Source organism: Mucilaginibacter humi (assembly GCF_013087555.1).
The window spans coordinates 1-57,671 of the sequence record NZ_JABFCR010000002.1 but is presented as its reverse complement, the minus strand read 5'-3'; the positions used below and the strand labels follow the sequence as shown (position 1 = coordinate 57,671).

The window sequence follows — 57,671 nt, the reverse complement described above, 5'->3', positions numbered from 1 at the left end:
TGTGGTGTTGGTATAAGCAAATTCTGTATGTCTTTCAGGTCCCTTTTTTGTTTACCACTTATTCTTACCACTATTTCAAATCGCTTTTCGCCTTCAAAAAGAGTTCCTGTGCTTTGCCCGGCAAGTGCCGTATTTACCACTTTGTTAATATCAGTAATGTTGAGGTTGTATTGTGCAATGGTATTGCGGTTATAATTGATGATGATCTGCGGCATGCCGGCAACTGCCTCAACATACAGATTTTTGCTCCGTCAACGGTCTGGACGATCTTGCCCAGTTTATCAGCATAAGCGGCAAGTGTATCCGTCTTCACCAAATATTTTACAAACTACGTCCTGGCGTGCACCCGTCATCAATTCGTTAAAACGCATCTGCACCGGGAACTGGAAACCTGCTGTAACACCCGGGACAGCCTGCAATGCCTTGCCCATTTTTTCGGAAAGTTCATTAAAAGTTCTGGCAGATGTCCATTCTGCTTTAGGTTTTAAAATCACCATCATATCGCTGGCATCCATCGGCATCGGGTCGGTGGGAACCTCGCCACTGCCAATCTTGGTAACCACTTTTTCTACTTCGGGGAACTGTGTTTTTAAGATATGGGCTGCTTTTTGGGTGTTGATGATGGTTGTATTCAAGCTGCTGCCCGTCAGTACGCGTGTATCAACGGCAAAATCACCTTCTTCAAGTGCGGGGATAAACTCGCCCCCAGTGTGGTTAACAGATAAGCCGAAAATATAAACATGCCGATAACGGCCAACAGAACCATTTTTGGAAAAGCAACCACGCGGTTAAGCGCTTTCTGATAGGCCTTTTCTACTTTAGCCATTAATCGGTCTGAAAGATTGGGCTGGTGCTTGATCTTTTTACTAAGAAAAACCGAGCTCATCATTGGGATATAGGTTAATGACAAGATAAAAGCGCCCAATAAAGCAAAGGCTACCGTTTGTGCCATGGGCTTAAACATTTTACCCTCAATGCCCTGCAATGTAAAAATGGGCAGATATACTACCAATATAATGATCTGTCCAAAAACCGCACTATTCATCATTTTGCTGGCAGCGCTATTTACCTCCTTGTCCATATCCTCCTGCCCCAGCGTGCCGACACTTTTAAAATGTTTACTATGGCTAAGCCTATGCATTACCGCCTCTACAATAATTACCGCCCCGTCTACGATCAAACCAAAATCCAGCGCACCAAGGCTCATCAGGTTGCCGCTTACCCCAAAAAGGTTCATCATAATTATGGCAAACAGCATCGCCAGCGGGATTACAGAGGCGACAAGTAACCCTGCCCTGAAATTGCCGAGGAATAATACCAGCACAAATACCACAATAAGCGCTCCTTCCAGCAGGTTACGCTCCACTGTACCGATGGCATTATTCACCATTTTCGTCCGGTCGGGAATGGCTCGATCACTACGCCTTCGGGCATAGTTTTCTGGATCTGCTCGATCCGCGCCTTCACGTTCCTGATCACCTCACTACTGTTAGCACCTTTTAGCATCATGACAACCGCGCCTGCAACTTCGCCTTCGTCATTATAGCACATCGCACCATATCGGGTAGCATAGCCTATTTTAACATCAGCTACATCTTTGATAAAAAGAGGTGATCCATCGGCAGTGTTTTTAATTACCGTATTATTGATATCTTCCACATTGCCGATTAGTCCCCGGCTTCTTATATACAAAATGGTGGGGCCTTTTTCAATATAAGCGCCGCCGGTATTCTGGTTGTTATTTTCCAGTGCCTTAAAAACATCGGCAATGGTAATGCTGTGCGAAAGCAGTTTGTTGGGATCCACTTCAATGGAATATTGCTTCAGTTTCCCGCCGAAACTGCTTACTTCAGCTACGCCTTTAACGCCGAGTAACTGACGGCGAACGATCCAGTCTGGATGGTGCGCAGTTCGGTTTCGTTGTATTTCCCGGCATAGCCTTTTTTGGGCCGTACCACATATTGATAAATCTCGCCCAGTCCGGTACTTACCGGGCCAAGCTCCGGCCGGCCGATACCTCCTGGTATCTCGCTTTGGACTTTTTGCAACCGTTCGGCAACCTGCTGGCGGGCCCAGTAAACATCGGTAGCATCGTCAAAAACTATGGTCACCAATGAAAGGCCAAACCTTGAAAAGCTTCGGATCTCTTTAAGACCAGAAATATTACTGTTAGCCTGCTCTATAGGATAGGTAACTAAACGTTCTATGTCAGTGGCCCCAAATGAAGGGGCGATGGTAATAACCTGTACCTGGTTGTTGGTAATATCGGGTACGGCATCAATGGGCAGCTTAGTAAACTGGTAACTGCCATAGCCGATCAGGGCGATGATAAAAAGCCCGATGATCAGCTTATTCCTCACGGAAAAAGCGATAATATGATTTAACATAAAATAAGATCTTGAAATTAGTAATTCAAAAAGCACCATATAGCACAAATTATTATGCTAAAGCACCTTTCATAAATTGAATGGGAGACTAATTAACAGGATTTTGGCGGTTGCCAGATACTGGACAAATAAGAGGAAGGGTTAAACCATGTATCGAAAGGGCGAACCTTTGTTTCCCGAGGGGATTATCAATGGAATTGCGGGGGCCTGAACCACCTGAGGAATCAGCACGGGCGATACCGTTGCCGTACAATTATCTGCTGTTTTGAAAGGCAGTTTCATATCCTCATTGTAGTCTTTATCTTTTGGGCTGCCGTGTAAGTAGTGCATGTCCGGGAATTGCAGGAATGAAATGTTCTTGTTCTTCTTCCTATGTTCGGCAAAGTGCTCAAAAACCACAGGTAATTTTAGCAACTGGTGAAGTTCAGTTGTTGAGAACAGGTAAGCTGTTAGAAGCAATATGGCCGCGAACTTTTTCAAACTTTACAAAAGTACCAATTAATAATCAATCGTTTTTTGATATTGATCATATGATTATCAACTCTTGATCATTAAAATCCAGTAAATATCCCTTGTTATCAATTACTTTCCGATACAGAACTTGCTAAAGATATTCTCCAGTAGATCATCCGTAGTAACGGCGCCTGTAATTTCACCAAGGTAATATAGCGCTTGTTTAATATCTATCGAAAGGAAATCAGAGGTAATGGTATCTATTCCGTTTAAAACTCTTGCTAAAGCTTCTTCTGTTTTTTGCAGTGCTTCCGGGTGGCGTATGTTAGTTACCAGCGTTTCATTGCCATCTAACTGGTTTTTTACGGCCGAGTAGTATATTTTTGATTTCAGCTCGTCTATATGTGTTTTCTCTTTTGCTGATATCGACACTATTTGTGATTGTACCAAAGCCTCAAGCTTTTCTGGTGATAACAGATCAGCTTTATTAGCCACTACCAGCATGGTAACGCCGGGTCGTTGCAGGTTTTCCAGGTCAGCATTAAGTTCGGATATGGTTATTTGGTCGGCATCATAAACATACACCAACAGGGCCGACTGCTCGATCTTTTCCATCGTGCGCTCTACCCCTATTTTTCAATGGCATCGGTGGCTTCGCGAATGCCGGCAGTATCTATCAGTCTGAAGTTGATACCGTTTATATTTAGCACCTCCTCAATAGTGTCGCGCGTAGTGCCGGGGATATGACTAACAATGGCACGCTCTTCGTTTAAAAGCGCATTTAACAGTGTCGACTTACCGGCGTTTGGTCGCCCCGCAATAACAGTATTCACGCCTTGCTTAATAGCATTTCCCAGTTCAAACGATTTTATCAACGCCACTATAACTCGATTGATCTCATAAATTAATTTCTTTAGCTGAGTGCGGTTAGCAAACTCTACATCCTCTTCGGCAAAATCAAGCTCCAGTTCAATTAATGATGCAAACTGTACCAACTGTTCGCGAAGCATTTGGAGTTGGTTACTAAAACCGCCACGCAACTGCTGCAAGGCTACCTGCTGCGATGCTTTTGAGTTTGATGCGATCAGATCGGCAACTGCTTCTGCTTGCGAGAGATCTAGTTGCCCGTTAAGGAAAGCACGTAAGGTAAACTCGCCTGCTTTGGCTGAGCGTGCGCCTTTTTTAATCAACAGCCTGATGATAGACTCTATAATATAATTAGAGCCATGGCAGGAGATCTCTACCACATTCTCGCGAGTGTATGATTTGGGCGCGATAAATAGTGAGGCCAAAACTTCATCGAGAATGATATCGCCGTCAACTATACTACCGAAGTGAATGGTATGCGATTGTTGTTTGGTCAGGTCCTTGCCTTTAAATACACTATCAGCAATTTTAATAGCATCAGGGCCAGACAGGCGGATAACGCCAATAGCACCCACACCTGCAGGGGTGGCTAAAGCAACAATGGTTTCTTCGGTGTTAGTCATTTGCTGGCAAAGGTCGCAAATTAGTATCAACATTAGCCATAACCCTAAAGTAAAAAAACTAAATTGCGCCCAATTATGGTAACCTCTTTCGAAGCTTATTTAAACACTATCTCGGTACATCATGTTGGCAACCAGGCGCTGAGCGAGATGTATGCACTTTCAGATCATCCGCTTGAATTAAAAGACGAGCTGATATCAAGCCTGTTGAAGCAATACTTTCTACATCCGTTTGAGAAAGCCGTAGAAGTTTACCACCTGATGCATAGCAGCGGCGACCGGCGCTGAACGAGATCCACCACTTCGCGTCGCAGATCTTTGAAGATAATGAGAAGTTTCATGAAGCGTCCGAGCAGATAGCCAGCACCTGTATAAGGTGGCTAATCACCCTAACATCAAGTCGGGCGAATTGTATGTGGCCTACTTCAAAGATGTACAGATAGAAGGTAACTTGTTGGAGGCTGTCGGCATTTTCAAATCAGAAAATAAAGAAACCTACCTAAAGGTCTATCCTGAAAAGGCGGCTTCGCGGTAGACTATGAGGAGAACGCAATCAACATCAACAAGCTTGACAAGGGTGTACTGATTTTTAATATCGAAAAAGAGAATGGCTACAAAGTTGTTGTTATTGACACGGCTAACCGCGGACAAGATGCTGCTGTTTACTGGAAAGACGACTTCCTGCAATTGAAGATCCGTAACGATAGCTATAATCAAACCAGCAATGCTCTGGGCATCTACAAAAACTTCGTGACAAACAAGATTGACGAGGAGTTTGATATGACCAAAACGGATAAAATAGACCTGCTTAACCGGTCGATGAAGTATTTTAAAGAGAAGGAAACCTTTGATATGGACGAGTTTACCGACGAAGTTATCAGCAACCCTAAAGCCATTGAATCATTCAAAACATTTAAAAGCCAATACGAGGACGAGTTTGACACCAAGATAAACGACACCTTCGAGATCTCGAACAACGCGGTGAAGAAACAGGCTAAGATTTATAAAAGCGTGCTAAAACTGGATAAGAACTTCCATATCTATATCCATGGCGATAACAAGTTGATTGAGAAAGGTTTTGATGACGAAAAGGCAATGAACTATTATAAGGTGTTTTTTAAGGAAGAGGCTTAATAAGATAGAACCTAGCTATTTTACCGATCAATAAAGGGATTTTCAAGTATTAACGTGTTCTTATATTTCAGAAAGCCTTACAAAATTTATCCATGTAAGACTGATTACAAACTTAACTCCACCTTCTTCCCCGTCTTCACCGCCGCATATATCGCATCAATGATCTTCAAATCTTTTACTGCTTCATTACCATCAACCGGTACCACCGGCTGCTTGCCGTTTAATAAGATATCCGAAAATTCATCCATCTGTACGGTTTGATGCGTAGTAACCGGCTGATTTAACTCACCTTTATGCGTACGTCCTTTTATAGGCCCGTAACCTGTTGACGGCTGCATCTCGGCCCAACCTTTTTCGCCGTTCAGGAAAAATTTATCAAGGTTATTTTGATTATAGGTTGATAAGCAGGATGCCGTCGCCCCACTTGGGAAGCCAAACTGAAACTGGATGGTTTCGTCAACGCCCTCTTTAAATTTCACCGGGTCAGTTTTGGTTTCCTGCGCGGTAACCCAAATAGGTTCTTCCCCGGTCATATAACGTGCACCGTTAATGGCGTAAATACCAATATCCATTAAAGAACCGCCACCTGCCAGTTCTTTATTTAACCGCCATTGTTTAGGGTCGCCAATTTTAAAGCCGCAAAGGCCCCGGAAGAACAAGATCTTACCCAGTTCACCCGCCTTACGCATGCGGATAACCTCGAGCGTATGCGGCTCAAAGTGCATCCGGTAACCTACCAGCAGCTTTACTCCTGCCGCTTTACAGGCATCAACCATTTCCTGCCCCTGCACGGCGTTTAGCGCCATTGGCTTCTCGCATATCACATGCTTACCGGCCTTAGCAACAGCTAAAGCCATATCGTGGTGCAGGCCGTTGGGCGTGGTTATGTATACCGCGTCTATGTCAGGGTTGTTTTTAATTTGATGATAGGTTTGGTAGTTATAGCAGTTTTTAGCAGGGATGCCAAAGCTATCCTGCCAGTCAGTTAACTTTTTAGGTGTGCCGCTTATGGCGCCAACCAGTTTAGCTTTGGTGCAATATTGCATAGCGCCGGCAACCCGGGTGCCATAGCCACCCAGCCCCATTATAGCTACCCGTAATACCGGGCCATCATAAGCTTCGTGCGCTGTATTTTTATTATCGGCCCATAACTTAACCGATGCAAGCTGTAAGGCTATAGTTGATACTCCTAATTTTTGTAAAAATCACGACGTGAGTTCATAATAATATGGTTTAATTAATATTAAAAGTAACTAAATTAAAAAAGGTTTCATCGTAAAATTCCGACACAAAAAAGGCCCCATAATATTGGGGCCTCCGGTTATTTGTTAGTGTAGTATTATTTAAACTGTTCGTTGGTTAACCCGGTATTAGCGGTTGCGTTGTTAACCTTTAATTCAACAGGTACGCCCAATAATATGGTTTTAGTATTATAAGGTATCTTGATACCACCAACTTCGCGATAATCGCCAAACTCTGTCGGCGAGCCGTTGGGTACATCAGAAACCTGCTTTAATTTATAACCGGTTACGGGGTCAAAATAAGCTTTTACCCGTACACCGTCCGGATGTGTAACTACTACCGGGTAGGCAGGCGTATCACCAACTACCCGCAGCGAGTTATCCAAACTCAAACTATAACCTTCTTTGCCATAATCAAGTTCAGGGAAAAACCAAAACGATAAATGGTATTCTTTTGAGATTGCTTCGGATTATTTTTAACCACCGGTTTTGCGCTACCGTACTTACACTATCGCCATTGGCCTTTAAATGCAATACCACATAGTTATTATAGGAGGGCGCAACTGCATTATATTCAAACTTGTCAGGAGATTTATAACGGTTAACCAATTCTATACCTACACCCTGTAAAGTGCCCGCCGCGTTAATGGTCAGGTCTTTTATTGCCCTAACCTTATCTGCACCGCCAATAGCGTTCAGATAATTGCTAATAACAGTTGCCGCGGTAACACCTGTTGGTATTTTAATCCCGCTTAACGCATTATTATCAGGATTAACATCCGGTAACTTATGATCTGGATCAAGCATAACCAAAGTTACTTTTGAAGTTGATTTATATGGAAAGGTCCATTCGCCACCACGCTGCCAAACTTCGGCAGGCAGTTTTACGGTTCCGGTTTTACCGTTTTCTTCTTTTATAAGGACGGTTACCGGCAGCGCCATTTCGCCTAAATTCTCAATAGTTATTAATGAGCCTTTTGATGGGTCGCCCCCGTTATAATCAATTGATTTTACCGACTGATCTAAGGTCATGGTACTCATAAACCATTCGTTCCAGAACCAGCTCAGGTCCTCGCCCGCAGCATTATCCATCGTATGGAAAAAATCCCACGGAGTTGGGTGTTTAAAGGCCCAGCGTTTTATATAAGTTCTGAAGGCGTAGTCGAAACGTTCCTCACCCGGATCTGCTCGCGCAGTATAGTTAAACCAAGGGCAGGTTTGTTATAAGCCGCGTAACCCGTAATCAGGCTGGATCACATCCGGTGTGGTCATTATAGGGTCAGCATCGGGGCTAAACATACTTTTAGCTCCCGCCTGCACGTCGTCTTTCTCATCATACTCGCCTTTGTTAAACACTTTGGTATCAACAGAGTTAATGAAAGTATTAAAACCTTCATCCATCCAGGCAAACTTACGTTCGTTTGATCCTACGATCATCGGGAACCAGTTGTGGCCAAACTCATGATTGGTTACACCCCACAGGCCGCCGGTTTTTGAGGTCCAGCCGCAGAAAACAATACCAGGATATTCCATACCGCCCACTATACCGGCAACGTTGGTTGCAACCGGGTAAGTATATTCAAACCATTGTTGCGAGTAAAGCTCAATACAAGCCTTCACATACTCTGTCGAACGGCCCCGTGCATCGTTACCTTTAACTTCGGCCGGATAAACAGATTGCGCCAGCGCTTTTTTACCGCTTGGCAGGTTAATGCGTGCTGCGTCCCAAACAAATGCTTTTGATGCCGCCCAGGCTACATCGCGGGTTTGTTTACAGAAAAAATGCCAGGTAAGCGTTGGTTTTTGAGGGTATGATTTTGGATTAGCTATATCAGCTTCGTCCCTTATCATTACAGTTTTTTCGCTGCTTTTAGCAGCAGCTAAACGGCTTAACGCAGTTGGCGATAACACTTCGGTTGGGTTTAATAGTTCGCCCGATCCGGTAACTATCAGTCCCGCTGGTGCGGTAATGGTATAATCAATATTACCATATTCCGGTAAAACTCAGATGCACCCATGTATGGGATAGTGTTCCAGCCGCTTATATCATCATAAACTTCCATGCGGGGGAACCATTGTGCAATTTCATAGATCCAACCGGCTTTAGTTTTTAAACGTCCCATGCGGTCGGTACCATACTCGGGCACATCAAACGCGTAATCAACCTTGATATCAATTTTTTACCCCCGCTTTAAGCGAATCCTTTAGCTTGATCTGCATGCGGGTATCCGTAATCAGGTAATTAGCTTTTTCGGCTTTACCGTTGGTGATAATGTAAACGCCTTTTATCTCGTTGCCATTGGTATAACTTTTATTGGTAAAGCGACCACCTGTTACCGGGCTGGTAGCCTGCGCGCGCGAATCTTCGCGGTAGATGTTCTGATCAACCTGCAGCCATAAAAACGGTAAGCCGTCCGGGCTATTATTGGTATAAGTTATAACTGCCGATCCGGTTACCCGGTGTTTGGCGGTATCCAATGTTACATTCAGTTTATAGTCTGCACGGTTTTGCCAGTATTTTGAACTTGGCGCGCCGCCCGCTGTGCGGGTTTGCGTACTGTTTTGCTGGTAAAACAACGGATTAAATACTTTATGCTGATCATACTTTGGCGGAGCAGTTTCGGTAGTTTGTGCTTTTACAGCCGGGCGCTTGCTATTAACGACAGCGCAAAAATAACTTTGTTTACTTTCATGTTAATGGATCAGTGTGATGAGATGATAAAGATATGTTATAGGAATAAATATTCAAAGAGTTGAATAGAAAGGCAGAAAAGAAATCTTATAGTATTTGCGGACAATTGATAAATAAGCATGGCGTTGCCCCCGCCCGTGCTTTCCGCACATACACCTGCAGTTCTCCTAAAGGCAGAAAAGCCATTATCCACGTAAAACCTAAAAAAAATCGCACATCATCAAAACAAATAGCCTTAAAAAGTGTTTAGTTTCCTATACATTACCTATATTAGTAAACGTTATTACAGTATAATCTATCCTTTAAAACAAAATGGCTAAAATTCTTATAATTGATGATGAGCGCGCTATCCGCAGCACGTTGCGCGAGATACTTGAATACGAAGACTACGAAGTTGAAGATGTTGACAACGGAATAGACGGACTTGAGCTAATAGCTAAAAACGACTACGACCTTGTACTATGCGACATAAAAATGAGCCGCATGGATGGCATGGAGGTGCTAAGCGAAGGTTTAGCTATTAAGCCTGATCTGCCTTTCATTATGATATCGGGCCATGGCACGGTTGAAACCGCCGTAGAGGCCAGCAAAAAAGGCGCTTTTGATTTCATCTCAAAACCACCTGATCTTAACCGCTTATTAATTACCGTACGCAACGCCTTAGACCGCGGGAGCCTGGTGGTTGAAACCAAGGTATTAAAACGCAAGGTATCCAAAGTACGCCCAATTTTAGGCGAATCGACCCCCATTGCCAAGATCAAGGAAACCATAGAACGTGTTGCCCCGACTGATGCCCGTGTGCTTATTACAGGTGCTAACGGTGCCGGTAAAGAGCTGGTGGCAAGATGGCTGCACGAGAAGTCAAACCGCAGTAACGCCCCATTGATAGAGGTTAACTGCGCGGCTATCCCGTCGGAGTTGATTGAGAGCGAGTTATTCGGACACGAGAAGGGTTCGTTTACCTCGGCTATTAAACAGCGCATAGGTAAGTTTGAATCAGCATCGGGCGGTACTTTATTTATGGATGAGATTGGCGACATGAGCTTATCCGCGCAAGCGAAAGTATTGCGCGCCCTGCAAGAAAACAAGATAACCCGTGTTGGCGGTGAAAAGGAAATAGATGTTGATGTGCGCGTGGTAGCGGCAACCAACAAGGACCTGCTGAAAGAGATAGAAGCCGGAAACTTCCGTATGGATCTTTACCACCGCCTGAGCGTTATCCTGATTCATGTACCACCACTAACCGAGCGACGTGACGACATTGCGCTGCTTACCCAGAGCTTTTTAGAGGAAATCTGTATGGATTATGGCATGCCGGTAAAAAAGGTGTCAGAAGGCGCTATGGAGGCTTTAAAAGCCCTGCCATGGACAGGTAACATCCGCGAGCTGCGTAACATGGTTGAACGCCTGATCATCCTAAGCGATAAAACTATTACCGAGGACGATGTTAAGGCATTTGCCAACCCATCGGCCCCGGCTGCTGCAAATGCACAACCCGCCGCGCCGCAAACCGACTTTAACCAGTTCAAGAACTTCCGGGATTATAAAGACTTTGCCGAGCGCGAGTACATCAAATTTAAACTCGAAAAGAATAATTGGAACGTATCAAAAACCGCTGATGATATTGATATTCAGCGCAGTCACTTATACAGTAAGATAGAAAAGTACGGATTGAAGCGGGGCGAATAAGATAACCCTGCAAAATCCCGGATGCGGAATATATGCTGTTAAAAACAGAAATATTCCGCATCTTCGTTTTATAATAAACTGAAATCATTAACCAAATACCTCACAACATGAAAAGATTAACCTTATTAATTGCCTTGTTTGTCATTGCCTGCACATCGGCATTCGCGCAGATAACCCGCGAGCAATCTGTAGCCGAATGGAAACGCGCCAAAGCTTACACCAAAGCCTACTTAGATGCTATGCCGGCTGATGGCTACACCTTTAAAGCAACACCCGAAGTACGTACATTCGCTCAGCAGTTTCTGCACCTTGCCGATGCTACGTACTACTTCATTTCGGCCGCAAGCGGCAAGCCAAGCCCCGTTGGTAAAACGTCTGTTGAAAAACAGTAGCGCAAACCAAAGAGGCCACAACCAAAGCGGTTTTGGATAGCTATGATTTTGCCATCGCCACTATTGAAGGTATGACTGATGCTGATTTGCAGCAAATGTCATCGGCAGAAGGCATGAAAGCTACCAAGGGACTGATCCCGGCAAAAGGCTTTGAGCATCAAACTCACCACCGCGGCCAAACTACCATTTACCTGCGTTTAAAAGGCGTAACGCCTCCGGGCGAGATGCTGTTTTAACATAACAATCAAGTGCATAAGAGCCATTCCGTACCACCATTCGGAGTGGCTTTTTGTTATAAACACTTTTATTTAATTTGCATTTGCTAATATTTTTAGCAAATTTGCTGTGTGAATCAAAACTCTGTTGAAGTAAAGACCGAATCGCGGGTACTGTTTATTGATATGGACAGCTACTTTGCCCGATGCGAGCAGCAAGCTAACTACTGGCTGCGCAACCGGCCGGTGGGTGTTTGTGTATATACGGGCAAGTATGGCTGCGTTATTTCTTTGTCGACAGAGGCTAAAGCAAGAGGTTTAAAGGCAGGTATGCGCTTAAACGATGCCATGGCTGCCTGCCCTGACCTGGTGCCCGTAGAGAGCAACCCTGCACGTTATCGCGAGTATCACACAAAGATCATTAACCTGCTGTGCAAATACAGTAAAGATGTGGTTGCCAAAAGCATTGATGAGGCTATAATCAACCTCACTCACTACGACCATCTTGACCCGGTAACTGTAGCTAAGCAAATTAAACGTGATATCCTTGAAAAGGTGGGCGATTGGCTAACCTGCTCGGTAGGCATTGCGCCTAATGCTTTCCTGGCCAAGCTGGCCTCGGTACGCGGCAAAAAGCAGGGCGGCCTGCTGCTCATCACCCATCAAAACATTGACGAGGTACTGCGCCCACTTAAGCTGGGCGATATGCCGGGCATTGGCGCTAACATGAGTTATCGGTTAGAGCGTGCGGGTATAAAAACGCCGCTTGAAATGCGCTATGCAGGCCCTGATAAGCTTAAGCAGATTTTTAAGGGTATTGAAGGCATATACTGGCATTACCGCCTTAACTTTATCGAAACCAACATTGTAGCGCATGATTACCGCGGGATGCAAGCCATGCGGCAGATCTCGAAAGAAAAAGAGAGACGCCTGGCTATATCGATCAGCTGTTTATGACGCTTTGCCTTACACTGGAGAAACGCATGGTGAGCCATAAGTTTTATTGTAAATCGGTAGGGTTTACGGCAAGGTATGAGGATGGCACCCGCTGGGATGATGCCTTTACCGTTACTACCCCAGTGCAGGACGCAATAAGTTTGATGCAAATGATCCGCATAAGGGTTGAGAAGTTTGAAAAGCTGACCGGCTGCTCCCCCATCTTTAATACCGAGATTACCCAGATGCGGGTGGCGGTTACCAATTTTGTAAACAATGGCAATATGCTTTACAGCTTGTTTGAAGATATGGACCGTAAAGAAACAGCACTAAAAACCATGCACGAAATTAAGGACAAATTTGGGTCTGATAAACTCATCCGCGCTATTGAGATGACGGATGGGAAGGTGATAAAAGATGTAATAGGTTTTGGCTCTGTTAAGGATTTAACGGAGCTGGATTATAAGGCCTAACTTTAGTTCAACAACTTTTTTTTCTGAGCGTCATATTCTTCTTTTGTTATGGCGCCCGAATCCATTAGTGCTTTTAGTTTTTTGATCTCATCAGCAACCGAACCTGTGGTTGCGGGTTTAGCACTATCCGGCGTTTTGCAGGGTTTAATTTCGCAGGCCTCAATGGCATCATCAATAAAAACGGTGTAGCGCATCGGTCCGCCCGGGTTTACGCTAAATAGGTATTTATCTACCCCATTTACCTTCATTTTGCGGATATTTTTCACAACGGCTACAGCGTTGGCAAACTCTTTAGGTAAGGAACGTGTACTACGCGGATTAGGTATTATGCCATGATCTTCAAGATATAAAAACGTACCATCGGGTTTGGTGCCCCTGCCCAGTCGTACAGTATCTCCTATTTTGTAAGTAACACCATTTGAGGCCTTGTACTCCGTAACAGTTGAACCACCAAATAAGCCCCGGGCTTTGGTTAGAAATGGAGTAATTATAAGTATTGTGAATAATATTCTTTTCATACGATAGTAAGCGATTTAACCAAGGTAGCTAATTCCGAACAAATATGCCAATTTATCACCCAAAAATCCTATTTTTGCGGCTGAATGAAGCACATACGTAACTTTTGTATAATAGCACATATTGACCACGGTAAAAGTACCCTTGCCGATAGGTTATTAGAGTATACCAACACCATTACCCAACGCGAAAGCCAGGCCCAGTTATTGGACGATATGGACCTTGAGCGCGAGCGCGGCATCACCATAAAAAGCCATGCCATACAAATGGATTATGAGCTTGACGGGCATAAATATGTTCTGAACCTGATCGACACTCCCGGCCACGTGGATTTTCATATGAAGTATCCCGCTCGATAGCAGCCTGCGAGGGAGCATTGCTGATCGTGGACGCGGCGCAGGGTATCCAGGCGCAAACCATATCAAACCTTTATCTGGCTTTGGAGAACGACCTCGGAGATCATCCCGGTGCTAAACAAAATGGACCTGCCCGGCGCTATGCCCGAGGAAGTAAAGGACCAGATTGTTGAGCTGATAGGCTGCAAACGCGAAGATATCTTAGCCGCATCCGGCAAAACCGGTATGGGTGTACATGATATTTTACGCGCCATTATTGAACGCGTCCCCGCCCCTGTCGGCGACCCTGAAGCTCCTTTACAGGCATTGATCTTCGATTCGGTCTATAACTCATTCCGCGGTATCGTGGCTTACTTTAAGGTAGTTAACGGCGAGATCCGTAAAGGCGACCGGGTAAAGTTCTTCGCTACTGAGAAGCAGTACATTGCTGAAGAAGTAGGCACACTTAAATTGAAACAACAGCCTAAAGACGTTATTAAAACCGGCGACGTAGGGTACATCATATCAGGCATCAAGGAATCGCGCGAGGTAAAAGTTGGTGACACCATTACCACCATTAACCGCCCGTGCGAAGTCGGTATACAAGGTTTTGAGGAAGTTAAACCAATGGTATTCGCGGGCATCTACCCTGTTGATACGGATGATTTTGAAGAACTGCGCGAATCAATGGCTAAGCTGCAATTGAATGATGCTTCGCTGGTTTTCGAGCCGGAATCATCAGCTGCTTTAGGCTTTGGTTTCCGTTGCGGTTTCCTGGGCATGCTTCATATGGAGATCATCCGGGGAACGGTTGGAGCGCGAGTTTAATATGACGGTTATTACAACCGTACCCAACGTATCGTACCGGCTTACTCAACTAAAGGCGAAGAGATCGTTGTAAATAACCCTTCTGACCTACCCGACCCGAGTAAAATTGATCGCGTAGAAGAGCCTTATATTAAAGCCACTATCATTACCAAGTCTGACTTTGTTGGCCCGGTGATGTCGCTTTGTATCCAGAAACGTGGTTTCATCAAAAATCAATCCTATCTGACATCAGATCGTGTTGAGTTGGTTTTCGAGATGCCAATGGGCGAGATTGTATTTGATTTCTATGATAAGCTGAAAACCATATCAAAAGGTTATGCGTCGTTTGATTATCACCAGATAGGTTACCGTCCAAGCGACCTGGTGCGTTTGGATATCAAACTAAACTCAGAGCCGGTTGATGCTTTATCGTCACTGATCTTCCGTGGTAACTCTTACGATTTTGGTAAGAAGATCTGCGAGAAGCTGAAGGAGCTTTTACCGCGCCAGCAGTTCGAGATCATTATCCGGGCATCCATAGGTGCCAAGATCATTGCCCGCGAAACTGTAAAAGCTATGCGTAAAGATGTAACGGCCAAATGTTATGGTGGTGATATATCGCGTAAGCGTAAACTATTAGAGAAACAAAAAGCCGGTAAAAAACGCATGCGCCAGGTTGGTAATGTGGAGATACCGCAAAGCGCATTTATGGCGGTTTTGAAACTTGATTAACACTTAGATTTAAGACTATCAAATTTTTATCTCACGTCTCAAATCTCACATCTCATATCTACAATGCAATTACTCGACGGAAAATACGTATCAGAAAAACTTAAAGGTGAAATAGCCCAGCAAGCGGCTGATTATTTGGCTACAAGTGGTCGCAAGCCGCATTTGGTTGCCGTATTGGTTGGCCACGACGGTGGCAGTGAAACCTATGTTGCCAGCAAGATAAAAAACTGTGAGAACGTAGGCTTTAAATCAAGCCTGGTGCGTTATGAAGATACGGTTACCGAAGCAGAACTGCTAAAAAAGTAGAAGAGCTTAATGCTGATGCTGATATTGACGGCATCATCGTACAACTTCCCTTACCCAAACATATTGACCCTGAGAAAGTGACCGAGCGTATTGATTACCGAAAGGATGTTGACGGTTTCCACCCGGTTAATTTGGGACGGATGCAGCGTAATTTGCCATCGTTTATACCCGCTACACCATATGGTATTACTTTAATGCTGAAAGAATACGGCATTGATACTGTTGGTAAACACTGTGTTGTTGTGGGCCGCAGTAACATTGTTGGCTCGCCTATGAGTATCCTAATGGCGCGTAACACTACTCCCGGCAACTGTACGGTAACCATTTGCCATAGCCGCACACCTGACATCAAAAAGTTTACGCTTGACGCCGACATCCTGATAGTAGCCATAGGCAAAAAGAATTTTATTACCGCCGATATGGTGAAGGACGGCGTAGTAGTTATTGACGTAGGCATGAACCGCGAAACATCAACCGTAACCAAATCTGGCTTTAAGCTTTATGGTGATGTTGATTTTGAGAACGTGGCGCCAAAATCATCTTACATAACCCCGGTACCCGGCGGCGTTGGGTTAATGACCATTATCGGGTTACTGAAGAATACGTTAGCTTCGGCTACGAAAGAGGTATATCAATAACAGAGTCTTTTTCTTTTGTCATTCTGAGCGATAGCGAAGAATCCTATAAAATTGACAGATAGCGAACTTGTATTATGTATAAGATCCTTCGCTATCGCTCAGGATGACAACCTTCTTTACGTAAACGCGTTTCTGACCTTCTCAAAAAAGACATTATCCCCACATACACCCCGTCTTCCCGCACTTCAACAGGGTAAATATCCACAAAATCATTCTGGCCGGGCTGCCCTTGCCGGTATGGATATCATAGCTATACCTGTGGAGGGGGCATATCAGCTTGCCATCTTTACACCAGCCACCGCTTAGTTCGCCACCGGCATGCGGACAGGTGGAGCCGAGCGCGTAGATACCGCCATCATAACCAACCAAACAAATGCCTTTGCCGGCTAATTTAACTTTTTTAATAAAAGGCTGGTTTATGGGTTGAAGGTCGGGTACTTTATACCAGGTCATAGCCAGTTAAAAATCGATCTTCAGGTTCATTATCGATGGGTCCTTAATGGCATCGTCCATTGTAGTTATCAGCGTAACCTTGCGCCTGTCGGCGGATAGTATTGCTTTGGAGTTATTCACCTTTTTAACCGGTTTAGCAAAGTTTAACACCACTTTATAAGGCATATCTATTAGCATAGCTTTGGCCATGCTTAATGTGCTTTGGGTTTTCTTTAAAAAAGCGTTAAATTTTACCTTATCAACTATGCGGTAAAATTTATGCGGGGTAACCTCATATTTATAATAATCCTGTCCGGCAACCAACTGCTGCGCATCAAACCCACGGGCCTGGGCACTACTTTTAGTGGCTGCTCCAAATTGGTTACCCATAGGCATTTTCGAGAAATGTTCAAGGTAGTATTGCAGTTCGGCGGCGTTTTTTGCTGAGTGGGTAACACTCATCTTCATGATATTTTTTTGGAGGTCCATTTTTATGGCCGGTTGCTTTTATCGGCCATAGCCAGTTCCTCCTTGGTCAATTTTCGTTCAAGGCTATCAGGCACGGCGGCTAAAAAGCTCATTGTAGTATCCTTCACCAGGTTAAACTGGGCGCTTTGCTTTACAGAATCGGTCATCAGGTTTTTAAAAACTGATATGGCGCGGCCCATATCAAACCCGTAAACTACATTACATGATCCATCCAGCTTAAAGTCATAATGCTCCTCTATATCCACGCATGACGTGAAGCTGAGTATCATTAAAAAGACGATAGATATGTATAGCTTCTTCATTAAATCAAATGTAACTAATTGAGATGAAAGGAAAAAGGTTATAAAGTCATTTAATCTTCAGCGCTATAGCCTACATCCACGCAGTCAAGTCCCTTATTAGCTATCTTTTCAAACCTGCCGGTTTTTTTGTTAGCCCTCCGTGCCTGTAAAATATCGGTATAATGCTCTTTTGCTTTATAGGTTACCATCGCGATAATTTCGTTATCTGTCTTTTCATGTAGTGTGCATGATGACATCAAAACAATCCTCTTTTTGCCCAATTTATTAAGCATGATAGTGTCAAGGAGCTTATATTTTACATTCCCTTTTAACGGAATAATTTTATTGAAAATGATAATAGTATTAACGCCGTTAAATACGCTACTTAAACCATAATGGTCATTCATAGGTTCAATTAGCACACCCTGTTGTTCTTTGTAACCTTTAAATTCGGTCAATTCATTAATAAATCTATATTCACGCCCTATAATATTGTGGCTTGATTGATTTTGTTGCTGAGCTAATGCATCGTTAAAAAAAGCGCGGCAAATGTTAGACATGTCATCATTATTCTCATTTTGCTAAAATACAATCATTAATTAAAGAGATTGTTAACTATCACCTAAATCTCACCTTTTACCTTACAGCTTTAACCTTTCGGCTCAAAAACGTACCTTTGCGCCCTATTATGGCACACCAGGTTCCGGACGACGGCACATTACTTCCTTTAATGGAAGAGTTTTATACGATACAGGGGAGGGATATCATACCGGTAAAGCGGCATATTTTATTCGCCTTGGTGGGTGCGATGTGGGATGCCACTGGTGCGATGTTAAAGAAAGCTGGGACGCCGAGCTCCACCCATTAACCCCTGCCGATAAAATTGTTGAAAATGCCATGCTTTATCCCGGCAAGGCAGTAGTTGTTACCGGCGGCGAACCGCTGATCTATAACCCGGATTACCTGACAGCACAATTACAACAAAAGGGCATTAAAACTTTTATTGAAACATCAGGCGCTTACCCCCTTTCGGGCCATTGGGACTGGATCTGTTTATCGCCTAAAAAGTTTAAGGGCCCTACCTTGCAGGTGGCACAGCATGCTAACGAGTTAAAAGTTATCATCTTCAATAAATCAGACTTTGAATTTGCCGAACATCATGCTACCCTGGTGGGCGAAGGCTGCAAATTATATTTGCAGCCCGAGTGGTCTAAATCAAAAGAAATGACGCCGCTTATCGTTGATTATGTAATGAATAATCCTAAATGGGAAATATCTTTACAAACGCATAAGTATTTAAATATCCCCTAATAGTTTTAACTTAGCGTATAAAACTATTGTATCCTTAAGGATGAGAACTGTACTATTTCTTGTTTTATTTCTTTTTTCAGGTGTATTTGCTTTTGGGCAGGATTCATATTCAACCACCGATAAGGAAGCTATTAAAAACTTCGTAGCAGCCAACCAGGGCGGTTAACGATCACGAATATGACAAGGCCATCGCGTTTTTTCAAAAAGCCATTGATAATGATGCCAAATTCATAGAGGCCCACGCCATGCTGGGCGATATTATGCAAAAGCAACGTAATTTAAAGGGTGCCATAACAGAGTTTAGAAAAGTTATTGCTATTAACCCCGACTATAGCCGTTTGGTATATTCAAAAGTAGCTGATATGGAAGTATCAGAAGCTATGTACCCCGAGGCGCTGGCGCATTTACAAAAGTATTTAAGTATTGCCGGCATAACAGATCAAGGTAAAACTTACGCTCAAAAACTTGTTAAGGATTGCATTTTTGCTATGGAGGCTGTAAAACACCCCATTGCATTTAAACCCATTAATATGGGGCCCAATATCAACACAGCTAATGATGAATATTCGCCGGTATCAACAGCTGATGATAAAACCATCATCTACACCCGCCAGATAGCATTGAATGAGGACTTTTATCAAAGCACCAAGGCAAATAACGAGTGGCAAAAATCTGTTTATTTAAGCGATAGGATCAATACACCAAATTATAATGAAGGGTCTGAATCGATATCACAGGATGGTAAGTTTTTGTTCTTTACAGGCTGTAACCGCCCGGATGGACATGGGCGCTGCGATATTTATGTGACACAAAAAAGGCTGAGGATTGGGGCAAGCCATTCAGCCTAAGCTCGCCGGTTAATACGGGTGGCTGGGAATCGCAACCATCTATCAGTGCCGACGGACGTACCTTATATTTTGTAAGTAACCGTAAAGGCGGTTATGGAGGTTATGATATCTGGAAATCAACCCTGACGGCAAATGGCTGGGGCGAACCGGAAAACCTCGGGGCCAACTGTTAATACAACCTATAACGAGCAATCGCCGTTTATTCACCCGGATGATAGTACGCTTTACTTCTGCTCTAACGGCTGGCCGGGTATGGGCGGACAAGATCTGTTTGTTAGCCGCTTAGCTAAGGATGGCAAATGGCAGGCGCCAAAAACCCGGGCTATCCCATTAATACCAATGGCGACGAAAGCGGGCTAAGCCTTACCGCGAATGGCAGTTATGCCTTTTTCTCATCAAACAAGCTGGATGGCTATGGTGGTTTTGATATTTACACCTTTGAACTACCGGTAGAGCTTCGACCGCATATGGTAACCTACGTAAAAGGTTTTGTAAGCGATGCCAGGACACACCAACCGCTTGAATCGGCAGTGGAGATCATAGCGCTCGATAACAACAAGGCTGTTTACCGGGATTATAGTTCGGTTGAGAAGGGCGATTTCTGGCTACTATTGCCGCGGGCAAAAATTATGGTTTAAATATATCCATGCCGGGTTACCTGTTTTACTCAGAAAACTTCTCGTTAGCCGGACATACCTCAAGCAATCCGTTTAATATTGTGGCATTGCTTGAGCCTATTGAAGTTGGTAATAAAGTGATATTAAAGAACATTTTCTTCGACACCAATAAATATCAGCTGGAAGTTGAATCCAAATCAGAGCTACAAAAACTATTAGAATTTTTAGCGCTGAACCCTACTGTACATATAGAAATATCAGGCCATACAGATAATGTGGGCAATGATGACTTGAACCAGAAGCTTTCAGAGAACCGCGCCAAATCGGTTTACGATTATTTGTTGAGTGGCAAGGTTGATCCCGGGAGGTTAATTTATAAAGGGTATGGTAAGTCACAGCCTATTGCTCCTAATGATAACGATGAGAACCGCGCCAAAAACCGAAGGACAGAGTTTAAGATAACGGCTAAATAAAAAGAGCCTTCAAAATTATTTGAAAGCTCTCTCTTTATATAATATGATATTAGTTTCCTAATTCAGACATAAACTTTATCCGCATCAGTTGTACTTCTTCGCGGGTATAATCATCGCTGCCCAGTTCGGCCAACGCGTCATCTATAGAATCAACCTCGGCTGTGCGGAAGTAATCAAATACCTCTTCCTGTTTATCCTCGTCTATAACCTCATCAATATAATAGTTAAGGTTTAGCTTGGTTCCCGAGTTTACAATGGTTTCTACCTCTTTTAAAACCTCTTCATAGGTTAATCCTTTTGAGGCTGCTATATCATCCAGGTTTAAATGCCTGTCGATATTCTGGATAATAAATACTTTAAGCGCTGATTTGTTGGCTGCGCTCTTGATCACCATATCAATCGGGCGATCGATATCATTATCCTCTACGTATTTAGCTATCAGATCGATAAACGGCGCGCCAAATTTCATGGCCTTACCCGCACCTACACCCGAGATCTGTTTTAACTCGTCCTGGGTGATAGGATAATGCGTACACATTTCCTCTAACGATGGATCCCGGAACAATACAAACGGCGGCAAACCTTTTTGCTTGGCTATTTTCTTGCGCAGGTCTTTCAGCATCTGTAACAGCTGCGTATCTAAAGCCCCTCCTGCTTGTTTAGGGCCGTCTGCATCGTCATCGTCATCAGCTGCTTCTATTACACGGTTAAGTATAAAACGAATACTATGCGGGTTATCTAAAAACGAATGACCCAACTTAGTTAACCTTAGTAAACCATACTGGTCGATATCTTTAGACAGGTAGTTATTCAGTAAAGCCTGGCGCAATAGCGAGTTCCATAAAATTTCGCCGTCATCTTTACCGGTACCATAAAGCGGCAATAAATGGTGCTCATAATTATGGATCTGTTGCGTTTCAACCCCCATCAAAATATTAATGATGTGGTGATCATCAAACTTCTCGCCTATCTGTTTGATCAGGTTTAATGCTTTATGCAATTGCTCCTCGGCGTCAAAATGTGTTTTTGGCGCGCAGCAGTTATCGCACATATTGTTACAGCCGGCTTCGTTAAAGTTCTCGCCAAAGTAGTGTAATAATTGTTTCCGGCGACATACCGACGACTCGGCATAATCAATAACTTCTTTTAATATCTGGGTACCAATTTCGCGTTCAGAAACCGGCTTATCTTTCATGAATTTTTGCAGCTTATCAATATCCTTTTGCGAATAGAAAGCCACACAAACGCCTTCGCCGCCATCACGTCCTGCCCTGCCTGTCTCCTGGTAATAACCTTCCATGCTTTTAGGCACGTCATGGTGAATAACGTAACGCACATCGGGCTTATCTATACCCATACCAAAGGCTATAGTCGCTACAATAACATCCACATCTTCCATCAGGAACTTATCCTGCGTGTCGGCCCGTACTTTGGGGTCGAGCCCGGCATGGTAAGGCAATGCCTTTATGCCGTTTAATGAAAGTGCTTCGGCTACTTCCTCAACCTTTTTACGGCTAAGACAATATACAATGCCGGATTTCCCCGGTTTTGCTTTACGTATTTTACAATCTCTTTTATAACGTTACGCTTCGCACGCACTTCGTAAAACAGATTGGCCCTGTTAAATGATGATTTATAAACCGTGGCATTATTCATCTGCAGGTTTTTCTGGATATCCTGCTGTACTTTTGGCGTGGCTGTAGCGGTTAAAGCTATAATAGGGATATCGTCGCCTATATTGCTGATAACCTGGCGTATCTTACGATATTCGGGCCTGAAATCATGCCCCCACTCTGATATACAATGCGCCTCATCAACTGCCACAAACGACACCGGTTTAAGCGTAAAAAATCGACATTCTCTTGCTTGGTTAATGATTCGGGCGCAACATACAGCAATTTAGTTTTGCCGCTCAGTACATCCTCTTTAACCCTTATTATATCAGCCTTTGTTAAAGACGAATTTAAAAAATGCGCGATGCTGTCCGATCCGCCAAATGCCCTTAACTGGTCAACTTGGTTTTTCATTAAAGCAATAAGCGGCGAAATTACTATAGCAGTACCCTCGCTCATCAGCGCGGGCAATTGGTAACACATGGATTTACCACCACCTGTAGGCATAATAACGAAGGTATCGTTACCGGCCAAAATGTTGGTTATAATCGCTTCTTGCTCCCCCTTGAAATTATCGAACCCGAAAAAGTTCTGCAGGTTATCAAAAAGCGACTTCTTTGTTTCTATCATTATTTTACTGGTAGATGTTGTTTTAAAAGTTTAAAGTAACAAAAATTTATGAATAAACGATAGATTTACTTAAAAATTTTATACTCAAATGATTATTCGTACGAAAACAATTTGTTTATTTATTCTTTTATATGGTGTGACACTTTAAGCTATTTATTATTTAGTATTGATTAACGATTATTTAACAGATAAATACCCACATTTGCGATAGTTATACCAAACTATATTTCTACAATTTAACAATGAATAAAAACTATTATGCCATTATTATGGCAGGCGGTATTGGAAGCCGTTTTTGGCCAATAAGCCGCACCTCGCACCCAAAACAATTTATTGACATATTAGGAACCGGCAAAACGCTGATACAACAAACGTATGACCGCTTTTTAAAAGTATGCCCTAAAGAGAATATTTTTGTGGTAACCAATGAAAGTTATACAGATTTGGTTAACGCGCAGTTACCTGACATGGCCAGCAACCAGATCCTGACAGAGCCGGTTATGCGTAATACAGCCCCGTGCATAGCTTATGGCTGTTTTAAGATACAAAGCATCAACCCCGACGCTGCGATTGTTGTAGCGCCCTCTGATCATCTGATATTAGATGAGCCGAGGATTGTTGCCACCATAGAAAAATCTTTACAAACAGCAACCAAGCACCAATGCCTTGTAACTTTGGGTATAAAGCCATCAAGGCCCGATACCGGTTATGGTTATATCCAGTATACCGACAATGTTATTGACAGCGATTTTCATAAAGTAAAAACCTTTACCGAAAAGCCTACACTTGAAATAGCCAAAACTTTTTTACAAAGCGGCGATTTTTTATGGAACGCGGGGATATTTATATGGTCGGCTAAAGCTATTGTTAGTGCGTTTGAGCAGCACCTGCCCGACATGAACGATATTTTTGCCGAAGCACGCCCACACTATAACACCGACAGCGAACGCACCCACGTAAACAACGCTTACCTGCAATGCACCAATATATCTATTGATTATGGTATTATGGAAAAGGCTGACAACGTATACGTGCTGCCGTCAGAATTTGGATGGTCTGACACGGGTACCGGGCATCAATTTATGACCTGGCCGATAAAGATTATGTGGGCAACGCTGTTATCCCTTCAGAAAAAGTGATCATGTACGATTCATCAAACTGCATGGTTAACATGCCTGATGATAAACTGGTTATTTTACAGGGACTACATGATTACATTGTAGTAGAATCAAACAATACGCTATTGATCTGCCCGCGCGACCGGGGAACAAAACGTTAAAAAGGTTGTGGCTGATGTAAAGGCACAGTTTGGGACGAAATATATTTAATATTAGTGATTAGAGATTGGTTGATTAGAGATTAGTTCTTTTTGATACCTTTTAAACAAAAGGCGCCTGATTACAGGCGCTTTTTGTTTAAAAAAATTATTTTTATAAATTTAATCAACTAATCATCACAATTAACCCCATAAATTATGAACTCTTCATTAGTTAACTGGCCCGCTGTATTGGTAGCGGCATTATCAGCCTTCGCCATTGGCGGCGTATGGTACAATCCAAAAGTATTTGGCACAGCCTGGATGGTGGATAGCAAACTCTCGCAGGAAGAAATTCAAAAATCAAACATGGCTAAAACGTTTGGTTTTACGGCCTTGTTTGCAGTAATATCCTCTGCTAACTTAGCCGCGTTTTTAGCCGACCCAAAAACAGACCTTGCACGGGGCGCAACCGCTGGCTTTTTAGCCGGGATATGGACATTTGGCGCTATAGCAACCCACAGTTTATTTGAAATGAAAAGCTGGCGCCATATTTTTATTAATGGCTTGTATAGCATGGTATCGCTAACCATCATGGGTGCGATATTAGGGGCGTGGCGATAACTTTATTGTCATTCTGAGCATAGCGAAGAATCTGCCGCCCGTCGATTGCAAAGTTTACAGATTCTTCGCTATGCTCAGAATGACAATGTACATTATTCTATTTTTACCTTTCTATCAGCTAATAAATTAAACTGGCATTCTCTGCCTAATAGCCTCATACAATATAACCGCCGTAGCCACTGACACGTTCAACGATTCTATCTCGCCATACATTGGTATCTTGGCCAAATGGTCGGCAATGCGAATAATATCATTACGCACACCGTCCTCTTCCGATCCCATTACAATGGCTGTTGGCGCGGTGTAATCGGGTTTATAAATAAATTCTTTGGTTTTTTCTGTACAACAAACCAGTTGCAAACCTGATTCCTGCAGGAATTTTACCGTTTGCATAAAGTTATCGTGGCGGCATACGGGAATTTTGTACAACGCCCCTGCCGAGGTTTTAATAGCATCAGGGTTAATCTGTGCCGAACCTTTGGCCGGCACTACAATGGCATGTACGCCGCTGCATTCGGCTGTACGGGCTATAGCGCCCATGTTACGTACGTCGGTAATAGAGTCAAGCACCAAAATCAGCGGCACCTCTCCTTTCTCAAAGATCTGCGGGATGATGTCCTCTATCTTTTGGTAAGTTATCGGCGATATAAAAGCGATAACCCCTGGTGATTTTTCATGGTGATACGGTTAAGCTTTTCCACCGGCACCTGTTGGGCTATTATCTGGTACTCGGCCAGTAACTCTTTAAGCTCTGTAAGCAAACCACCACCAATACCACGCTGTATGTATAATGATTCAATTTCTTTACCTGCCTTAATGGCCTCAATAACCGCGCGGATACCAAAAACTACCTGGTTACTTTCGCGGGGTTCCCTGTTATTATTATACATTTTACAATCAAATTAAGGGTGCAAAAATAGCCATATTAATTAACTTTGTACCGCAGGGCGATGATGCTGTTTTTGATTTATAAGTTTTCGGTTCAATTACCCAAATTATTTTATTAACAACACTAAAATCACGACACTTTACAGCTAAAATTTATATTTCCCAACAATCGGCTGTTAATAACAAGTGGCTAAATTTTACTGTTTTGGGCGTTTTGCCTTTTGTAAAAAAAAGATGTCAACGGTGGATAAATACGCCAATATTTAGTATATTTTTGAACCAATGAACTTTGAGAACGACAACCCAAATTACAAGCCGAATACAAGCGATAAACGTAGCCGGATTACTAACCCTACCCCTTACACCGGGCTGGGTAAATTACCCCCACAGGCAACCGATCTGGAGGAAGCTGTGCTTGGTGCATTAATGCTGGAGAAAGATGCGCTTTCGTCAGTTATTGATATTTTAAAACCCGAGGTTTTTACAGGGACAATCACCAGAAAATATTTAAGGCGATACAATACCTGTTCGAAAAACATCACCGGTTGATATCCTGACCGTTACTTCGCAATTGCGCAGCCAGGGCGAACTGGAAATGATAGGCGGTGCTTATTATATTACCGAACTAACCAATCGTGTGGCATCGGCAGCGAATATTGAGTTCCATGCCCGTATCATCATTCAAAAATTCATTCAGCGCGAGCTGATCCGAATCTCAACAGAGATCATTAACAGCGCGTACGAAGACACTACAGATGTTTTGGACCTGTTAGATAAGGCAGAGAAGAACCTGTTTGATATCGCCCAAAACAACCTTCGTCGCGACTCGCGTAAGATGGATGACCTGTTGCACGAGACCTTAAAAGAAATTGAAGCATTAAAAGATAAAAAGGACGGCCTGACCGGTGTGGCTTCAGGATTTACCGATCTTGACCGCATGACCTCGGGCTGGCAAAAATCCGACCTGGTTATTATTGCGGCCCGCCCTGCAATGGGTAAAACGGCTTTCGTACTAACCTGCGCCCGTAACGCCGCGGTTGATTTTGAAAAGCCGGTTGTCGTATTCTCTTTAGAGATGTCATCTGTTCAGTTGGTTAATCGTCTGGTATCCGGCGAGACAGAGATCGAGCAGGAAAAGATCCGTAAGGGAACTTTAGAAGAATGGGAATGGCAACAGATCCACTCTAAAATTGGCCGCCCGGAGCAAGCACCATTAATTATTGACGATACCCCTGCCCTCAATATATTCGAGTTCCGCGCCAAGTGCCGCCGTTTAAAATCGCAGCATGATATCCAGCTGATCATCATTGACTACCTGCAGTTAATGCAAGGCAAGTCGGCCGATGGCAAAGGTGGCGGTAACCGCGAGCAGGAAATTGGTAGTATATCCCGTGCGCTAAAATCAGTAGCAAAAGAATTAAACGTGCCGGTAATTGCCCTGTCGCAATTAAGCCGTGCGGTCGAGAGTCGCCCCGTGCTTCCAAACGCCCAATGCTTTCGGATTTACGTGAGTCTGGCTCTATTGAGCAGGATGCGGATATGGTATTGTTCCTTTATCGCCCTGAATACTACGGCCTGGATGTGGATGAAGACAATAACCCAACCAAAGGTGTGGGCGAGGTTATTATAGCCAAGCACCGTAACGGCGAAACAGGTATTGTACGCCTGAAATTCGTAGGTAAATATGTGAAGTTTACAGATTTAGATACCAGCGACAGTTTCCCTGCACCGGGAGCGGCTTTCGCAGGCTTAAACCCGTCAACCGATTTTGACAAGCCAAGCAACTTTATTATCCGCCCGTCACGGATGGATGATATTGATGATGAGCCGCCGTTTTAATTAATACCCCAATTAAAATATCAACCCCAACACCACCCCGATAACTATAACTATCGGGGTTTTTATTTTGGTAAGCTGCAACAACAGGAAAGTGCTTATCATAATTAAATAAGCCATCCAGTTACCGCCGAAAGGCTGCACCAGTAAAATAAATGCGGTAGCCATAAAACCTACCGCTACCGCGTTTATGCCGCTAAGCGAGTTTTTTATACGGCTAATTTTCTTCAGGTCATCCCAAAACGGAACGATGAAAAGGATCAATATTATTCCCGGCGAGTTAATACCGATAACGGCAATCGCGCTGCCTAATACTTCGCCGCCTATTCCGTATCCTTTATTGCCTAAGGTTATCCCACCTAAAAAAGAAGTAAAAGAAAACGTTGGCCCCGGCAATGCCTGTTGCAAAGCATATCCCGATAAAAACTCCGAACTGCTTAAATAATGCTTTACCTCAACAAACTCGGTGTACATTAACGGAACCAGCACCGGCCGCCACCATGTATCAATATACCGTTACGATAAAAGTTCTCAAACAAACGTATGGGCAAACTAAATGGCGATGTTTTGTTAACCAACGCACCCAAAGCGGCGAAAGCCAGCAGCACCCCAATAAAGTAAGCAGCCTTGTTAGGGTTTACATTAGCGAAGAGTTTGGTGCGCAGCTCGGTTTCTTTAGGAGAGCTTTCTAAGGCGGATGATACGATCCCTCCCAACAATATCAATATCGGGAAAGCATAAGCGTTTTGAAGGATAAGGGTAACGATCAACGATCCTATAGCTAACATGGTGCTTACCTTTGTCTTTAAAAACCGGTTAGCAAAAGTATAGGTCGCGTAAGCTACAATACCTACTGCCATTGGATGAATGAAACGTAAAACACCCGCAACCTTGCCATGGTCTGCAAACATTTTGTAACTGATTGCCGCCAGCACATGATAGCTGCCGATGGTAAGATCCAAAGTAAGAAAGTAACTATAGCCAGCCAGGTGCCACCAACCTTCCAGGCAATACCCACCAAGGTTTGGGTGGATGACGGGCCAGTAAAACTTGTGCCGGGGCATTCAACTCCATTAATTCTTCCTCGGTAATGTACTGGCGTTTTTGTACAAACTCGCGCAGCATAATTGCGATATGCCCCTGCGGGCCTCCAAACGCACTTAGTGTATACAAAAAAGCATCACTTAAAAAAGCAGCTGGCGTTTTTTCATATTGCCACAGCCCCCTTTAAATCTCCCCGGTTGGGGAGACTTTGAATAATAAAACCTTTAAAAAGCCTTCCCTACCGAAGAGGGTTGGGTGGGGTCTAATAATCATCGTCATCATCATAACCTATAGCCTCACGGTAAACTGCCTGCAACTCATTAAAAGCATGATTATCGCGCTTGGCTTTGGTAATTTCCATGCCTTTTTCGTAAACTTTTACAGCGTCGTCTGTACGGTTAAGTGCTTCGTAAAGCTTGCCCAAATGGTAGTAAGTTCCCGAGTATTGCGGGTGATTGTTTACCAGGTCCTCATAATATTCTAAAGCTTTATCCACCTGATTTAAACGGAGATACTCTGTTGCCAGCGCATATTTTAAAAACTCGTCATTGGGTTCGTTCTTTATAAATTCCAGCAGCTTCTCTAATCTGTTTATCTCCATTTTTATACGCTATGTTTTTTAACTAAATTTGTAAAAACCTATTTTCTATGAAAGTACTTGTGTGCATTAGTAACGTTCCTGACACCACCACAAAAATAACTTTTACTGATAACAACACGCAATTTAATACAAACGGCGTGCAATTCATTTTAAACCCTTATGATGAAATAGCCCTTGCACGTGCTATAGAATTAACCGAGGGCAATGGCGGAACAGTAACCGTAATAAACGTGGGTGATACCGGAACTGAAGCCACCATACGTAAAGCTTTGGCCATTGGCGCTACCGACGCGGTACGCATAAACGGCAAGCCACATGATGCCCGGTATGTGGCTTATCAAATTGCACAATATGTAAAAGCTAACCCATTCGACCTGATATTAACCGGGCGTGAGTCGATAGATTATAACGGATCAAAAGTTGCCGGAATGCTGGGCGAATTGCTTGATCTGCCATCTGTCTCCATCATCAAAAGGCTGGATATCGACGGTGATAAAGCCACGGTTGAGCGCGAGATTGAAGGCGGTAAAGAATTATTAACTATACCCCTGCCGTTTGTAGCCGGTGCTGCCGAAGGTGTTGCCGAACCTAAGATCCCAAATATGCGCGGCATTATGTCGGCACGTACTAAACCCCGGTGGTTGTTGAGCCTGTTGAAGTACAAACAAATTCAGAAATTATCAGTTATGAAACACCGGCCCCACGCGGACAGGTAAAACTGGTTGCCGCCGATGACGCTGCCAAACTAGTTGAATTGCTGCATACCGAAGCGAAGGTTATATAATTATTAATAAACAAACTATGTCAGTTTTAATATATGCGGAAAACGCGGATGGCAAATTCAAAAAATCAACTTTTGAAGCTGTAAGCTATGCCCGCGCTATTGCCGATCAGAATAATACTACGCTTACCGCCATTTCTATAGGCGATGTTAGCGCCGATGATTTAAATAGTCTTGCAAAATACGGCGCTGATAAAATATTAAATGTAGCTAACACGCAGTTAAAAAACTTTGTTAACCAGGCTTACGCAGCTGTAATAGCCGAAGGTGCTAAGAAAGAAGGTGCTGATGTTGTGGTGTTATCCAACTCGTTTTCGGGCAGAGGATTAGCACCACGTTTAGGTGTAAAATTAGATGCGGGTGTGGTTGATGGTGCAGTTGCTTTGCCGGAGCAAAACGGTGGTAATTTAACCGTTAAAAAACAGCGTTCTCAGGTAAAGCTTTTGCGACGGTTCAATTAACATCAGCCAATAAAGTTATAGCGCTTATACCAAACTCCTACAAAATAGTTGAGAGCCCCAAACCGGCAAAAGTTGAAGATTTTAACGTCGAAACAAAACCCTCGGATTTTAAGACGATGTTGAAGGAGATCGTTCGATCGACAGATAAAGTTTCATTACCCGATGCGGAGATCGTTGTATCAGGTGGCCGCGGCTTAAAGGGGCCCGAAAATTGGGGCATGATTGAAGAACTTGCTGACCTGCTGGGCGCTGCCACCGCGTGCTCAAAACCCGTATCAGACGCCGGCTGGAGACCGCATAGCGAGCATGTTGGACAAACCGGTATTGCTGTCAGCCCAAATTTGTATATTGCAATAGGAATTTCGGGCGCTATACAGCATTTGGCGGGTATAAGCTCATCAAAAGTAATTGTGGTGATAAACAAAGATGCAGAAGCGCCATTTTTTAAAGTGGCCGATTATGGCATTGTTGGCGATGCCTTTGAAGTGGTACCAAAATTGATAAACGCTATTAAAGAACATAAAGCCTTGGCATAAGGATTTGTTGCGATGGGTAATAACATGAAAAAATAAAGCTTGATATCGTTGGCTTGTCTTACAGCCAAACACAATCGGGCGCGTATGCATTGGTTTTAGGCGAAGTAAGCGGCCGCCGCAGGCTACCCATTATTATAGGTAGTTTTGAGGCTCAGGCTATCGCTATTGAAATAGAAAAAATGACCCCAAGCAGGCCATTAACGCACGACCTGTTTAAGAGCTTTGCCGAAGCATATCATATCATGGTACAGGAGGTTGTGATTTACAACCCGGTAGATGGAATTTTCTATTCAAAACTGATATGCAGCGATGGTAAGAAGGTAATGGAGATAGATGCCCGCACATCCGACGCTATTGCGATAGCGGTAAGATTTGAATGCCCAATTTTCACCTATGAGTTTATCCTTTCAAGCGCGGGGATTGTAATAGAGGGTAATGATTTTGTTTACCTTGAAAACATTACAGAAACACCCGAAGAAATAACACCGGTTACTTCAGCAACTGCAGGGTTCGCCTCGTTGAGCACAGATGAGTTAAAAACCAAACTACAGGAGGCCATCAGCGAAGAATCATACGAGAAAGCGGCCAAGATCCGCGATGAGTTAAACAGAAGGAAAGCTTCTTAATATTGGATTGCGAATGTTGAATTTCGGATTTAATATATGAAAAACGCACTGTTAATATTCATTGCTTTAGTTTGCCTTACTGCCTGTAATTCACACAGCGATAAAAAAACCGCCTGGACAAAGGAGTATGAAAACAAGCTATATAAGCAAATTGACGATGCTGCTAAACCGAGGATCCCTGATGAAAACAAGCGATCGGAATTAGTAGTATATACACTTAAACGTTTAAAACAAGCATTACCAAACGGTTTGGAATCCGTATCGAATGATAGCCTTCAATCAATAAGTGCTAAAATTGGGGCCGACTACAGTTCTACGCACAAATATGCTGCTATCGGTGTAAGATCTTTTGTTAAGTGGACACCTAAGGTTGAACAAGCTATCAAAGAATATATCTTAAGGGATAAGCCAAAGGATGGCGATAAACTTTATAATTGTGTCTTATTAAAAATCAAGAAAGCTTACCCCGACTCATTAGCGGTTCCCTTTGACCGCGATTTGCTCCTAAAATTTGCCAAAGAGTGCAGTTCAGGAGCTAACTGATCTCTAATCATCAAATAACTAATCACCCCCTTTTCCATTTCACATAAAATTCATTACTTTCAGGCTTTATTTTTAACTGATCGTAATTAATTTAACCCGGCTGTATGAATATTAAGTTTCGCCTGATATTAATGAATTTTATGCAATTTTTTATATGGGGGCCTGGCTGCTTACCATAGGTGCATATTGGTTTCAAAACAAACAATGGTCGGGCGCACAATTTGGGGTGATATTCTCTACCATGGGTATCTCGGCCATTTTTATGCCGGCCATTACCGGTATAATTTCAGACAAATTCATTAATGCCGAAAAGTTATATGGCACCATGCATATCCTGGGTGCTTGTGTGCTTTTTTCATTACCGCTGGTAACTAATCCTACCACTTTTTTTTGGGTCATGTTGTTGAATATGATCTTCTACATGCCAACCTTATCCTTATCTATAACTGTAGCTTATTCGGCATTAAAAAACAGTAATATTGATATTGTTAAAGAGTACCCACCCATCCGCATATGGGGCACTATTGGGTTTATTGTAGCTTTGTGGACCGTTAGCCTAACGCATAACGAAACGTCATCCAATCAATTCTATATCGCGTCGGCCGTATCGTTAACCTTGGGAATTTATTCATTCACCTTACCAAAATGCCCGCCGTTATTAAATAAGGTTGATAATAAAACCTTTGCGAGCTCATTAGGATTAAATGCTTTTGCTTTATTTAAAACGTCAAAGTTTGCTATATTTTTCGCATTTTCTTTACTGTTAGGCGCCGCCCTGCAACTTACCAACGCATACGGCGATACTTATATCCACGATTTTAAAAACATCCCTGCCTATTCAGACACGATCGCGGTAAAATATCCGGCAATTATTATGTCGATATCACAGATCTCAGAGACGCTTTTTATTCTTGCTATCCCTTTCTTCCTGCGCAGATTTGGTATAAAATACGTAATGCTGTTTAGCATGCTGGCCTGGGTATTGCGTTTTGGTTTATTTGCGTTTGGCAACCCTGCTGAGGGTTTATGGATGATTATACTATCATGTATAGTGTATGGCATGGCGTTTGATTTCTTTAACATTTCAGGCTCGTTATTCGTAGAAACACAAACTACACCCGAAATAAGAGGCAGCGCGCAAGGTTTATTTATGATGATGGTTAACGGCTTCGGCGCTTTGTTTGGCAGCTTTGCAAGCGGCGTTATCATTGATAAGTTTTTTACCATGAGCAATCAAAGTAAAGACTGGCATGGCATATGGCTTTGTTTTGCGGTTTATGCCCTGGTTATTGCCGTTATCTTCCCGTTTGTGTTTAGATATAAACATAATGCAGCTTTAGAACGTGCAATACAAAACGTACAACATTAATATTTTTTTGAATCGACCTACTTTTCATTAACTGATGAAAAACATTATCGCAAAGAAAACGACTGTGCAAACTGTGGGACAGAACTACAGGGCAAATTTTGCCATGCGTGCGGGCAGGAAAACCTGGAGCTGAAGGAAAACTTTGGCCACATGATGAACCATGCTATAAGCGACTATTTCCATTTTGACCACCAGTTCTTTCATACTTTAAAGCCGTTATTATTCAAGCCCGGCAAACTCACCAACGAGTATATGGCCGGCAAACGGGTACAATACCTGCACCCTGTAAAAATGTACATCTTTATTAGTTTGGTATACTTTTTACTGCTGTTTCAAAGCGGATTTGAGCCTGTAAAAGTTAACCAGACACACAACGGAAAACCAACTAAAAAAGAAATTGCCGCTAATGCTAAAGAGTTAGATAAAGTCCTAAAAGACCCTAACGTACCCGGCTTTGCAAAAAAATTGGTGGCTAAAGAGAAAGCGAAGCTTGACACTTCAGGAAAAGGGATTGTTAAAATTACTGAAAGTGACGATATCGACATTGATGACTCTGGAGTACACGGTAAAATTACCCGCTTACCGTGGTTCAAGCCGGGATTCTACTTATGAAGCATACCTGACTAAACAGCAGAAAATGCCGGCTGATGAGCGCGATGGATTTTTAATGAGGATATATAATAAAAAGGCATTTCATTACCGGGAAAAATATGGCGAACGGGCCAAAGAAGTTTTTTTTTGATGAGATAAAACATAACATCCCTAAGATGATGTTTTTATTGCTGCCTTTGTGCGCCATTATTTTCAGAGTTACTTTTTGGCGCAACAAAAAATTTTATGTTGAGCACCTGATATTTACTTTTCACCTGCATTGCTTTATTTTTTTATACCTGGCTATTATTATGATCCTGCAGATGGTAATACCCAAAACCCGGGGAATAGAAGGCTGGCTTAGCTTTGCAGGGTTTTTAGGTATAAACTGGTACATATACCGTGCGCTCCGCGTGTTTTATAATCGCAGCCGCTGGCGTACAATAAGCAAAATGATAGGCGCAAGTTTTATGTACCTGCTGATGTTTTCAATCTGTATAACAATTGTTTCTATACTAACCGCACTTGCAATATAGCGCGATAGATTAAAACAACTTATAAGCTAACGAAAGATTAAACAGGTTGATTTTGGTTGAGCCTGTACCGTAATCTTGTTTAGTTAGGCCGGCCTCATAACGCAAGTCGACAGATAAGCTGCGAATGTCAATACCGGTGCCCACCTGCCATGCATAATTTTGGTTTTTATAATTTAAAGAAGTTATACTACTTACCGCTGACCCGTAGTTTTGATCTTTATTAATAGCAAATGATACCAATGGACCGGTATAAAACCCGGCACCGAAGCCAAACGCGCCAATTTTGCCGCCTACCAATAACGGTACATCAACGCTGGTAAATTTACGCTCTATACCATCAACAGTAACGTTTTTACCGGTTACATATGCTTCGGGCTGGAAATTAAAGCCAAGCGCCCCAAACCGTGCCCAGATACCGCCAAGATAGCCCGCGTTATTACTGCTGGCAAATGTGCCGCTTTTTGAAATACTGGTTAAATTCATCCCCCTTTAAGCCCGAATTGAAAGCTTGGGATGATTTGTGCTTTGGTTATAGCTATAGATGTTATGCAAATGGTTAGGGTAAATAGTAGCTTTTTCATGGTTGTGGGATTTATAATTTTTCAAAACTAAATAAAAAATGCTGTCGTTTCGAAGCGTAGCGAGAACTTCTCTCTTGAGCGATAGCGAAAAAATCTTATAAGCTATAACAGATTATATGCCTGGCGTATAAGATTCCTCCTCGTACCTCGTTCGGAATGACAAAAAAGCGGGGTTTTTAGGTTTGTATTACCCCCACATTAAATGCCTTCTCAATAGGTGCATGGTTTGCTGCTTCAATACCCATTGATATAATGGTGCGTGTTTCCAATGGATCAACAATACCGTCAATCCAGAGGCGAGCCGCTGCATAATAGGGTGTGGTTTGCGCGTTATACCTGTCAGTAGTTACCTTTAATAGTTCGGCTTCTTTCTGTTCATCCACATCCTCGCCACGAGTCTTCATACCGGCTGCCTGCATTTGTACCAGTGTTTTAGCAGCTTGTGATGCACCCATTACCGCTATTTTAGCTGATGGCCGTGGCATAGATCAGCCGGGGATCATACGCCTTACCGCACATGGCATAATTGCCTGCGCCGTACGAATTACCTATAATAAACGTAAATTTAGGGACTACCGAATTGGCTACCGCGTTAACCATTTTAGCACCATCTTTTATAATCCCGCCCTGCTCTGACCGGCTGCCGACCATAAACCCGGTGACATCCTGTAAAAACACCAGCGGTATTTTCTTTTGATTGCAATTCATAATAAAGCGGGTTGCTTTGTCTGCCGAATCAGAATAGATTACGCCGCCAAACTGCATCTCGCTTTTTTGATTTGATGACTTTACGCTGGTTGGCAACAATACCAACCGCCCAGCCATCAACCCTGCCTAATCCGCAGATGATGGATTGTCCGTAACCCTCTTTGTATTCTTCAAATTCCGAATTATCTAACAAGCGCAAAACTATCTCACGCATATCATAAGCCTTCTCGCGGTTGTCGGGCAATATGCCATAGATATCTTTCATATCCAGTTTAGGTGAGGCCGATTTTATGCGATCAAATCCTGCTTTGGTATAATCACCGGTCATGCTCATGATCTTACGGATAGAATCAAGCGCAGCCTTATCATTAGGCTGTTTGTAATCGGTAACGCCTGATATTTCGCAATGCGTTGTAGCGCCGCCTAAAGTTTCATTATCAATATCCTCGCCTATGGCGGATTTTACCAGATACGATCCCGCCAGAAAACAGAACCCGTGCCCTCTACTATCATGGCTTCATCGCTCATAATTGGCAAGTATGCACCACCGGCAACACATGAACCCATAATGGCCGAGATCTGGATGATACCCATACTGCTCATTAAAGCATTGTTGCGAAATATGCGGCCAAAGTGCTCTTTATCCGGGAAGATCTCATCCTGTAAAGGCAAATAAACGCCTGCCGAATCAACCAGGTAAATAATAGGCAGCCGATTTTCCATGGCTATTTCCTGCGCACGCAAATTCTTCTTAGCGGTTATCGGGAACCACGCTCCTGCTTTAACCGTAGCATCATTGGCAACAATTACACATTGCCTGCCCGATACATAACCAATACCTGTTATTACCCCACCCGAAGGGCAGCCGCCATGCTCGCTGTACATATCCTCGCCTGCAAACGCGCCAATTTCCAGCCAGTTGCTATTCTTATCAATCAGGTAAGTCACCCGCTCACGGGCCAGCATCTTACCTTTTTCTTTTTGTTTGGCCGCGGCTTTTTCGCCGCCGCCCCGGTATATTTTTTTAGCCGGGTAGTTACATCAAACGCCAGTTGCTTGTTAACATCTTCGTTTTTATTGAATTCGATATCCATAAAACAGGTTTATTCGGAAAAATACAATTTAGGTAAAAAACGATTGGTAGCTCGTTTTTAATGATCCAAACAAAAAACGTATTTGTAACTTTTTTGTTGCAAAAAGTTTAGAAATGCAACTAAGCTTATGCGGATTCGTATAACCAGTATCTAAACCCCTAATCCATGATAATTCTAACAATAGCTTATTTGTGTAAACGCTTTAATGTATTACGGCGTAGTTAGCGTTTGGTTTTAAACCATTAAATACTGCGTCAATGCTATATGACTGTGCCTGACTCAGGCATAGTCATTAATAAAATTCACTTTATTTTTTAAGAGAGATTTCTATTCTTGAACCAAACCTCATCCGGCTCAATTTTTACATTTTCCATCAGGTCCACCAACTCAATAGCATCTGTCGATGTGATGACCAACTGGCGGTTTACAGGTTTAAGGAAACGCTGCTCAACCATTACGTCCATTTGTTTTAACAGGTTATCGTAAAAGCCGTTAACATTTAATACACCTACCGGGTGGTGGTGCAGGCCCAGCTGCAGCCAGGTTAATACTTCAAAAAATTCTTCGAGGGTACCAAATCCACCGGCAGCATAATAATGCCATCGCAAAGATCGTTCATCATTTGCTTGCGTTGGTGCATATTCCCCACAATATGCATTTCGGTTAAGCCGGTATGGCCAACCTCTTTATCCATCAAAAATCCGGGGATAACGCCGATAGCTTTACCGCCACGTGTTAATACGGCATCAGCTATCAGGCCCATTACGCCTACCTTTCCACCACCAAAGACAAGGGTGATGTCTTTACTCACCATCACCTCGGCCAGTAGTTCGACTGCTTCCTTTAATACCGGATCGCCATTGTAATTGGCCCCGCAGAATACGCAGATGGATTTCATGTATGAATTATTGATTTATTGAATTACTGAATTATAGCCTTATAGTATTATCAAATCAATCAATAATTCCATAAGTTAATAAATCAGTAATTAACGGGTATAATTCGGTGCTTCCTTAGTTATCGTTATATCATGCGGGTGCGACTCGCGGATACCGGAGGCTGTTATACGTACAAATTTGGCTTGCTGCAGCGCCTCAATATCTTTGGCACCACAATAACCCATACTGGCACGAAGTCCGCCTACAAACTGGTATATCACTTCTGACAACGTCCCTTTATAAGGCACACGGCCCACAATGCCTTCGGGCACTAATTTCTTAATATCATCCTCTACATCCTCGAAGTAACGGTCTTTTGATCCCTGCTCCATCGCTTCTATCGAACCCATACCACGGTATGATTTAAAACGGCGGCCTTCATAAATAATGCTCTCGCCCGGCGATTCTTCAACGCCTGCGAATAATGAGCCTGCCATGATCGTTCCTGCACCAGCTGCAATAGCCTTGGCAATGTCGCCGGTGTGTTTAATACCACCGTCGGCAATAACAGGAACGCCTGTGCCCTTCAACGCCTTAGCACACTCAAAAACTGCATATAACTGCGGAACGCCCACACCTGCAATAATGCGGGTAGTACAAATAGAACCCGGGCCTATACCAACTTTCACACCATCGGCACCGGCATCGGCAAGGGCTTTTGCGCCATCGCCGGTAGCTACGTTGCCTGCAATAACCTGCAGATTAGGGTACTTTGCTTTAACTTCTTTTAATTTATCAATAACACCTTTTGAGTGTCCATGCGCGGTGTCAATGGCGATAACATCAACGCCGGCCTTTACCAGGCATCTACCCTGTCCATAGTATCGGCAGTAACGCCAACAGCGGCACCTACGCGTAAACGGCCGTGCTCGTCTTTACAGGCATTAGGGAAGTTTTTGAATTTCTGGATATCTTTAAAAGTGATCAGACCGATCAATATACCGTCTTTATCAACTACCGGTAGTTTTTCAATTTTATGCTCTTGTAATATACCTTCCGCCTGCGATAAGGTAGTACCTGCCGAAGCAGTGATCAGCTCAGTGCTGGTCATCACTTCCTGCACAGGTTTGGCCAGGTCTTTCTGGAAACGAAGATCGCGGTTAGTGATAATACCTTTCAGCTTGTTATCCTCGCCTACAACGGGGATGCCACCGATCTTAAACTCGCGCATTATTTTAACAGCGTCGCCTACGGTTGATGCTTCATGCAGGGTAATGGGGTCCTGGATCATTCCGCTTTCCGAGCGTTTTACTTTGCGTACCTCATCAGCTTGTTTGGCAATGGTCATGTTTTTGTGCAGCATGCCTAAGCCGCCGGCCCGGGCCATAGCGATAGCCAGCTGCGCTTCGGTAACGGTGTCCATAGCGGCTGATACCAACGGCACATTTAACCTGATATTACGGGTTAAAAACGAGCTGGTGTTAACATCGCGCGGTAAAACTTCTGAATAAGCCGGGAGTAGTAATACGTCATCGTAGGTTAATCCTTCGGCAACAAATTTTGATGGGTCTGACTGCATAGCAAATAATTATTTGGAGGTATTATTTGCCGGGCAAAGCTAAGGTTTTATTTCGGATTTCGGAAGCGGGATTTCGGAATTGTTTAATCTTATTGTCATTTGATGAGGAGAGAAATCTATACCTAATTTAACGCGCGTATAGATTTCTCCCGTTGGCCGATAGGACAGGCAGCTTGTTAATACTTACCTACTATCACCTTATAAAACCCATTATAATCCAGATAAGTATCAGCAAGTCTCAATAACTCTTCGGCTGTTACATTTTTTACAATGTTGGTATAACGATCATAATATTCATAGCCGATACCTGAGAAATACAGGTTTTTAAATTTGTCGGCATGCGAGAACACATTCTCCAAACTACCCAATAACGAACCCAGCATATAGTTACGCACCAGGTTCAGTTCATCCTCGGGGATCAGTTCGGTTTTTAAGAGGTTGATCTCTTTTTCAATTTCGATGGTAGCGGCTTTGCAGACATCGGCACCCACCTCGGTAGCGATAAACAAGGCCCCACCCTGCTTATAGGACGTTATGCCCGATCCAATGCCATAAGTGTAACCTTTGTCCTCGCGGATATTATTCATCAGCCTGGAGCCAAAATAGCCCCCTAAAACGGTGTTTAAAACCTGAACTGCCGGGAAGTCGGGATGCTCGCGGTTAATAAATGGTGTACCCATGCGTATGGCCGATTGTAATGCTTCCGGTTTTTCTACATAATAGAAGCACTCGGCAGCACGGTTTACTTCGGGTTGCGTAATATCTGCCGGGGTTGCCGGTTTTCCCAACCCTCGCCAAAAGTACCGGCCAACAGGTCGAGCGCCGGCTGTTCAACTTTGCCTGCAATAATAATGGTGCAGTTTGATGGCTGGTACATTTGTTTAAAATGCGTTAGCAGGTCATCACGCTGCAGGGTATTGTACGTATCTACCTCGGCAGTTAAGCCGTAAATAGTGTCGCCATAAAGCGCCTTATTAAAGGTGCGACGGGCAACTACATCATTTTTTGAAGGCTTACCTGTAGCTTTTGCTGCTGGTTGCGGATAAATGTTTCCAGCTCCTTTTGTGGGAAGATGGAATTAGTCAGGATATCCTTAACAACCGGCAAAGTTTTATCCAGTGTTTGGTTAACGAATAAAGCGTAACCAACGATTGCTCAAAACCATAATCGACCGACAGGAACGCGCCGTAAAAATCGATCTTATCGGCAATCTCCGCGCCTGTTAAACTGGTTGTACCATCGGTAAGCATCGTATTGGTCGCCGTGTTTAACAACGGCTTCGCCGGATCAAAACGCAGGTTGCTAAATATCCATTCTATCCGTACCAGTTCCTGATCGCCCGAGTTAAAGCAGAATACGTCGCAGCCATTCGCCAATGTTTGTTTAGCCGGTTGCAATAAGTTTATATTTTCTATCGCCCTAAATTCGGGCGCCAATTTTCTATCAATCATTTTGTTCCGCTAAATATATTAGGGTTGACGAATTATCTTTTCTGAAAAGTTTATTAGCTTCTTCTTTTATTTGCGCAGGTGTTACCGCCAAAAATTTCCGGGTTTCACTATTCAACAACTCAGCATCTCCTAATAGCTCGTAATAAGCCAGGTTCATCGCTTTATCTAACAGTGACATTTCTGAGAATATCATGGTCGACTCAGTTTTGTTCTGGACCTTGGTCAGCTCATCAGCAGGCACCAATTCTGTTTTTAATAATTCTACCTCTCCCCACAATGCGGCTTCAGCTTGCTCTATAGTAACACCTTCTGTAGGTTTGCCTTCCAGTACAAACATGCCTTTATCCAAACTGCCAAACACATAAGCATGCACCTCGCTAAACAGCTGTTTATCCTTCACCAGGTTACGGTACATCCGCGATGAATTACCCCGCGACAGGATATCAGATATCAGTTCGACCGCGTAAAACTCTGGCTCCCGCCTGCCCGGCATTTGCAATGCTATGTATACATCATTCAATGGTACTTTAGCCTTAACGGTTTCGCGGCGCTCTTCGTGCTGCTCGGGCTCCTGCGGTAAATTACGGTGATATTTTTCGCCTGCCGGGATAGGGCCGAACCATTTTTCCGCCAGTTCTTTTACCTGATCCAGCTTTACATCTCCCCGACAACCATAATGGCGTTTTGCGGGTTGTAATGCTTTTTAAAGAAAGCTTTTACATCCTCAATCTTCGCGTTTTCTATATGCTCAATATTTTTGCCGATGGTATCCCAAAGGTACGGGTGCTTTTTATAAACCATTGGGCGTAAACGTAACCAAACATCGCCGTAAGGCTGATTTAAATAACGCTGTTTAAACTCCTCAATAACCACTTTGCGCTGCACTTCAAGGCTTTCTTCGCTAAAAGCAAGGCTCAGCATTCGGTCGCTTTCCAGCCAAAAGGCGGTTTCTAAATTGGCCGATGGCAGCGTGATGTAATAGTTTGTGATATCATTACTGGTAAAGGCATTATTCTCGCCGCCTACCTGTTGCAGCGGCCCATCATAATTGGGGATATTTACCGATCCGCCAAACATCAGGTGCTCAAATAAATGCGCGAAGCCGGTTTGCTCAGGGTTTTCATCGCGGCTGCCAACATCATACAAAATGTTAACTACGGCCATCGGGGTGGTATTATCTTCGTGAACAATAACCCGCAGGCCATTATCCAGTGTAAATCGGTTGAATTTAACCATTGATGTATTATTCGTTATAATAGTAGTTGGCAAATGTATAATTTTTAACTTGTAGATATGACTATTTGAGAATTAGACGACGTTAAAATTACCTATCTTTAACTCAACAGGACATATCATTATTTAAATGGACCAGGCCGAACTTGTTAAACAAATTGCTGCCAACATTGGTAAAGTAAAAGTATTGCATCTGACTAAAATCCTTAATGAGCAAAAATTTAACCTGCGCGACCTGGTAGCCATCACATTTCATCCTGATAAAGATATTGCCTTCAGGGCCGCCTGGTTGCTTGAAAACGTGTTCCTGCAAAAACCAGAAGAAGCACTTGCCGCAACTGGATTACCTGTTAGCGGGCATTGACAAAGTAAAACACCCCGGTCCGCAAAGACATTATGCTAAAATAGTGATGCATATTACCGACGCTGGTGCCCCTCAAATCATAAAGGATAAAGTAGCAACGATGGATTTTAAGCCTGTGGTTGAAAAGCTATTCGACTGGATGATTGATCCCAAGGTAAAAATAGCAGTTAAAGCTTTTGCTGCCGAAGCATTGTTTAACCTGCGTCATAGGTATGACTGGATTACCGGAGAACTGGCGAACCAACTGCAATTTATGATGCGTGATGGCAGCCCGGCTATACAGGTGAGAGGGAAGAAGTTGTTGAAGGATTTATAGAATATCGGATTTCGAATATCGAATTTATCGCTACTTTTAAACACATCCGAAATTGAAAATACGAAATCCGATATTAACGAATTACGCCGATGGCCTGTCGCTGCCATGCAGGTTTTGGCTTACCATATAATGATGCAGCTTAGCTTGTATAGCCGACGAGCTATCATCAGCATAAGTACCGTAAGCGTTTACAATAATCCCTTTTAAGTTATATTTAGGCGAACTAACCGCGTATACAATTGACATATCGGCCGGGTTACTTGGCCCCTCGAAGCGATAAAACTCATCTATCGAGAAATCATCGGCAGTCATGTGTATATCTTGTGATTTATCGTCTATCGTGTCGCCCTCCATGCTTAAGTTGGCGGTATATCCTCTTTTCATTAGGTCGTTAGTGGCATCCACTAAGGTTTCGTAGTTTTCCATGGTAGTTGTAGTTTAAGTAAAAGGCAGCAATAATGCAGCCAGTTTCTTAAACCCAGAAACAGGTATGGTTGTTTGAAGTGTTAAGAAGATTTTTTCAGAAGAATTTACACTTCCTTATCAGCGTCCCATTTTTCAAGATAATGCGCTATCCTGCTAAGGAAAGATCCGCCTAACGCACCGTCAACCACCCTATGGTCATAGGATAACGACAGGAACATCATGTGCCTTATAGCAATTACGTCCCCCTCGGGCGTTTCAATAACGGCGGGCTTCTTTTTAATAGCTCCTACGGCCAAAATAGCTACCTGCGGCTGGTTAATAATAGGCGTACCCATTACATTACCAAATGTACCTACGTTAGTTATGGTGAAAGTGCCGTCCTTAACATCATCAGGCTGTAATTTACCTGTGCGCGCCTTAACAGCAAGGCTGTTAACCGCTTTGGTAAGGCCAAGCAGGTTTAACTCATCTGCCTGTTTAATAACAGGTACTATCAGGTTACCGTTTGGCAGTGCCGTTGCCATGCTGATATTTATAGCGGCTTTTTTAATGATTTGTGTACCATTAACGGTAATATTAACCATCGGGAAGTCTTTTATAGCTTTTACTACCGCCTCGATAAATATAGGGGTGAAAGTGATTTTTCGCCCTCTCGTTTCTCGAAGCTGTTCTTAATCTTCTCGCGCCATAATACCAGGCTGGTTACGTCGGCCTCGACAAACGAGGTAACGTGCGGCGAGGTATGCTTGCTCATTACCATATGGTCGGCAATTAAGCGGCGCATCCTGTCCATTTCAATTATCTCGTCAACCAGCGGTTTGGCCGGTTCGGCTTTTGGCGCATTAGGCTGGGCCGGTTTTGCCTGCGCAGGTGCCGCTTGCTGTTGTGGTGCTGCCTGTTGTTGTGGTGCCGATGAGGCAACAGGTGCGGCTTGCGCCTGTGGAGTAACCACTCTATTGCGCACATAAGCTAACAGGTCATCTTTGGTTAAACGCCCTTCCGAACCGCTGCCCGGTATCCGGTCCAACTCGGCAATGCTGATGTTTTCCTGCTGGGCGATATGCTTTACTAAAGGCGAATAAAATCTTGATTCGCTCTTTACCTGTTCTGTTGATGGTGCTGCTACCCCGTTTCTTTGTGCAAGTTGCTCCATACCCGGTATGTTTGGTTGGGGCTGGGGCGCCGATGGTTGAGCAGTTTGCTGTGGCGCAGCTACAGGTGCCGGTTGAGGTGTTGGTGTTGGTGCAGCAACCGGTTGAGGCGCAGGCGCGGCAACAGGCTGGGATGCAGGAGCCGCTTTTTCAGGCTCGTCTGTTTCAATAACGGCTATAACTGCCCCTACCTGTACAATCTCGTCTTCTTTACAACGTTGTTCAACTAATCTTCCTGCTACGGGCGACGGAACTTCAGAATCGACTTTATCAGTAGCAATTTCCATTACCGCGTCGTCTGCTTCAATATAATCACCCGGTTTTTTAAGCCACTTAATTATAGTTGCTTCTGCAACGCTTTCACCCATCTTCGGTAACAACAGCTGATATTTAGCCATACAATAAAATATAGTTCTTGGTCAAAATTAGATAAAAGATTGTTTACTTCTCAACATCCTTTAGTAAAGTATTCAACATAAATAACGCGCTTGTAGCGCTCCGTTCAATATTTTGCTGCCTTTTGGAGCCAAATGTGAATTTCTTTCTGACGGTTTTTTGGGCGCAGGCCACCGCTATCCAAACCGTGCCGACAGGTTTATCAGGCGTTCCGCCATCAGGGCCCGCAATACCGGTTACTGCAATAGCAAAATCCGATTTAAAATTACGCAATGCACCTTCCACCATTTCAACAACGGTTTCTTCGCTTACCGCGCCGTGCTGCACTAAGGTGTCGCTTTTTACGCCTAAAACACTTTCTTTTAATTCATTCGAATAAGAAACCGCCCCGCCAAAAACACTTTTGATGAACCGGCATGCTGTGTAAACAGGTGCGATATATAACCGCCGGTGCAGCTTTCGGCAACCGAAAGGGTTAGTCCCCTTTGGTCCATATAATCTAAAATGGCTTTTTCAATCGGGAGATCTTCTGTGGCGACTACAAAGGCACCTACCCGCTCAACAATTTTTGAAGTGTATTTTTCAATCTCCTGCGTTAAGGCAGCTTCATCGGCTCCCTGCCCGCTTAAGCGTAAACGCACCTGGCCCAGCTTAGGCAAATAGGCCAGTTTGAGATGGGCGGGTAAAGAGTCTTCAATATCAGCAATGCGTTCTGATAAGTAAGATTCGCCCTCGCCTACTGTTAAAATCGTTTTATGGACGATGAACGGAAGTTTAAACGACGCCTTCAGTTTTGGTATAACCTCCTCTTCCATCATGTACATCATCTCGAAAGGCACACCCGGCATAGATACATAGATCTTGCCATCAACATTAAACCACATCCCCGGCGCAGTTCCGTTTTTGTTAACAATAACTTCGCAATTAGCCGGGACCTGCGCCTGTAGCCGGTTAATTTCAAGCATGGGCCGGTTATATTTTTCGAAGATCCTGAGCACGTTGTTCAAAGCGTCTTCGTTTTCAACCATACCCACGCCAAAATATTCGGCAAGGGTATTTTTGGTGATGTCATCCTTTGTGGGGCCAAGGCCTCCGGTAATTAAGATAATGTCTGCTCTTTCGGCCGCTTCTGCCAATGCGGTAAGGATATGCTGCTTATCGTCGGATACAGAAGATATTTGCTTTACACGGATGCCCGCATTGTTGAGCTGCTGTGCCATCCAGGCCGAATTGGTATCAACAATCTGCCCTATTAATATTTCATCGCCTATAGTTATTATTTCTGCAAGCATGGTGTTATTGATTAAAGTTGGCATTGCTGGTATAATCGCTTCTTTTACTCAGTTTTAATGCCTGTAAAACAGCCGATTTCACCCTTAACGTAACGTTGTAGGATTTAAAGTAACCAAACGGCAGCCACTGTATTGAGAGGTCCCAGCAATGCAGATCGCGATAGATAGCAAACGAGGTGGCACTACTTAGCTGGCCAACTTTTAAATCGTAGTTGGTATTGAATTGTACTTTCCATTTAGCGGTAAGGCTTATATCGCCACTTAACATTATTGTATTAGTTGTTTGACTTGCGATGTAGGCGTTTGAGTAGCTAAAGTTATAATTAAGCGTTAGGTTCCATGGGATGTTGAAATCAATATATGCGCTTGGATCACTATTAAGCAAAGCCAGGCTTTGGCGTTGTTGTGCGGTAGCGTTGGCAAGGCTATTTATCCGTGCTGCTGTGCTATTGTCATTATAATTATTTTCGCCATTTTTCGACGGATGAAACGCAGCCGGGTTTAATGAACCACCTATAGAGAGGCTAAAATTGGTAAGCATAGGTATTTTACCATCCTGCCAGGTATACCTGTTTATTTGCCGTATGTATTTAGCCATTTGCCCGTTGGATATAGAATCGCGCACCTGGGTAACATACGGGTCAAAATTAGCACTGAAGCTTACGTTTATTTTATCATGAAACAACCCGGTATGGCCCGATACGGAAATTGGCGACAGGTTTAATGAGTCGGCCGCGAAATTGTAAAAAGTATTAAACGACAAACTTTGCAGCAACTGTATTTTCTTGTCATCCTGCACACTATCCGTGCTTTTGGCCCTCACCTTTGCCTCCAGGGTTATTATCAACGCTTAAACTTATACCAGCTTGCTTTCCGCCCCCGGGCCACCGTATACCGCTCCGTTATAAATAGAATAGCGTTGATAAACAACCGGGTACGGCACAGTAGCATTACTTACAATTAACCGATTATAAGGCCTGTCAAGCCCCGAATAATCTGGCGAATAGTTAAACCCTATGCTGGGTGTAATAATGTGCCTTATGGCTTTAATTTTACTATTTTTAAAGTTTAACGTACCATATACTTTAGTTGATATACCGGCACTCAGGTTATAATTACCAACGCGTGTAAAGCCCGGTATAGTGTCAATTACCAATGAATCAGCCCGGGCAAAATGCTCGTTTATGTGTTGAAAATACCAGCGCTCATTATAATTGGCATTTACGTTAAACTGAAAGTAATTAAGTAAGTTAAAATTTAATCCTACCGGTATGGTATGCTGGATACCGTTTTGCATTTTCTTGGTGAGTGTTTCTTTCCTGAAAAGCTCCGACTCGGGCAAATTATTTATGCGGTTGGTGGCCGTCATGGTGTAGGCCATAGTTATTTTCTGATACCATTTTTGCTCGTCGACCCTGTCTTTTTTATCAAACGGGTTTATACTGGCCATACTAAAGTTAACGTTTGGCAATTCCAGCGAAACCGTTTTTTGTGTAAGGTCCTGGCTATGCGAAAGACTGGAAGTTAAGTTAAAAGGCGATCCGGGCCAGGTTTTTGAATATGATATACTTGAACGCAGGGCATTTTGCGTAAGCTGCTGCAAATTATACCCGGTTGAGGCCGGATTGTTCCTGTAAAAACTTGAGGTACCGGCATTTACAGAGGCGCTAAAAGTACTGCCCGGGCTTGCATTTGGATTTTGACTATGTTGCCAGTTAATATGGAAATCGCGCGCCGGCGGATCGCCGGGTAAGGCATAATTATGCGAGCCATAACTAAGTGCTACGTTTCCATTGTACTTATACCTTTTCATATAATTCATGGAGCTGCTTACCTCGTACGACCCGTTTGAATAATATGTACCAAGGTTGGTAAGGTCCATATAGTCGTTTATACCTATATAATAGCCAAAATCACGCAGGAAGAAACCTAAGGTGGCATCCTCGCCAAAAGTGGGTATAATTAAACCTGATGACCTTGTATCCGTTTTGGGAAAAAAGCCAAACGGCACCCCAATTGGTAACGGTATACCCTCTATCATTAAATAAGCCGGACCCGAAATAATTCTTTTCTGCTCGCCAATACCTTTGGTAATAACAATGCCGTAATCCGGGTCCTCGCCTCTTGATGGTTTATCGCAGGCGCTGAAAATAACGTTGGCAAGCGCAACCTCCTCTTCGTTTAATTTTTTGGCTTGCCCATGCGAAATGTAGTTGCCATCCTGCTGTGTATAGATGTTCCGGTATTACCGCGTTTGGTTTCATAATTAAACAGTAACGAATCGGATGTTATGGGTTCGTCTTTACCTTGTTTAGAGATAGGACGACCTATGTATCTGCCGGTTTTTTTGTCGCGGAGCCCGCTTGCGAAGATCAGGTGTTTTTTCCTGTCTATCCGTATATACTCGGCATCCAGCTCAAAATCGCCATAAGTTACCCGGGCATTACCAATACGGTAGCTGATGCCTGTTTTAACATCATTATAGCTTGAGTCGGCAATATCTTTGATCTCGGTATTGATATCCGATTTATTTTTTGAGGTATCAGATGCAATAAGCTTCCCGTCACCAGCGTTTTTGTAGCAGAAGTTGACTTAGAATTTCTATCTTTAGTGGTCTTAGGAAGCCGTTTGTTAGAATCAAGCTTTATTATTGTATCTGCAACTGACCTTTTATAACAGCCCTGCTCTTGTTAGCATAAGCTATTATGTTAACCATTAAAATAAGTGCAAATAGAAAAATTAAGTTGGTAAATTTCAAAATTGATTATGAATAGTATTTTTGCAGATATAGTTAACAGCGTTCAAAAATAATGAAAAATAAGGCATTGAAAAGATTGATTTTTGGTTTATTGGCATTACCCGTTTGCTTTTCGTTATTTTCTTTCACAATAATCCCTTCGGTAAGAACTGATACTGTTGTAAATAACGGCTTTAAGTTTAAAACAGTTATTGTTGATGCCGGTCACGGCGATAAAACCACCGGTCCGGGGCACTTCTCGCGTGGTGCCGACGGCACTTTCTCTACCGAAAGACAAGTAACGCTTGCCGTAGCACTTAAATTGCAAAAAGCGATAGAAAAAATATAGCCGGCGTTAATGCGGTGCTTACACGTAAAACACCCGAAGACGTATCGTTTGAACGGCGGGCCGAAATCGCCAATGAAAACAAAGGCAACCTGTTTATCTCTATTCACTGTAACTCGCTCCCTGAAAGAACCATACGCGAACGGGTAGGCACTAAAAGAGGCAAAGGAGTTTATAAAACCGTAAGGGTGGCAGACAGGTCAGGCAAGGGGTTTTGATGCTGGTTTATGCTTTAAAGCGAACCCGCGAACAACAAAATGAAATCAAATCAAACACCTTAGAGGAAGATATAGATAACGGTGGCGTCGATCCAAACGATCCGGAAACCATTATATTAACGAACGAATATAACAGGAAGTTTAGGGTGCGGAGCATAACCATGGCAAATATCCCGGCTAACGAGTTTGTTGATACCGATGGCCGGAGGCTGGAAGGGATACGCGAACAAAGCTTGTATGTGCTTTGCCATGCAGCCATGCCTTCAGTACTGGTTGAGATAGGATATATTAACAACCATGAGGAAGAGGAATACTTAAATTCAGAGGAAGGACAGGAGGCGATAGTGAACACTATTGTGCGGTCTATACAAGTTTATAAAGATAAAGTAGAACAAGTAGTAAGGTAATTGGTTATAGTGATGTCAGATTTCTAATTAAAACAAGCAAGTAAAAGAGATAGATGGTATATTCATCCGTTTAGGAATATTAACATTAATCTTAAATCAACATCACAACTACACATGCAGATATCAAACGAAACAAAAATTGGTGCCTTAACAACAATTGCCATTGCAGTACTAATATTGGGCTACAGCTTTTTAAAAGGAAACGATATATTCTCTGGTTCCAATAAATTTTATGCGGTTTACAAAAGTGTTGACGGACTTACCGTTTCAAAACCGGTTTTAGTTAACGGCTTCCCTATCGGGCACATATCAAAAATGCAATTGGGCGAGGATGGCCGCACTACGGTTGAATTTAAAATTAAAAGCGAGTACAACGTACCGGTTAATACACTGGCCAAGTTGGTAAGTACCGACTTGCTGGGCAGCAAAGCCATCGTATTTCTTTTAGGCGACAGCAAGCAGTATGCCGAGAATAAAGACACCCTGCGTGCCGATATCCGGGTAGCCTGGCCGAAAGCCTGCAGCCTATCCAAACCAAAGCCGAGAATTTGATGACCAAGTTAGATTCGTCGCTGGCGGCAATTAATAAGATATTGAACCCTAACTTTCAACGTAATGTCGATCGTAGCTTTACCAGTATAGCTAATTCATTACAAACACTGGAAGGCACAACCCGGAAGATAGATGCATTGGTAGGCACACAAACCGGACATATCAACGGGATATTGGCTAATGCCGAAACTGTATCGGGCAATTTAAAGGTGACTACAGCCGGTTTAAATAATGTTACTGCCAACTTCCAGAAGTTTAGCGGCGACCTTGCCAACGGGAACATCAAACAGACTTTGGATAACGCCAACAAAGCGGTAGCCGACCTGCAGGCTACTATGGCCAATATCAACAGCAATAAAGGCTCGTTAGGATTATTGATGAATGATGACAAACTCTACAAAAACCTGGAGCAAACATCATATAACATGAACGAATTGTTTATTGATCTGAAGGCCAATCCCAAACGTTATGTACACTTCTCGGTGTTTGGCGGGGGAATAAAAAGGACTAAGTATTAAATACAGAACAAAAAAAGTATACAAAGTCTATTTGCTTAGTAGATTTTTTATAAGTATAATTGCAACAACAATAACATACTTATAAAACCCCTATTATGATAAAACGATTTACACTATCAATTTTATTATTAGCTATATTTGGCATAGCCAAAGCACAAATAACAACTTATCCAAAAGTAACCGGTTTTGTTGCCGTGTTACAACCTTTAACTACCGGACCAAAGCCGGCTTTACCAGCAATTTTGGCAACGCGTATGTAGTGGGCTTTCCGTTTGGTGTAAACATTTTAAAAAGCGACAACTTTGGCGTAAGTTTTGAAGTTGTACCCAGCATACGTACTGAAAAAAATATTTCCAAAATGAGTAATGTAGTGTTCCATCCCGGTGCAATGTTTCGCTTTAAGCACGGCTTTACCTTTATTGGGCGCATGGCTTTTGAAACCGGCGGCCGTTACGGGGTAACACCTGTATTTAATCAGGTTATAAAAAAGGGAAAAGATGCCAGCCTGTATGTTTCGGTGCCCTTACCGGTTAGGTTTGGTAATGATTTGCCTGTGTCTGTTAGTACAGGCATACAAGTAGGCGTTTCTTTTTGATCTTTTGGATTTGTTACGAGCGTTACATAGTAATAGCTTAGTCTATTGGCCTGAACAATGAATTGCGCTTATCAACCAAGGAAGAAAAATCAATATTAAGCGAATTGATTTGCCGTTTCTGTTCATACGTACTGTTTAATTCGTTCATAAACCTATCCATTTCTTTAGCGACTGGATGCAATTGGCGGGCGCAATGCAGCAATTCTTCCGGATCAAGATCGCCTTCGTTAATTAATGTGGTGATGCCCAGCATGGACGAAATGGGCCTGCGTAAGACGTGCGAAATATCGAACAGGATCTGCTCCGCCGATGCGATGTAATCTACCGGGTCGGTAATGTCGCGCGTCGCGCCATACCAGATTACTTTACCATGCTCGTTTTTTTCAGGAACAGCCTGCAACCAGCGCCACCTGAAACTATCTTTAACCACGATGCGGTATTGAAAGCTTATTGCCGTTTCCGATTTATAGGCCTCTTTCAGCTTTTCATGAAAAAGGGCCCGGTCGCCTTCATACCAAACCTCCAGTACCTTATTCGCATCGCGCGAAATCTCCTCCAGATCAGCGGTAAAATTGAAATCTTCGGTCCCACGGTTCACGAAAAGGATGTTCGGTGTACCGTTTTCTTCTATTTCAAACATATACGTATTACCCGGCACCTGGCTGGTTATCTTTTTAATCAGTCGTTCACTTTCCCTGACCTTTTCTTCGGCCTTTACGCGTTCTGTAATATCGGTATGGGTACCCGGCTGATATTGGTTATGTTGCCGTCCTTATCATGCAGCCTTTTGGCACGCGACCAGATCCAAACCCATCCCCCGTTTGCATGCCGCATCCGGAAAAAGCTCTCATATAACTCCGTGGTATCCTCCGATAAAAATTTATCAAAAATTTGGACCGCCCGTTCGCGATCGTCGGGATGGAGACGACTAACCCAAGACATACCCTCTGTATCCTCCCACACGCCTTCAGGTTTATCAATGCCAAGCATGGAAAAATATTGTGCACTATACCATACCCGCTGTGTATCAAGGTCATACTCCCACGCTCCGGTATTTGAAACGTCAATTATAGACTTATAGCGTTCCTCGCTCGCACGCAGCTGTTCCGGGGCTTTCTTCTTTTGTGTAATATCACGGTTGATGGACATATATTGGTAGACCTTTCCTTCCTTGTCAAGAAACGGAACAATGGTGGTATCAACCCAATATAGAGAGTCATCTTTGGCCTTGTTGCAAAATTCTCCCCTGTACGATTTTCCCTCTTGCATAGCTGAAACCAGCCCGGTGAAGTATTCAGGCGGATGCTCACCCGACCACAGCAAGCTATGCGACTGCCCCATTAATTCTTCAGAACTATACTTGCTGATCGTACAGAAATTGTCATTTACAAAGGTAAAACGGCCCTCCACATCAGCAATGCTTACAATAGAAGAAATGTCTAATGCATATCTGTAATCTCTTAGTTCCTTTTCCCGCGCGCTAAGATCATGAACGGTTTGGTCTTTTATAACTTCAGCTTCTTTACGCTTTATAATTTCTCTTTGTAAGGTGATTAAACTGGTGCGCAGGTGATTGATCGCATAATATTGCAATACCAGGATGGTACCAAAAGGGATAATAGCGCTAAACCAGCGACTGATAGGATCATGTATAACTGCCGGCTGAGGCAGATGACCGTTTACTTCGGGTAAGCCAATCCGAAGTCGGCAGCAATGGTTAATAAACCAATGGCAAGCCCCCTCTCCGGCCCAGTAAAAATCCGGCGGTGAGTATGACACTCATTTGCGACAGGATGCCGGGCGCAAACATCCCCCTGCCGAGTAACAGGGAATGGTAATATATAACCAAAGCATTACCGTAAGCGACCAGCTGGCAACGCGGGTGAGCCGCAAATGGTTCAAGCTAAGATTAAAAATGGCGATAAAAAGTATAATACCCAATAACAACAGCCATCGGTACCATAAGTGCGGAAAATAAAATAGCTCGATTACAAGAACCGTTGTAGTTACTATCGACCACACGATGGTCAAAGCATAGACCATATAACTTTGATAGTCTATCTCTTTGTCAGGCGCACGAAAGATTTTGTTCATAAAAGAGACTTAAAATAAATACAGGCATCTGGAAAAAAGGGAATCTGTTTACTTTCAGCTACCGCTTTAATAAATGTACATAACTTTGCGGTAAAATTGCAATTCATGCATCACTGCAATTTTATAATAATGCGCCAATGCGGCCACTAGTGTGTTTGGCCCATGAGGAGAAGGAAGATTATTTTTGGCGAATTATGTCAGGAGCATTTTAAACCACAAACGTCCTGCCTTCAATAGCCAGCCCGGTATTTGGGAATACACTTTGCGCTTCTTCCAATAGCTCGTCTAATGTTTTGTACCGTGCCGAGAAGTGGCCGATAAGCAGCCTTTTGGCATTAACCTTTAAAGCTATTTGTGCGGCCTGCAGGGCAGTTGTATGGTGGGTTTCGTTTGCCCTGTCAACCATGTTATGCAGAAATGTGGCTTCGTGGTAAAGCAGGTCGGCGTTATTTATTTGCCCGAAGTATTGCTCGTTAAATAAGGTATCAGAGCAGTAGGCATACGTTTTTGGTGTGTCAGAATCTATGGTGAGGATATCGTTTTTATAAACTTTGCCTTCTAAATCTGTATAGTCGGCGCCTTTTTTAAGCGAGGTAAAAAACTCGACCGGAACCTGCAGACGTTCCAGTTCATCCTTCAACAATTTGCGCAAGCGCTTTTTCTCTCTGAACAAGAAACCGGTGCAGGGTATGCGGTGATCAAGTGGGATGGTTTCAACCGTAACGTCCTCATTAACCACAATTACCTGTGAGCGGGCAGCATCAACAGGAAAAAACTCAATAGCGTATTGTAGTGTTGTTTCCGAATATTTAAACTGCAGGTCGATAATTTCCATCAGTTGCGGCGGCCCAAATAGCTTAAGCGGCTTTTTGCGCCCGTTTAAATGGAGTGACGACAGTAAACCAACCAGGCCAAGGTAATGGTCGCCGTGCAGGTGGCTGATAAAGATATGATCTATCCGGCTGGCCCTTACATCAAAACGCAACATTTGCTGCTGCGTGCCTTCGCCGCAATCAACCAAATAAAGGCGCTCATTAATATTGAGCACCTGCGATGTGGGATTTCGATTATAAATGGGAGTTGCAGAACTACTTCCGAGAATTGTTACCTCAAATTTCATATCAGGTAAACAATGTAAGTATTATCTTGCTTCTTTTTTAATTCTTTTTCTATCTCCTCCATAAAGATATGGTCAATACCTTCTTCGGATGTAGGGACAATAGTAAGTACAGTTTCTAATTGAGATATGGTAACCAGGGCGCGATACCGCATCATTTAATCCCGTTAGGATAAATGAGCCGCCCGCATTTTTACATAAACGGTGCCCAACCAACAAGCTGCTTAAGCCCGATGAATCGGCAAATTTAACCTGCGAAAGGTCAAGAATAATATTGCGCTGCCCTTCGGTATTGATCAATATTAATTCTGATTTTAGCTGCGGCGTGATCAACGAGTTTAATTTTGACTCATTTAACTTTACCAAAATATATTTCTCGTGTTTATCAACTGTAAACTTCATCTTATTAATTCCGTAATTTAAGTGCTAATATATAATTTTATTTACAAATAAAATCACAATACAGCTAATGCGTTTTTAATTGCGCCCTCTACCCTGTCCAAAACGTTTACTCCTGCAGGTTTTACAAACGCCTCGCCGGTGATCTGTTCGTACAGCTCAATATAGCGTTCTGATATAGATTCTACCTTGTCCGGCGTCATTACAGGCACCACCTGCCCATCTTTCCCCCGGAAACCATTCTCTATCAGCCAGCGGCGCACAAATTCTTTAGACAGCTGCTTCTGCGGTTCGTTATTGGCTTGTCTTTCGGCATAGCCTTCGCTATAAAAATAGCGCGAAGAATCGGGTGTATGGATCTCGTCGATCAGGTAGATCTGGTCGCCTATTTTACCAAACTCATACTTGGTATCAACCAATATTAACCCTTGTTTAGCGGCAATTTCGGTACCGCGGGCAAATAATGCCCGGGTATATTTCTCTAACTTCGCATAATCCTGCTCAGACACAATACCTTTTGCTAAAATATCTTCGCGCGATATGTCCTCATCATGCCCTACTGCCGCTTTGGTTGTCGGGGTGATAATAGGTTGGGGCAATTTATCGTTTTCTTTTAAACCTTCTGGTAAAGTCACACCACAAACCTGGCGCTTGCCGGCAGCATATTCGCGCGCGGCATGGCCCGCTAAATACCCCCGGATAACCATCTCAACTTTAAAAGGCTCGCAAATACGGCCTATGGTGACGCTTGGGTCAGGCACGCTTACCACCCAATTAGGTACAATATCGGCAGTGGCTTTTAAAAATTTGGCGGCAATTTGGTTCAGCACTTGTCCTTTATATGGAATTGGCTCGGGCAACACCACATCAAAAGCTGATATGCGGTCGCTTACCACCATTACCGGTATTTATTAGCTATTGTATAAACATCTCTAACCTTACCTTTATAAAAACTGGTTTGGTTGGGGAAATTAAAATGAGTTTCTTTTATTGCGTTCATTGTGAGTTGTGAGTTGTGAGTGATGAGTTTTGAGTTATCAGCTGGCAAGTAAACACTCACCACTCATAACTCACTACTCAACACTCTACTGAATATCTCCGTAAGCTGCCAAAATTTTGCGTACCAGTTTATGGCGTACAACGTCTTCGCCGCTTAGGTACACTATTTCAATACCTTTTATATCGGTTAATATGCGCAGGGCGGTGTGCAGGCCCGATTGTTGCTTTTTAGGTAAGTCAATCTGCGTAACATCACCCGTAACAATAAATTTGGCCGACGGCCCCATACGCGTTAAAAACATTTTTAGCTGCATATCGGTAGCGTTTTGCGCCTCATCCAATATCACAAAGCAATTATCCAGTGTACGGCCGCGCATAAATGCAAGCGGTGCAATCTCGATAGTACGGTTCTCCGTATAGTTTCAGTTTTTCGGCAGGGATCATATCATCCAGCGCGTCATAAAGCGGGCGCAGGTATGGGTCGATCTTTTCTTTCAAATCGCCCGGTAAAAACCCGGGTTTTCCCCTGCCTCAACAGCCGGGCGGGTAAGGATGATCCGTTTGATCTCTTTATTTTTTAATGCTCTTACCGCCAAAGCAACCGCGGTATAGGTTTTACCGGTACCTGCAGGGCCTATGGCAAACAGGATATCGCTTTTGTTTAGGCTATCAACCATTTTGCGCTGGTTGGCTGTACGCGCCTTAACCATTACGCCATTAGGGCCGAATACGATAACCTCTCCGCTGGCAAATTTATCTGTCGCGGCATCCGCGGGCGCGTTGATATCAATTTTCGAACCTAATACCTGCTCAAGATCAGTTATGTTTAAATTCTCAAACTTCTCAATATGCTGTATCAGCTGATTAAATTTTTCTTCAAAAATAACCAGTTCGCGCTCGTCGCCCAGTACTTTCACCTCACTTCCACGTGCAACTATCTTTAATTTTGGGTATTGTTTTTAATGATCTCGAAGTGATCATTGTTAGGTCCCCATAAAACAGCAGGGTTAATATTTTCAATTGATATTTTAAGCTCGTTCAATAGTAATTTTGATTATTTTGTTGCTAATTTTTATGAATTAAAAATTGAATATTTGCAGCGTCTAACGCTTGTACAAGATTAGTAATAAATATTTAATAAATTTAATGGCAATAATAACTTTAACTACTGATTTGGGCGATAAAGACATTTATCAGGCTGCCCTTAAAGGTAGTATTTTAAAATTGCTGCCAACCGTTAATATTGTTGATATTACCAACAGTGTTGCCGCTTACAATGTACAACAAGCGGCGTTCATTTTAAAAAAATAGTTTCTATTATTTTCCTGACGATACCGTGCATCTTATCGGTATTGATACCGTATACAGCGATAATACCAAGTACCGGCACTAAGGTACAAGA

General features: G+C 43.2%; 51 protein-coding genes and 23 pseudogenes (1 of these 74 running past the window's edge). 35 read left to right on the top strand and 39 right to left on the bottom strand.

Annotation, left to right across the window (positions count from 1 at the left end):
- The 4 genes and pseudogenes from HK413_RS00855 to mnmE form a co-directional block, all read right to left on the bottom strand.
- Positions 1–1,390: pseudogene (locus HK413_RS00855) on the bottom strand (CusA/CzcA family heavy metal efflux RND transporter); it reaches 1,290 nt to the left of the window's first position.
- Positions 1,384–2,387 (bottom strand): annotated as a pseudogene (locus tag HK413_RS18880) (efflux RND transporter permease subunit). The pseudogenes HK413_RS00855 and HK413_RS18880 overlap by 7 nt, the downstream one beginning before the upstream one ends.
- Positions 2,388–2,528: 141 nt before the next feature.
- A complete protein-coding gene (locus HK413_RS00850; protein WP_175268793.1) occupies positions 2,529–2,867 on the bottom strand; it encodes a hypothetical protein in 339 nt (112 codons plus the stop codon).
- A 102-nt stretch (positions 2,868–2,969) separates the two neighbouring features.
- Positions 2,970–4,330 (bottom strand): annotated as a pseudogene (gene mnmE, locus HK413_RS00845) (tRNA uridine-5-carboxymethylaminomethyl(34) synthesis GTPase MnmE).
- A gap of 75 nt (positions 4,331–4,405) precedes the next feature.
- Between mnmE and HK413_RS20405 the strand changes: the two are divergent.
- From HK413_RS20405 to HK413_RS20395, 3 genes are all read left to right on the top strand, one after another.
- Positions 4,406–4,615 (top strand): hypothetical protein, encoded by a 210-nt coding sequence (locus tag HK413_RS20405; protein ID WP_317169153.1) that lies wholly within the window; start codon positions 4,406–4,408, stop codon positions 4,613–4,615.
- Positions 4,616–4,703: 88 nt separating this feature from the next.
- Complete coding sequence (locus tag HK413_RS20400) at positions 4,704–4,862, top strand: hypothetical protein (RefSeq protein WP_317169152.1); 159 nt, start codon at positions 4,704–4,706, stop codon at positions 4,860–4,862.
- A 17-nt stretch (positions 4,863–4,879) separates the two neighbouring features.
- Positions 4,880–5,461 (top strand): nucleoid-associated protein, encoded by a 582-nt coding sequence (locus tag HK413_RS20395; RefSeq protein WP_317169160.1) that lies wholly within the window; start codon positions 4,880–4,882, stop codon positions 5,459–5,461.
- Positions 5,462–5,565: 104 nt separating this feature from the next.
- On the opposite strand, the gene HK413_RS20390 is transcribed toward HK413_RS20395, so the two are convergent.
- From HK413_RS20390 to HK413_RS00810, 6 genes are all read right to left on the bottom strand, one after another.
- Positions 5,566–6,549: a Gfo/Idh/MocA family protein gene (locus tag HK413_RS20390; protein ID WP_317169159.1), complete on the bottom strand. Its 984-nt coding sequence runs from the start codon at positions 6,547–6,549 to the stop codon at positions 5,566–5,568.
- Between the two features lie 251 nt (positions 6,550–6,800).
- Positions 6,801–7,094, bottom strand: coding sequence for a hypothetical protein (locus tag HK413_RS00830; protein ID WP_217451898.1), 294 nt, complete (start codon positions 7,092–7,094; stop codon positions 6,801–6,803).
- 28 nt (positions 7,095–7,122) lie between these two features.
- Positions 7,123–7,794, bottom strand: a complete 672-nt coding sequence (locus tag HK413_RS00825) for a hypothetical protein (protein ID WP_175268791.1) — start codon at positions 7,792–7,794, stop codon at positions 7,123–7,125.
- 129 nt (positions 7,795–7,923) lie between these two features.
- Complete coding sequence (locus HK413_RS00820) at positions 7,924–8,613, bottom strand: gluzincin family metallopeptidase (RefSeq protein WP_175268790.1); 690 nt, start codon at positions 8,611–8,613, stop codon at positions 7,924–7,926.
- 38 nt (positions 8,614–8,651) lie between these two features.
- On the bottom strand, positions 8,652–8,849 hold the full coding sequence (locus HK413_RS00815; RefSeq protein WP_175268789.1) for a hypothetical protein: 198 nt from the start codon (positions 8,847–8,849) through the stop codon (positions 8,652–8,654).
- Between the two features lie 25 nt (positions 8,850–8,874).
- Positions 8,875–9,279, bottom strand: coding sequence for a gluzincin family metallopeptidase (locus tag HK413_RS00810; RefSeq protein WP_175268788.1), 405 nt, complete (start codon positions 9,277–9,279; stop codon positions 8,875–8,877).
- A gap of 427 nt (positions 9,280–9,706) precedes the next feature.
- Here HK413_RS00810 and HK413_RS00805 point away from each other — a divergent pair, with 427 nt between their 5' ends.
- The 5 genes from HK413_RS00805 to HK413_RS14215 all read left to right on the top strand — a co-directional run bounded on the left by HK413_RS00805 (position 9,707) and on the right by HK413_RS14215 (position 13,099).
- The gene (locus tag HK413_RS00805) at positions 9,707–11,083 is read left to right on the top strand and encodes a sigma-54-dependent transcriptional regulator (protein WP_175268787.1); all 1,377 of its coding nucleotides are present in this window, start codon (positions 9,707–9,709) and stop codon (positions 11,081–11,083) included.
- Between the two features lie 107 nt (positions 11,084–11,190).
- Entirely contained in the window at positions 11,191–11,475 is a 285-nt protein-coding gene (locus HK413_RS14230; protein WP_217451897.1) for a DinB family protein, read from the top strand.
- Between the two features lie 32 nt (positions 11,476–11,507).
- Positions 11,508–11,711 (top strand): DinB family protein, encoded by a 204-nt coding sequence (locus tag HK413_RS14225; protein WP_217451896.1) that lies wholly within the window; start codon positions 11,508–11,510, stop codon positions 11,709–11,711.
- 111 nt (positions 11,712–11,822) lie between these two features.
- Complete coding sequence (locus HK413_RS14220) at positions 11,823–12,647, top strand: DNA polymerase Y family protein (protein WP_217451895.1); 825 nt, start codon at positions 11,823–11,825, stop codon at positions 12,645–12,647.
- Positions 12,644–13,099, top strand: a complete 456-nt coding sequence (locus tag HK413_RS14215; protein ID WP_217451894.1) for a DinB/UmuC family translesion DNA polymerase — start codon at positions 12,644–12,646, stop codon at positions 13,097–13,099. The genes HK413_RS14220 and HK413_RS14215 overlap by 4 nt, the downstream gene beginning before the upstream one ends.
- 2 nt (positions 13,100–13,101) lie before the next feature.
- Here the strand turns inward: HK413_RS14215 and HK413_RS00790 are convergent, their stop codons facing one another.
- Positions 13,102–13,617: an SHOCT domain-containing protein gene (locus HK413_RS00790; RefSeq protein WP_175268786.1), complete on the bottom strand. Its 516-nt coding sequence runs from the start codon at positions 13,615–13,617 to the stop codon at positions 13,102–13,104.
- 84 nt (positions 13,618–13,701) lie between these two features.
- Here HK413_RS00790 and lepA point away from each other — a divergent pair.
- Both lepA and HK413_RS00780 read left to right on the top strand, forming a co-directional pair.
- Positions 13,702–15,489, top strand: a pseudogene (lepA, locus tag HK413_RS00785) (translation elongation factor 4).
- Positions 15,490–15,552: 63 nt separating this feature from the next.
- Positions 15,553–16,433 (top strand): annotated as a pseudogene (locus tag HK413_RS00780) (bifunctional 5,10-methylenetetrahydrofolate dehydrogenase/5,10-methenyltetrahydrofolate cyclohydrolase).
- A 153-nt stretch (positions 16,434–16,586) separates the two neighbouring features.
- On the opposite strand, the gene HK413_RS00775 reads toward HK413_RS00780, so the two are convergent.
- Genes HK413_RS00775 through HK413_RS00760 form a run of 4 tightly spaced genes read right to left on the bottom strand, consistent with a single transcriptional unit; the run spans position 16,587 to position 18,195 of the window.
- Complete coding sequence (locus tag HK413_RS00775; protein ID WP_246229465.1) at positions 16,587–16,886, bottom strand: Rieske (2Fe-2S) protein; 300 nt, start codon at positions 16,884–16,886, stop codon at positions 16,587–16,589.
- 6 nt (positions 16,887–16,892) lie between these two features.
- Positions 16,893–17,354, bottom strand: coding sequence for a hypothetical protein (locus HK413_RS00770; protein ID WP_175268785.1), 462 nt, complete (start codon positions 17,352–17,354; stop codon positions 16,893–16,895).
- Between the two features lie 2 nt (positions 17,355–17,356).
- Positions 17,357–17,656: a hypothetical protein gene (locus HK413_RS00765; RefSeq protein ID WP_217451893.1), complete on the bottom strand. Its 300-nt coding sequence runs from the start codon at positions 17,654–17,656 to the stop codon at positions 17,357–17,359.
- A gap of 50 nt (positions 17,657–17,706) precedes the next feature.
- Positions 17,707–18,195 carry a hypothetical protein gene (locus HK413_RS00760; RefSeq protein ID WP_175268783.1) on the bottom strand — a complete coding sequence of 163 codons (489 nt, stop codon included), beginning with the start codon at positions 18,193–18,195 and terminating at the stop codon, positions 17,707–17,709.
- Between the two features lie 128 nt (positions 18,196–18,323).
- Here HK413_RS00760 and HK413_RS00755 point away from each other — a divergent pair.
- From HK413_RS00755 to HK413_RS00730, 5 genes and pseudogenes are all read left to right on the top strand, one after another.
- Positions 18,324–18,946 (top strand): annotated as a pseudogene (locus HK413_RS00755) (7-carboxy-7-deazaguanine synthase QueE).
- A gap of 188 nt (positions 18,947–19,134) precedes the next feature.
- Complete coding sequence (locus HK413_RS00750) at positions 19,135–19,794, top strand: hypothetical protein (protein ID WP_394353094.1); 660 nt, start codon at positions 19,135–19,137, stop codon at positions 19,792–19,794.
- A gap of 132 nt (positions 19,795–19,926) precedes the next feature.
- Entirely contained in the window at positions 19,927–20,154 is a 228-nt protein-coding gene (locus HK413_RS00740; RefSeq protein ID WP_175268781.1) for a PD40 domain-containing protein, read from the top strand.
- Positions 20,094–20,432, top strand: a complete 339-nt coding sequence (locus HK413_RS00735; protein WP_175268780.1) for a peptidase associated/transthyretin-like domain-containing protein — start codon at positions 20,094–20,096, stop codon at positions 20,430–20,432. The genes HK413_RS00740 and HK413_RS00735 overlap by 61 nt, the downstream gene beginning before the upstream one ends.
- A gap of 8 nt (positions 20,433–20,440) precedes the next feature.
- Positions 20,441–20,884 carry an OmpA family protein gene (locus tag HK413_RS00730; RefSeq protein WP_175268779.1) on the top strand — a complete coding sequence of 148 codons (444 nt, stop codon included), beginning with the start codon at positions 20,441–20,443 and terminating at the stop codon, positions 20,882–20,884.
- A 49-nt stretch (positions 20,885–20,933) separates the two neighbouring features.
- Here HK413_RS00730 and recQ read toward each other — a convergent pair.
- A pseudogene (gene recQ / locus HK413_RS00725) lies at positions 20,934–23,124 on the bottom strand (DNA helicase RecQ).
- Positions 23,125–23,369: 245 nt separating this feature from the next.
- Between recQ and HK413_RS00720 the strand changes: the two are divergent.
- From HK413_RS00720 to HK413_RS00715, 3 genes are all read left to right on the top strand, one after another.
- On the top strand, positions 23,370–24,266 hold the full coding sequence (locus HK413_RS00720) for a mannose-1-phosphate guanylyltransferase (protein WP_262886710.1): 897 nt from the start codon (positions 23,370–23,372) through the stop codon (positions 24,264–24,266).
- Positions 24,233–24,406 (top strand): hypothetical protein, encoded by a 174-nt coding sequence (locus tag HK413_RS18865; protein WP_262886709.1) that lies wholly within the window; start codon positions 24,233–24,235, stop codon positions 24,404–24,406. Before HK413_RS00720 ends, HK413_RS18865 begins: the two co-directional genes overlap by 34 nt.
- A gap of 195 nt (positions 24,407–24,601) precedes the next feature.
- Positions 24,602–25,006, top strand: coding sequence for a DUF1761 domain-containing protein (locus tag HK413_RS00715; RefSeq protein WP_175268778.1), 405 nt, complete (start codon positions 24,602–24,604; stop codon positions 25,004–25,006).
- A gap of 126 nt (positions 25,007–25,132) precedes the next feature.
- On the opposite strand, the pseudogene rlmB reads toward HK413_RS00715, so the two are convergent.
- Positions 25,133–25,896 (bottom strand): annotated as a pseudogene (rlmB, locus tag HK413_RS00710) (23S rRNA (guanosine(2251)-2'-O)-methyltransferase RlmB).
- 280 nt (positions 25,897–26,176) lie between these two features.
- On the opposite strand from rlmB, the pseudogene dnaB reads away from it, so the two are divergent.
- Positions 26,177–27,733, top strand: a pseudogene (gene dnaB / locus HK413_RS15870) (replicative DNA helicase).
- Between the two features lie 12 nt (positions 27,734–27,745).
- Here dnaB and HK413_RS20385 read toward each other — a convergent pair.
- The 4 genes from HK413_RS20385 to HK413_RS00695 form a co-directional block, all read right to left on the bottom strand.
- Complete coding sequence (locus HK413_RS20385; RefSeq protein ID WP_317169149.1) at positions 27,746–28,219, bottom strand: chromate transporter; 474 nt, start codon at positions 28,217–28,219, stop codon at positions 27,746–27,748.
- Entirely contained in the window at positions 28,204–28,641 is a 438-nt protein-coding gene (locus HK413_RS20380; RefSeq protein WP_317169148.1) for a hypothetical protein, read from the bottom strand. The genes HK413_RS20385 and HK413_RS20380 overlap by 16 nt, the downstream gene beginning before the upstream one ends.
- 64 nt (positions 28,642–28,705) lie before the next feature.
- Positions 28,706–28,903 (bottom strand): chromate transporter, encoded by a 198-nt coding sequence (locus tag HK413_RS20375; protein WP_317169147.1) that lies wholly within the window; start codon positions 28,901–28,903, stop codon positions 28,706–28,708.
- 133 nt (positions 28,904–29,036) lie between these two features.
- Positions 29,037–29,375 carry a heme biosynthesis protein HemY gene (locus HK413_RS00695; RefSeq protein ID WP_175268777.1) on the bottom strand — a complete coding sequence of 113 codons (339 nt, stop codon included), beginning with the start codon at positions 29,373–29,375 and terminating at the stop codon, positions 29,037–29,039.
- Positions 29,376–29,422: 47 nt separating this feature from the next.
- On the opposite strand from HK413_RS00695, the pseudogene HK413_RS00690 reads away from it, so the two are divergent.
- The 7 genes and pseudogenes from HK413_RS00690 to HK413_RS00660 all read left to right on the top strand — a co-directional run bounded on the left by HK413_RS00690 (position 29,423) and on the right by HK413_RS00660 (position 34,818).
- Positions 29,423–30,159: pseudogene (locus tag HK413_RS00690) on the top strand (electron transfer flavoprotein subunit beta/FixA family protein).
- Positions 30,160–30,176: 17 nt separating this feature from the next.
- A pseudogene (locus tag HK413_RS00685) lies at positions 30,177–31,153 on the top strand (electron transfer flavoprotein subunit alpha/FixB family protein).
- A gap of 53 nt (positions 31,154–31,206) precedes the next feature.
- The gene (locus HK413_RS00680) at positions 31,207–31,779 is read left to right on the top strand and encodes a bifunctional nuclease family protein (RefSeq protein ID WP_217451892.1); all 573 of its coding nucleotides are present in this window, start codon (positions 31,207–31,209) and stop codon (positions 31,777–31,779) included.
- Positions 31,780–31,815: 36 nt separating this feature from the next.
- Positions 31,816–32,322, top strand: a complete 507-nt coding sequence (locus tag HK413_RS00675; RefSeq protein WP_175268776.1) for a hypothetical protein — start codon at positions 31,816–31,818, stop codon at positions 32,320–32,322.
- A 154-nt stretch (positions 32,323–32,476) separates the two neighbouring features.
- The gene (locus tag HK413_RS00670; protein WP_317169146.1) at positions 32,477–33,691 is read left to right on the top strand and encodes a nucleoside permease; all 1,215 of its coding nucleotides are present in this window, start codon (positions 32,477–32,479) and stop codon (positions 33,689–33,691) included.
- A gap of 150 nt (positions 33,692–33,841) precedes the next feature.
- Positions 33,842–34,303: a DUF3667 domain-containing protein gene (locus tag HK413_RS00665; protein ID WP_175268775.1), complete on the top strand. Its 462-nt coding sequence runs from the start codon at positions 33,842–33,844 to the stop codon at positions 34,301–34,303.
- Positions 34,304–34,401: 98 nt separating this feature from the next.
- Positions 34,402–34,818: a hypothetical protein gene (locus HK413_RS00660; RefSeq protein ID WP_175268774.1), complete on the top strand. Its 417-nt coding sequence runs from the start codon at positions 34,402–34,404 to the stop codon at positions 34,816–34,818.
- Between the two features lie 9 nt (positions 34,819–34,827).
- Here HK413_RS00660 and HK413_RS00655 read toward each other — a convergent pair whose 3' ends face one another.
- The 7 genes and pseudogenes from HK413_RS00655 to HK413_RS00630 all read right to left on the bottom strand — a co-directional run bounded on the left by HK413_RS00655 (position 34,828) and on the right by HK413_RS00630 (position 42,345).
- Complete coding sequence (locus HK413_RS00655) at positions 34,828–35,301, bottom strand: outer membrane beta-barrel protein (protein ID WP_246229463.1); 474 nt, start codon at positions 35,299–35,301, stop codon at positions 34,828–34,830.
- 274 nt (positions 35,302–35,575) lie between these two features.
- A pseudogene (locus HK413_RS20370) lies at positions 35,576–37,201 on the bottom strand (acyl-CoA carboxylase subunit beta).
- A 314-nt stretch (positions 37,202–37,515) separates the two neighbouring features.
- Positions 37,516–38,015: pseudogene (locus tag HK413_RS00645) on the bottom strand (LOG family protein).
- Positions 38,016–38,189: 174 nt separating this feature from the next.
- Positions 38,190–39,658 (bottom strand): annotated as a pseudogene (guaB, locus tag HK413_RS00640) (IMP dehydrogenase).
- A 176-nt stretch (positions 39,659–39,834) separates the two neighbouring features.
- Positions 39,835–40,535 (bottom strand): annotated as a pseudogene (locus HK413_RS15835) (M16 family metallopeptidase).
- A 205-nt stretch (positions 40,536–40,740) separates the two neighbouring features.
- Positions 40,741–41,109, bottom strand: a complete 369-nt coding sequence (locus tag HK413_RS15830; RefSeq protein WP_246229457.1) for a peptidase M16 family protein — start codon at positions 41,107–41,109, stop codon at positions 40,741–40,743.
- Positions 41,102–42,345, bottom strand: a pseudogene (locus tag HK413_RS00630) (M16 family metallopeptidase). Before HK413_RS00630 ends, HK413_RS15830 begins: the two are co-directional and overlap by 8 nt.
- Positions 42,346–42,472: 127 nt before the next feature.
- On the opposite strand from HK413_RS00630, the gene HK413_RS00625 reads away from it, so the two are divergent.
- Positions 42,473–42,706: a hypothetical protein gene (locus tag HK413_RS00625; RefSeq protein ID WP_175268773.1), complete on the top strand. Its 234-nt coding sequence runs from the start codon at positions 42,473–42,475 to the stop codon at positions 42,704–42,706.
- Entirely contained in the window at positions 42,672–43,022 is a 351-nt protein-coding gene (locus HK413_RS00620; RefSeq protein WP_175268772.1) for a hypothetical protein, read from the top strand. The genes HK413_RS00625 and HK413_RS00620 overlap by 35 nt, the downstream gene beginning before the upstream one ends.
- A gap of 81 nt (positions 43,023–43,103) precedes the next feature.
- Here the strand turns inward: HK413_RS00620 and HK413_RS00615 are convergent, their stop codons facing one another.
- The 4 genes and pseudogenes from HK413_RS00615 to HK413_RS15825 all read right to left on the bottom strand — a co-directional run bounded on the left by HK413_RS00615 (position 43,104) and on the right by HK413_RS15825 (position 48,349).
- On the bottom strand, positions 43,104–43,448 hold the full coding sequence (locus HK413_RS00615; protein ID WP_175268771.1) for a phosphoribosylpyrophosphate synthetase: 345 nt from the start codon (positions 43,446–43,448) through the stop codon (positions 43,104–43,106).
- 104 nt (positions 43,449–43,552) lie between these two features.
- Positions 43,553–44,997, bottom strand: a pseudogene (locus HK413_RS21715) (dihydrolipoamide acetyltransferase family protein).
- 43 nt (positions 44,998–45,040) lie between these two features.
- Positions 45,041–46,287, bottom strand: a pseudogene (locus HK413_RS00605) (competence/damage-inducible protein A).
- A 4-nt stretch (positions 46,288–46,291) separates the two neighbouring features.
- Positions 46,292–48,349, bottom strand: a pseudogene (locus tag HK413_RS15825) (putative LPS assembly protein LptD).
- Positions 48,350–49,112: 763 nt separating this feature from the next.
- Between HK413_RS15825 and HK413_RS00590 the strand changes: the two are divergent.
- The 6 genes from HK413_RS00590 to HK413_RS00570 all read left to right on the top strand — a co-directional run bounded on the left by HK413_RS00590 (position 49,113) and on the right by HK413_RS00570 (position 51,660).
- The gene (locus HK413_RS00590; protein ID WP_175268768.1) at positions 49,113–49,373 is read left to right on the top strand and encodes an N-acetylmuramoyl-L-alanine amidase; all 261 of its coding nucleotides are present in this window, start codon (positions 49,113–49,115) and stop codon (positions 49,371–49,373) included.
- Positions 49,346–49,588, top strand: a complete 243-nt coding sequence (locus HK413_RS00585) for an N-acetylmuramoyl-L-alanine amidase family protein (protein ID WP_317169156.1) — start codon at positions 49,346–49,348, stop codon at positions 49,586–49,588. The genes HK413_RS00590 and HK413_RS00585 overlap by 28 nt, the downstream gene beginning before the upstream one ends.
- Complete coding sequence (locus HK413_RS00580) at positions 49,588–49,995, top strand: N-acetylmuramoyl-L-alanine amidase (RefSeq protein ID WP_175268766.1); 408 nt, start codon at positions 49,588–49,590, stop codon at positions 49,993–49,995. Before HK413_RS00585 ends, HK413_RS00580 begins: the two co-directional genes overlap by 1 nt.
- A 114-nt stretch (positions 49,996–50,109) precedes the next feature.
- Entirely contained in the window at positions 50,110–50,547 is a 438-nt protein-coding gene (locus HK413_RS20355) for an MlaD family protein (RefSeq protein ID WP_317169144.1), read from the top strand.
- Positions 50,547–51,065 carry a hypothetical protein gene (locus tag HK413_RS20350; RefSeq protein ID WP_317169143.1) on the top strand — a complete coding sequence of 173 codons (519 nt, stop codon included), beginning with the start codon at positions 50,547–50,549 and terminating at the stop codon, positions 51,063–51,065. Before HK413_RS20355 ends, HK413_RS20350 begins: the two co-directional genes overlap by 1 nt.
- 259 nt (positions 51,066–51,324) lie before the next feature.
- A complete protein-coding gene (locus HK413_RS00570) occupies positions 51,325–51,660 on the top strand; it encodes a hypothetical protein (RefSeq protein ID WP_175268765.1) in 336 nt (111 codons plus the stop codon).
- A 37-nt stretch (positions 51,661–51,697) separates the two neighbouring features.
- Here the strand turns inward: HK413_RS00570 and HK413_RS00565 are convergent, their stop codons facing one another.
- The 7 genes and pseudogenes from HK413_RS00565 to HK413_RS00540 all read right to left on the bottom strand — a co-directional run bounded on the left by HK413_RS00565 (position 51,698) and on the right by HK413_RS00540 (position 57,311).
- Positions 51,698–52,300 (bottom strand): hypothetical protein, encoded by a 603-nt coding sequence (locus tag HK413_RS00565; protein ID WP_175268764.1) that lies wholly within the window; start codon positions 52,298–52,300, stop codon positions 51,698–51,700.
- A 74-nt stretch (positions 52,301–52,374) separates the two neighbouring features.
- Complete coding sequence (locus tag HK413_RS00560) at positions 52,375–53,439, bottom strand: PAS domain-containing protein (protein ID WP_175268763.1); 1,065 nt, start codon at positions 53,437–53,439, stop codon at positions 52,375–52,377.
- Between the two features lie 523 nt (positions 53,440–53,962).
- Positions 53,963–54,874: a ribonuclease Z gene (locus HK413_RS00555; RefSeq protein WP_175268762.1), complete on the bottom strand. Its 912-nt coding sequence runs from the start codon at positions 54,872–54,874 to the stop codon at positions 53,963–53,965.
- Entirely contained in the window at positions 54,871–55,029 is a 159-nt protein-coding gene (locus tag HK413_RS20345) for a hypothetical protein (protein ID WP_317169163.1), read from the bottom strand. The genes HK413_RS00555 and HK413_RS20345 overlap by 4 nt, the downstream gene beginning before the upstream one ends.
- Before the next feature lie 43 nt (positions 55,030–55,072).
- A pseudogene (locus tag HK413_RS20340) lies at positions 55,073–55,273 on the bottom strand (STAS domain-containing protein); the annotation flags it as partial.
- 53 nt (positions 55,274–55,326) lie between these two features.
- Positions 55,327–56,270, bottom strand: a pseudogene (locus HK413_RS00545) (phosphoribosylaminoimidazolesuccinocarboxamide synthase).
- 85 nt (positions 56,271–56,355) lie between these two features.
- Positions 56,356–57,311, bottom strand: a pseudogene (locus HK413_RS00540) (PhoH family protein).
- Positions 57,312–57,415: 104 nt separating this feature from the next.
- On the opposite strand from HK413_RS00540, the pseudogene HK413_RS00535 reads away from it, so the two are divergent.
- Positions 57,416–57,653: pseudogene (locus HK413_RS00535) on the top strand (SAM-dependent chlorinase/fluorinase); the annotation flags it as partial.
- Positions 57,654–57,671: the final 18 nt, after the last annotated feature.

Excerpts from the sequence above, each read along its gene's own strand:
- HK413_RS00790 (WP_175268786.1), bottom strand. The coding sequence starts at position 13,617 with ATGAAAAGAATATTATTCACAATACTTATAATTACTCCATTTCTAACC.
- HK413_RS14215 (WP_217451894.1), top strand. The coding sequence starts at position 12,644 with ATGACGCTTTGCCTTACACTGGAGAAACGCATGGTGAGCCATAAGTTT.
- HK413_RS15830 (WP_246229457.1), bottom strand. The coding sequence starts at position 41,109 with ATGATTGATAGAAAATTGGCGCCCGAATTTAGGGCGATAGAAAATATA.
- HK413_RS00660 (WP_175268774.1), top strand. The coding sequence starts at position 34,402 with ATGGCGAACGGGCCAAAGAAGTTTTTTTTTGATGAGATAAAACATAAC.
- HK413_RS00715 (WP_175268778.1), top strand. The coding sequence starts at position 24,602 with ATGAACTCTTCATTAGTTAACTGGCCCGCTGTATTGGTAGCGGCATTA.
- HK413_RS00805 (WP_175268787.1), top strand. The coding sequence starts at position 9,707 with ATGGCTAAAATTCTTATAATTGATGATGAGCGCGCTATCCGCAGCACG.
- HK413_RS00565 (WP_175268764.1), bottom strand. The coding sequence starts at position 52,300 with ATGTTTGAAATAGAAGAAAACGGTACACCGAACATCCTTTTCGTGAAC.
- HK413_RS00765 (WP_217451893.1), bottom strand. The coding sequence starts at position 17,656 with ATGAAGAAGCTATACATATCTATCGTCTTTTTAATGATACTCAGCTTC.
- HK413_RS00770 (WP_175268785.1), bottom strand. The coding sequence starts at position 17,354 with ATGGACCTCCAAAAAAATATCATGAAGATGAGTGTTACCCACTCAGCA.
- HK413_RS20380 (WP_317169148.1), bottom strand. The coding sequence starts at position 28,641 with ATGTTTGCAGACCATGGCAAGGTTGCGGGTGTTTTACGTTTCATTCAT.
- HK413_RS00760 (WP_175268783.1), bottom strand. The coding sequence starts at position 18,195 with ATGTCTAACATTTGCCGCGCTTTTTTTAACGATGCATTAGCTCAGCAA.
- HK413_RS00580 (WP_175268766.1), top strand. The coding sequence starts at position 49,588 with ATGCTGGTTTATGCTTTAAAGCGAACCCGCGAACAACAAAATGAAATC.
- HK413_RS00735 (WP_175268780.1), top strand. The coding sequence starts at position 20,094 with ATGGCAGGCGCCAAAAACCCGGGCTATCCCATTAATACCAATGGCGAC.
- HK413_RS00740 (WP_175268781.1), top strand. The coding sequence starts at position 19,927 with ATGGCTGGGGCGAACCGGAAAACCTCGGGGCCAACTGTTAATACAACC.
- HK413_RS00615 (WP_175268771.1), bottom strand. The coding sequence starts at position 43,448 with ATGGAAAACTACGAAACCTTAGTGGATGCCACTAACGACCTAATGAAA.
- HK413_RS00665 (WP_175268775.1), top strand. The coding sequence starts at position 33,842 with ATGATGAACCATGCTATAAGCGACTATTTCCATTTTGACCACCAGTTC.
- HK413_RS20355 (WP_317169144.1), top strand. The coding sequence starts at position 50,110 with ATGCAGATATCAAACGAAACAAAAATTGGTGCCTTAACAACAATTGCC.
- HK413_RS00675 (WP_175268776.1), top strand. The coding sequence starts at position 31,816 with ATGAAAAACGCACTGTTAATATTCATTGCTTTAGTTTGCCTTACTGCC.
- HK413_RS00655 (WP_246229463.1), bottom strand. The coding sequence starts at position 35,301 with ATGAATTTAACCAGTATTTCAAAAAGCGGCACATTTGCCAGCAGTAAT.
- HK413_RS14230 (WP_217451897.1), top strand. The coding sequence starts at position 11,191 with ATGAAAAGATTAACCTTATTAATTGCCTTGTTTGTCATTGCCTGCACA.
- HK413_RS00695 (WP_175268777.1), bottom strand. The coding sequence starts at position 29,375 with ATGGAGATAAACAGATTAGAGAAGCTGCTGGAATTTATAAAGAACGAA.
- HK413_RS00825 (WP_175268791.1), bottom strand. The coding sequence starts at position 7,794 with ATGGATAATGCTGCGGGCGAGGACCTGAGCTGGTTCTGGAACGAATGG.
- HK413_RS00555 (WP_175268762.1), bottom strand. The coding sequence starts at position 54,874 with ATGAAATTTGAGGTAACAATTCTCGGAAGTAGTTCTGCAACTCCCATT.
- HK413_RS00730 (WP_175268779.1), top strand. The coding sequence starts at position 20,441 with ATGCCGGGTTACCTGTTTTACTCAGAAAACTTCTCGTTAGCCGGACAT.
- HK413_RS20350 (WP_317169143.1), top strand. The coding sequence starts at position 50,547 with ATGACCAAGTTAGATTCGTCGCTGGCGGCAATTAATAAGATATTGAAC.
- HK413_RS00720 (WP_262886710.1), top strand. The coding sequence starts at position 23,370 with ATGAATAAAAACTATTATGCCATTATTATGGCAGGCGGTATTGGAAGC.
- HK413_RS00670 (WP_317169146.1), top strand. The coding sequence starts at position 32,477 with ATGGGGGCCTGGCTGCTTACCATAGGTGCATATTGGTTTCAAAACAAA.
- HK413_RS00775 (WP_246229465.1), bottom strand. The coding sequence starts at position 16,886 with ATGACCTGGTATAAAGTACCCGACCTTCAACCCATAAACCAGCCTTTT.
- HK413_RS00625 (WP_175268773.1), top strand. The coding sequence starts at position 42,473 with ATGGACCAGGCCGAACTTGTTAAACAAATTGCTGCCAACATTGGTAAA.
- HK413_RS20405 (WP_317169153.1), top strand. The coding sequence starts at position 4,406 with ATGGTAACCTCTTTCGAAGCTTATTTAAACACTATCTCGGTACATCAT.
- HK413_RS20345 (WP_317169163.1), bottom strand. The coding sequence starts at position 55,029 with ATGATGCGGTATCGCGCCCTGGTTACCATATCTCAATTAGAAACTGTA.